This window comes from Phenylobacterium sp. (assembly GCF_036563285.1).
In the GTDB taxonomy this organism is placed as follows: Bacteria; Pseudomonadota; Alphaproteobacteria; order Caulobacterales; family Caulobacteraceae; genus Phenylobacterium.
On the sequence record NZ_DATCMR010000006.1, the window covers coordinates 542,003 to 595,965 of the forward strand.

At 70.5% G+C, this 53,963-nt stretch carries 58 protein-coding genes (2 of these 58 running past the window's edge); 32 read left to right on the forward strand and 26 right to left on the reverse strand.

The window, feature by feature from the left end:
- On the forward strand, nucleotides 1-431 hold the final stretch of the coding sequence (nagE, locus tag VIL76_RS07560; RefSeq protein ID WP_332044391.1) for an N-acetylglucosamine-specific PTS transporter subunit IIBC. 1,243 nt of this gene lie to the left of the window's left edge; 431 of the gene's 1,674 nt are visible here — the last part of the coding sequence; the start codon falls outside the window, past its left edge; the stop codon is at nucleotides 429-431.
- Here nagE and VIL76_RS07565 read toward each other — a convergent pair.
- Nucleotides 428-1,621 (reverse strand): MFS transporter, encoded by a 1,194-nt coding sequence (locus tag VIL76_RS07565; RefSeq protein WP_332044392.1) that lies wholly within the window; start codon nucleotides 1,619-1,621, stop codon nucleotides 428-430. The genes nagE and VIL76_RS07565 overlap by 4 nt on opposite strands.
- A gap of 101 nt (nucleotides 1,622-1,722) precedes the next feature.
- On the opposite strand from VIL76_RS07565, the gene VIL76_RS07570 reads away from it, so the two are divergent.
- From VIL76_RS07570 to VIL76_RS07580, 3 genes are all read left to right on the forward strand, one after another.
- Entirely contained in the window at nucleotides 1,723-2,754 is a 1,032-nt protein-coding gene (locus VIL76_RS07570; RefSeq protein WP_332044393.1) for a hypothetical protein, read from the forward strand.
- Nucleotides 2,755-2,865: 111 nt separating this feature from the next.
- Nucleotides 2,866-4,659 carry an ATP-binding protein gene (locus VIL76_RS07575; RefSeq protein WP_332044394.1) on the forward strand — a complete coding sequence of 598 codons (1,794 nt, stop codon included), beginning with the start codon at nucleotides 2,866-2,868 and terminating at the stop codon, nucleotides 4,657-4,659.
- 65 nt (nucleotides 4,660-4,724) lie between these two features.
- Nucleotides 4,725-4,904: a hypothetical protein gene (locus VIL76_RS07580; RefSeq protein WP_332044395.1), complete on the forward strand. Its 180-nt coding sequence runs from the start codon at nucleotides 4,725-4,727 to the stop codon at nucleotides 4,902-4,904.
- Between the two features lie 7 nt (nucleotides 4,905-4,911).
- On the opposite strand, the gene VIL76_RS07585 is transcribed toward VIL76_RS07580, so the two are convergent.
- Nucleotides 4,912-6,948, reverse strand: a complete 2,037-nt coding sequence (locus VIL76_RS07585; RefSeq protein WP_332044396.1) for a S9 family peptidase — start codon at nucleotides 6,946-6,948, stop codon at nucleotides 4,912-4,914.
- Nucleotides 6,949-7,042: 94 nt separating this feature from the next.
- Between VIL76_RS07585 and VIL76_RS07590 the strand changes: the two genes are divergently transcribed.
- The 6 genes from VIL76_RS07590 (at nucleotide 7,043) to VIL76_RS07615 (ending at nucleotide 12,562) form a co-directional block, all read left to right on the forward strand.
- A complete protein-coding gene (locus tag VIL76_RS07590; RefSeq protein ID WP_332044397.1) occupies nucleotides 7,043-7,966 on the forward strand; it encodes a response regulator in 924 nt (307 codons plus the stop codon).
- A 31-nt stretch (nucleotides 7,967-7,997) separates the two neighbouring features.
- On the forward strand, nucleotides 7,998-8,495 hold the full coding sequence (locus tag VIL76_RS07595; RefSeq protein WP_332044398.1) for a GAF domain-containing protein: 498 nt from the start codon (nucleotides 7,998-8,000) through the stop codon (nucleotides 8,493-8,495).
- A gap of 132 nt (nucleotides 8,496-8,627) precedes the next feature.
- Entirely contained in the window at nucleotides 8,628-10,049 is a 1,422-nt protein-coding gene (locus VIL76_RS07600) for a circularly permuted type 2 ATP-grasp protein (RefSeq protein WP_332044399.1), read from the forward strand.
- The gene (locus tag VIL76_RS07605; RefSeq protein ID WP_332044400.1) at nucleotides 10,049-10,990 is read left to right on the forward strand and encodes an alpha-E domain-containing protein; all 942 of its coding nucleotides are present in this window, start codon (nucleotides 10,049-10,051) and stop codon (nucleotides 10,988-10,990) included. Before VIL76_RS07600 ends, VIL76_RS07605 begins: the two co-directional genes overlap by 1 nt.
- Nucleotides 10,990-11,808 (forward strand): transglutaminase family protein, encoded by an 819-nt coding sequence (locus tag VIL76_RS07610; protein WP_332044401.1) that lies wholly within the window; start codon nucleotides 10,990-10,992, stop codon nucleotides 11,806-11,808. Before VIL76_RS07605 ends, VIL76_RS07610 begins: the two co-directional genes overlap by 1 nt.
- Before the next feature lie 10 nt (nucleotides 11,809-11,818).
- Entirely contained in the window at nucleotides 11,819-12,562 is a 744-nt protein-coding gene (locus VIL76_RS07615) for a peptidase (protein WP_332044402.1), read from the forward strand.
- Here the strand turns inward: VIL76_RS07615 and VIL76_RS07620 are convergent.
- A complete protein-coding gene (locus VIL76_RS07620; RefSeq protein WP_332044403.1) occupies nucleotides 12,559-13,101 on the reverse strand; it encodes a DUF4199 domain-containing protein in 543 nt (180 codons plus the stop codon). The two genes, VIL76_RS07615 and VIL76_RS07620, sit on opposite strands and share 4 nt — an antisense overlap.
- 96 nt (nucleotides 13,102-13,197) lie before the next feature.
- Entirely contained in the window at nucleotides 13,198-13,611 is a 414-nt protein-coding gene (locus VIL76_RS07625; protein ID WP_332044404.1) for a response regulator transcription factor, read from the reverse strand.
- A gap of 107 nt (nucleotides 13,612-13,718) precedes the next feature.
- Here VIL76_RS07625 and VIL76_RS07630 point away from each other — a divergent pair, with 107 nt between their 5' ends.
- Both VIL76_RS07630 and VIL76_RS07635 read left to right on the forward strand, forming a co-directional pair.
- Nucleotides 13,719-14,291: a hypothetical protein gene (locus VIL76_RS07630; RefSeq protein ID WP_332044405.1), complete on the forward strand. Its 573-nt coding sequence runs from the start codon at nucleotides 13,719-13,721 to the stop codon at nucleotides 14,289-14,291.
- A gap of 97 nt (nucleotides 14,292-14,388) precedes the next feature.
- Nucleotides 14,389-16,368 carry a redoxin family protein gene (locus VIL76_RS07635; protein WP_332044406.1) on the forward strand — a complete coding sequence of 660 codons (1,980 nt, stop codon included), beginning with the start codon at nucleotides 14,389-14,391 and terminating at the stop codon, nucleotides 16,366-16,368.
- A 41-nt stretch (nucleotides 16,369-16,409) separates the two neighbouring features.
- Here VIL76_RS07635 and VIL76_RS07640 read toward each other — a convergent pair whose 3' ends face one another.
- Nucleotides 16,410-16,847, reverse strand: coding sequence for a calcium-binding protein (locus VIL76_RS07640; RefSeq protein WP_332044407.1), 438 nt, complete (start codon nucleotides 16,845-16,847; stop codon nucleotides 16,410-16,412).
- 238 nt (nucleotides 16,848-17,085) lie between these two features.
- Here VIL76_RS07640 and VIL76_RS07645 point away from each other — a divergent pair, with 238 nt between their 5' ends.
- The gene (locus VIL76_RS07645; RefSeq protein WP_332044408.1) at nucleotides 17,086-18,261 is read left to right on the forward strand and encodes an acetyl-CoA C-acetyltransferase; all 1,176 of its coding nucleotides are present in this window, start codon (nucleotides 17,086-17,088) and stop codon (nucleotides 18,259-18,261) included.
- A gap of 64 nt (nucleotides 18,262-18,325) precedes the next feature.
- Here the strand turns inward: VIL76_RS07645 and VIL76_RS07650 are convergent, their stop codons facing one another.
- From VIL76_RS07650 to VIL76_RS07665, 4 genes are read right to left on the reverse strand one after another with little or no spacing between them, the layout of a single operon-like run.
- Nucleotides 18,326-19,087: a serine hydrolase domain-containing protein gene (locus VIL76_RS07650; RefSeq protein WP_332044549.1), complete on the reverse strand. Its 762-nt coding sequence runs from the start codon at nucleotides 19,085-19,087 to the stop codon at nucleotides 18,326-18,328.
- Nucleotides 18,970-19,479: a serine hydrolase domain-containing protein gene (locus tag VIL76_RS07655; protein ID WP_332044409.1), complete on the reverse strand. Its 510-nt coding sequence runs from the start codon at nucleotides 19,477-19,479 to the stop codon at nucleotides 18,970-18,972. The genes VIL76_RS07650 and VIL76_RS07655 overlap by 118 nt, the downstream gene beginning before the upstream one ends.
- On the reverse strand, nucleotides 19,476-20,114 hold the full coding sequence (locus VIL76_RS07660; protein ID WP_332044410.1) for a hypothetical protein: 639 nt from the start codon (nucleotides 20,112-20,114) through the stop codon (nucleotides 19,476-19,478). The genes VIL76_RS07655 and VIL76_RS07660 overlap by 4 nt, the downstream gene beginning before the upstream one ends.
- Nucleotides 20,111-20,413 (reverse strand): PadR family transcriptional regulator, encoded by a 303-nt coding sequence (locus VIL76_RS07665; protein ID WP_332044411.1) that lies wholly within the window; start codon nucleotides 20,411-20,413, stop codon nucleotides 20,111-20,113. Before VIL76_RS07665 ends, VIL76_RS07660 begins: the two co-directional genes overlap by 4 nt.
- A 101-nt stretch (nucleotides 20,414-20,514) precedes the next feature.
- Here VIL76_RS07665 and VIL76_RS07670 point away from each other — a divergent pair, with 101 nt between their 5' ends.
- On the forward strand, nucleotides 20,515-21,195 hold the full coding sequence (locus tag VIL76_RS07670) for an SDR family NAD(P)-dependent oxidoreductase (RefSeq protein ID WP_332044412.1): 681 nt from the start codon (nucleotides 20,515-20,517) through the stop codon (nucleotides 21,193-21,195).
- Here the strand turns inward: VIL76_RS07670 and VIL76_RS07675 are convergent.
- Entirely contained in the window at nucleotides 21,192-21,791 is a 600-nt protein-coding gene (locus tag VIL76_RS07675; RefSeq protein ID WP_332044413.1) for a metalloregulator ArsR/SmtB family transcription factor, read from the reverse strand. The genes VIL76_RS07670 and VIL76_RS07675 overlap by 4 nt on opposite strands.
- Nucleotides 21,792-21,945: 154 nt before the next feature.
- Here VIL76_RS07675 and VIL76_RS07680 point away from each other — a divergent pair, with 154 nt between their 5' ends.
- Nucleotides 21,946-24,033 (forward strand): TonB-dependent receptor plug domain-containing protein, encoded by a 2,088-nt coding sequence (locus VIL76_RS07680; protein ID WP_332044414.1) that lies wholly within the window; start codon nucleotides 21,946-21,948, stop codon nucleotides 24,031-24,033.
- 127 nt (nucleotides 24,034-24,160) lie between these two features.
- Here the strand turns inward: VIL76_RS07680 and VIL76_RS07685 are convergent, their stop codons facing one another.
- The 8 genes from VIL76_RS07685 to VIL76_RS07720 all read right to left on the reverse strand — a co-directional run bounded on the left by VIL76_RS07685 (nucleotide 24,161) and on the right by VIL76_RS07720 (nucleotide 29,859).
- A complete protein-coding gene (locus VIL76_RS07685; RefSeq protein ID WP_332044415.1) occupies nucleotides 24,161-25,387 on the reverse strand; it encodes a ferritin-like protein in 1,227 nt (408 codons plus the stop codon).
- Nucleotides 25,388-25,400: 13 nt separating this feature from the next.
- Nucleotides 25,401-25,649: a glutaredoxin domain-containing protein gene (locus VIL76_RS07690; protein ID WP_332044416.1), complete on the reverse strand. Its 249-nt coding sequence runs from the start codon at nucleotides 25,647-25,649 to the stop codon at nucleotides 25,401-25,403.
- An 83-nt stretch (nucleotides 25,650-25,732) separates the two neighbouring features.
- Nucleotides 25,733-25,996: a hypothetical protein gene (locus VIL76_RS07695; protein ID WP_332044417.1), complete on the reverse strand. Its 264-nt coding sequence runs from the start codon at nucleotides 25,994-25,996 to the stop codon at nucleotides 25,733-25,735.
- Nucleotides 25,997-26,050: 54 nt separating this feature from the next.
- Complete coding sequence (locus VIL76_RS07700) at nucleotides 26,051-26,650, reverse strand: hypothetical protein (RefSeq protein ID WP_332044418.1); 600 nt, start codon at nucleotides 26,648-26,650, stop codon at nucleotides 26,051-26,053.
- Between the two features lie 63 nt (nucleotides 26,651-26,713).
- Nucleotides 26,714-27,724: a hypothetical protein gene (locus VIL76_RS07705; protein ID WP_332044419.1), complete on the reverse strand. Its 1,011-nt coding sequence runs from the start codon at nucleotides 27,722-27,724 to the stop codon at nucleotides 26,714-26,716.
- 183 nt (nucleotides 27,725-27,907) lie between these two features.
- Nucleotides 27,908-28,897 carry a CsgG/HfaB family protein gene (locus VIL76_RS07710; RefSeq protein WP_332044420.1) on the reverse strand — a complete coding sequence of 330 codons (990 nt, stop codon included), beginning with the start codon at nucleotides 28,895-28,897 and terminating at the stop codon, nucleotides 27,908-27,910.
- On the reverse strand, nucleotides 28,897-29,316 hold the full coding sequence (locus tag VIL76_RS07715; protein WP_332044421.1) for a curli assembly protein CsgF: 420 nt from the start codon (nucleotides 29,314-29,316) through the stop codon (nucleotides 28,897-28,899). The genes VIL76_RS07710 and VIL76_RS07715 overlap by 1 nt, the downstream gene beginning before the upstream one ends.
- A 279-nt stretch (nucleotides 29,317-29,595) precedes the next feature.
- Complete coding sequence (locus VIL76_RS07720) at nucleotides 29,596-29,859, reverse strand: hypothetical protein (protein ID WP_332044422.1); 264 nt, start codon at nucleotides 29,857-29,859, stop codon at nucleotides 29,596-29,598.
- A 139-nt stretch (nucleotides 29,860-29,998) separates the two neighbouring features.
- Between VIL76_RS07720 and VIL76_RS07725 the strand changes: the two genes are divergently transcribed.
- Nucleotides 29,999-31,429 carry a carboxylesterase/lipase family protein gene (locus VIL76_RS07725; protein ID WP_332044423.1) on the forward strand — a complete coding sequence of 477 codons (1,431 nt, stop codon included), beginning with the start codon at nucleotides 29,999-30,001 and terminating at the stop codon, nucleotides 31,427-31,429.
- A 97-nt stretch (nucleotides 31,430-31,526) separates the two neighbouring features.
- Complete coding sequence (locus VIL76_RS07730) at nucleotides 31,527-33,938, forward strand: PAS domain-containing protein (RefSeq protein WP_332044424.1); 2,412 nt, start codon at nucleotides 31,527-31,529, stop codon at nucleotides 33,936-33,938.
- A gap of 3 nt (nucleotides 33,939-33,941) precedes the next feature.
- Here the strand turns inward: VIL76_RS07730 and VIL76_RS07735 are convergent, their stop codons facing one another.
- Nucleotides 33,942-36,311, reverse strand: coding sequence for a penicillin acylase family protein (locus tag VIL76_RS07735; RefSeq protein WP_332044425.1), 2,370 nt, complete (start codon nucleotides 36,309-36,311; stop codon nucleotides 33,942-33,944).
- Nucleotides 36,312-36,398: 87 nt separating this feature from the next.
- Between VIL76_RS07735 and VIL76_RS07740 the strand changes: the two genes are divergently transcribed.
- Nucleotides 36,399-36,770, forward strand: a complete 372-nt coding sequence (locus VIL76_RS07740; protein ID WP_332044426.1) for a VOC family protein — start codon at nucleotides 36,399-36,401, stop codon at nucleotides 36,768-36,770.
- On the forward strand, nucleotides 36,767-37,213 hold the full coding sequence (locus VIL76_RS07745; protein WP_332044427.1) for an FKBP-type peptidyl-prolyl cis-trans isomerase: 447 nt from the start codon (nucleotides 36,767-36,769) through the stop codon (nucleotides 37,211-37,213). Before VIL76_RS07740 ends, VIL76_RS07745 begins: the two co-directional genes overlap by 4 nt.
- Here the strand turns inward: VIL76_RS07745 and VIL76_RS07750 are convergent.
- A complete protein-coding gene (locus VIL76_RS07750) occupies nucleotides 37,185-38,492 on the reverse strand; it encodes a sorbosone dehydrogenase family protein (RefSeq protein WP_332044428.1) in 1,308 nt (435 codons plus the stop codon). The genes VIL76_RS07745 and VIL76_RS07750 overlap by 29 nt on opposite strands.
- Nucleotides 38,493-38,600: 108 nt before the next feature.
- Here VIL76_RS07750 and VIL76_RS07755 point away from each other — a divergent pair, with 108 nt between their 5' ends.
- Nucleotides 38,601-39,779 carry an acyl-CoA dehydrogenase family protein gene (locus tag VIL76_RS07755; protein ID WP_332044429.1) on the forward strand — a complete coding sequence of 393 codons (1,179 nt, stop codon included), beginning with the start codon at nucleotides 38,601-38,603 and terminating at the stop codon, nucleotides 39,777-39,779.
- Nucleotides 39,780-40,844, forward strand: coding sequence for an acyl-CoA dehydrogenase family protein (locus tag VIL76_RS07760; protein ID WP_332044430.1), 1,065 nt, complete (start codon nucleotides 39,780-39,782; stop codon nucleotides 40,842-40,844).
- On the opposite strand, the gene VIL76_RS07765 is transcribed toward VIL76_RS07760, so the two are convergent.
- A complete protein-coding gene (locus VIL76_RS07765; RefSeq protein ID WP_332044431.1) occupies nucleotides 40,841-41,014 on the reverse strand; it encodes a hypothetical protein in 174 nt (57 codons plus the stop codon). The genes VIL76_RS07760 and VIL76_RS07765 overlap by 4 nt on opposite strands.
- Nucleotides 41,001-41,195 carry a DUF3008 family protein gene (locus VIL76_RS07770; protein ID WP_332044432.1) on the reverse strand — a complete coding sequence of 65 codons (195 nt, stop codon included), beginning with the start codon at nucleotides 41,193-41,195 and terminating at the stop codon, nucleotides 41,001-41,003. The genes VIL76_RS07765 and VIL76_RS07770 overlap by 14 nt, the downstream gene beginning before the upstream one ends.
- 96 nt (nucleotides 41,196-41,291) lie before the next feature.
- Between VIL76_RS07770 and VIL76_RS07775 the strand changes: the two genes are divergently transcribed.
- Nucleotides 41,292-42,086 (forward strand): potassium channel family protein, encoded by a 795-nt coding sequence (locus tag VIL76_RS07775; protein ID WP_332044433.1) that lies wholly within the window; start codon nucleotides 41,292-41,294, stop codon nucleotides 42,084-42,086.
- Nucleotides 42,087-42,090: 4 nt separating this feature from the next.
- On the opposite strand, the gene VIL76_RS07780 is transcribed toward VIL76_RS07775, so the two are convergent.
- Nucleotides 42,091-43,212: a DNA topoisomerase IB gene (locus VIL76_RS07780; protein WP_332044434.1), complete on the reverse strand. Its 1,122-nt coding sequence runs from the start codon at nucleotides 43,210-43,212 to the stop codon at nucleotides 42,091-42,093.
- Nucleotides 43,213-43,287: 75 nt separating this feature from the next.
- Between VIL76_RS07780 and rlmJ the strand changes: the two genes are divergently transcribed.
- On the forward strand, nucleotides 43,288-44,112 hold the full coding sequence (rlmJ, locus tag VIL76_RS07785; RefSeq protein WP_332044435.1) for a 23S rRNA (adenine(2030)-N(6))-methyltransferase RlmJ: 825 nt from the start codon (nucleotides 43,288-43,290) through the stop codon (nucleotides 44,110-44,112).
- Here the strand turns inward: rlmJ and VIL76_RS07790 are convergent.
- Nucleotides 44,109-44,318: a hypothetical protein gene (locus tag VIL76_RS07790; protein WP_332044436.1), complete on the reverse strand. Its 210-nt coding sequence runs from the start codon at nucleotides 44,316-44,318 to the stop codon at nucleotides 44,109-44,111. The genes rlmJ and VIL76_RS07790 overlap by 4 nt on opposite strands.
- 313 nt (nucleotides 44,319-44,631) lie before the next feature.
- Here VIL76_RS07790 and VIL76_RS07795 point away from each other — a divergent pair, with 313 nt between their 5' ends.
- The 6 genes from VIL76_RS07795 (at nucleotide 44,632) to VIL76_RS07820 (ending at nucleotide 49,340) form a co-directional block, all read left to right on the forward strand.
- Nucleotides 44,632-44,841 carry a cold-shock protein gene (locus tag VIL76_RS07795; protein ID WP_332044437.1) on the forward strand — a complete coding sequence of 70 codons (210 nt, stop codon included), beginning with the start codon at nucleotides 44,632-44,634 and terminating at the stop codon, nucleotides 44,839-44,841.
- 211 nt (nucleotides 44,842-45,052) lie between these two features.
- Nucleotides 45,053-45,289 carry a hypothetical protein gene (locus VIL76_RS07800; protein WP_332044438.1) on the forward strand — a complete coding sequence of 79 codons (237 nt, stop codon included), beginning with the start codon at nucleotides 45,053-45,055 and terminating at the stop codon, nucleotides 45,287-45,289.
- A gap of 44 nt (nucleotides 45,290-45,333) precedes the next feature.
- Complete coding sequence (locus tag VIL76_RS07805) at nucleotides 45,334-45,894, forward strand: sugar transferase (protein WP_332044439.1); 561 nt, start codon at nucleotides 45,334-45,336, stop codon at nucleotides 45,892-45,894.
- A 67-nt stretch (nucleotides 45,895-45,961) separates the two neighbouring features.
- On the forward strand, nucleotides 45,962-48,103 hold the full coding sequence (locus VIL76_RS07810; protein WP_332044440.1) for an AsmA family protein: 2,142 nt from the start codon (nucleotides 45,962-45,964) through the stop codon (nucleotides 48,101-48,103).
- Between the two features lie 58 nt (nucleotides 48,104-48,161).
- Nucleotides 48,162-48,659 carry a cytochrome c gene (locus tag VIL76_RS07815; RefSeq protein WP_332044441.1) on the forward strand — a complete coding sequence of 166 codons (498 nt, stop codon included), beginning with the start codon at nucleotides 48,162-48,164 and terminating at the stop codon, nucleotides 48,657-48,659.
- 3 nt (nucleotides 48,660-48,662) lie between these two features.
- Complete coding sequence (locus VIL76_RS07820) at nucleotides 48,663-49,340, forward strand: cytochrome b/b6 domain-containing protein (protein ID WP_332044442.1); 678 nt, start codon at nucleotides 48,663-48,665, stop codon at nucleotides 49,338-49,340.
- Here the strand turns inward: VIL76_RS07820 and VIL76_RS07825 are convergent.
- Complete coding sequence (locus VIL76_RS07825; RefSeq protein WP_332044443.1) at nucleotides 49,337-49,669, reverse strand: hypothetical protein; 333 nt, start codon at nucleotides 49,667-49,669, stop codon at nucleotides 49,337-49,339. The genes VIL76_RS07820 and VIL76_RS07825 overlap by 4 nt on opposite strands.
- Nucleotides 49,670-49,839: 170 nt before the next feature.
- Between VIL76_RS07825 and VIL76_RS07830 the strand changes: the two genes are divergently transcribed.
- Both VIL76_RS07830 and VIL76_RS07835 read left to right on the forward strand, forming a co-directional pair.
- A complete protein-coding gene (locus VIL76_RS07830; RefSeq protein ID WP_332044444.1) occupies nucleotides 49,840-50,562 on the forward strand; it encodes a hypothetical protein in 723 nt (240 codons plus the stop codon).
- A gap of 25 nt (nucleotides 50,563-50,587) precedes the next feature.
- Complete coding sequence (locus VIL76_RS07835; RefSeq protein WP_332044445.1) at nucleotides 50,588-51,730, forward strand: L-lactate dehydrogenase; 1,143 nt, start codon at nucleotides 50,588-50,590, stop codon at nucleotides 51,728-51,730.
- On the opposite strand, the gene VIL76_RS07840 is transcribed toward VIL76_RS07835, so the two are convergent.
- Nucleotides 51,693-52,769 carry an acyltransferase gene (locus VIL76_RS07840; protein ID WP_332044446.1) on the reverse strand — a complete coding sequence of 359 codons (1,077 nt, stop codon included), beginning with the start codon at nucleotides 52,767-52,769 and terminating at the stop codon, nucleotides 51,693-51,695. The two genes, VIL76_RS07835 and VIL76_RS07840, sit on opposite strands and share 38 nt — an antisense overlap.
- 89 nt (nucleotides 52,770-52,858) lie before the next feature.
- Here VIL76_RS07840 and VIL76_RS07845 point away from each other — a divergent pair, with 89 nt between their 5' ends.
- Nucleotides 52,859-53,963, forward strand: the 5' portion of a protein-coding gene (locus VIL76_RS07845; RefSeq protein ID WP_332044447.1) for a glycosyl transferase family 1. Its footprint extends 80 nt past the window's final position; the window shows 1,105 of its 1,185 coding nt (coding positions 1-1,105); it begins with the start codon at nucleotides 52,859-52,861; the stop codon falls past the right edge of the window.

Sequence of the window (53,963 nt, forward strand, 5' to 3'; positions counted from 1 at the left end):
CGCGCGCGTTGGGCGGGCGTGAGAACCTCGCAACGGTGGACGCCTGCACCACCCGCCTTCGCCTCGTGCTGCGTGATCCGGCCAAGGTCGACGAGCCGGCGCTGCGCGCGCTGGGCGCGAAGGGGTTCGTGCGACCCTCGCCGGACACCCTGCAGGTGGTGCTGGGTCCGCAGGCCGATCAGGTTGCGGGCGAGATCCGTGCGGCGGGCGGGACCTCGGATGCCCTGGTGGCCGTGCTTCGCGGTCTGAAGGCCTCGAGCGTCGAGGTCTGCGACAGCCGGCTGCGGCTTGCTGTGGGCCGGAACGCCGTCGTGGACGAGGCGGCGCTTCGGTCGGCCGGAGCGCGCGGGCTGTTCCGCAGCGCAGACCATCTGCACGTTGTGCTGGGCCCCACCGCCTCGGCGGTGGCGGCGCGGCTGCGTGAGGCCTAGTCCGCCTTCAGCCGCGCGACCATCGTCAGGACCACGACCGCCAGGCCCGCCCCGACGGCCAGCGGCGCCATGGCGTCGATAACCTGGCCCGCGGCCCAGCCGGCGTGGCGCAGCTCGCCCGCCAGCAGCGGCCCGATAATCGAGCCGAAGCGTCCAACCCCGACGGCCGCGCCGGCCCCAGCCGCTCGCACGCTGGGACCGTACAGCATGGGGGCTAGGGCATAGAGGGCGTACTGGGCCCCCAGCACCAGGAAGCCCGCTGCGGCCGAGAGCGTCAGGACCGCGGCGGCGCCCTCGGCGCGGCTGAGCGCCAGGATGGCCACCGCCAGGCCCGCATAGGCCGCGGCCAGCGTCCAGCGGTGGCCGAGGCGGTCGGTCACCACGCCCAGCGCCAGGGCGCCGGCGACGCCAACGATGTTGAAGGCCAGCGAGGCCGCCGCGCCATCGGCCGGGGGCAGGCCCTTCGCGACCACCAGCGTCGGGAGCCAGTTCAGCATCAGGTAGAGGATCACCAGGGTCAGGATGTTGGCGGCCCAGAGCAACAGCGTCGGGACCGCACGCCCGCCGGCGAACAGCGCCGGTAGCAGCCGCCGGTCGGCGGCCGGGGCGGCCGCAGGCCGGGTCTCCGGCAGCAGCAGCACGATCACCGGGACCAGCAGCAGGGGCAGGACGCCGCCCGCGACGAAGATCATCCGCCAGTCCAGCGCCTCGCCCCACAGCCGGGCGGCGAGCGCGACGGCCGCGCCGCCGGCCGGCATGCCGCAGAACATGGCGCTGACGGTCGCGCCGCGCCGCTCGGGGCGGCTGATCTCGGCGGCCACGGCGATCAGGTTCGGCATGGCGCCGCCGAAGCCGAGGCCGGTGATGAAGCGGGCGGCAAGTAGGGTCTCGTAATCGTGCGAGAGCGCGGTCCAGATGGAGCACAGGCCGAACCCGATGACCGAGGCGATCAGCACCGGCTTGCGGCCGGTGCGGTCGGCGAGCCAGCCGCCGGCGAAGGCGCCCAGGACCAGGCCGATCATGGCGGCGCTGGCGGCCCAGCCCTGCTGGCTGGAGTCGAGGCCGAGCTCGGGGACCAGCCGGGGTGCGGCGACGCCGAAGGCCTGGATGTCGTAGCCCTCGACGGCGGCGATGAGGAAGCAGACGGCCACCACCACGCCTGGGGCCACGGCGCGCGCGGTCTTCACCATCGGGTCCCTCCCAAGCCTGGCCCAAGGCCTAAGCCGATTCCGCCAAGGGGCGGCTTGGCGCGAGCCCCGCTCTGGGTGATCATCGGATGGGAGGCAAGACCATGAAGCACGTGCTCATCGCGACCCTGGCGGCGGCGCTCGCCGCCGGCGCGGCCCAGGCGCAGGACTGGAAGGCGCCGCGGACACCGTTCGGGCAGCCGGACCTGCAGGGCTACTGGTCGAACTCGACGCTGACGCCGATGACGCGGCGGCCGGAGCTCGGGGAGCGGCTGACCTTCACGCCGGAGGAAGTGAAGAAGCTCGAGCAGGCCGTGGTCGAGGAGGTCGAAGCGGGCAACAAGCCCACCGACCCGAACGCGCCGGTGAACGCCCCCAACGGCCTGGAGCTGCGCCCCGAGTTCGCCGCGGCGGGCGGTGACGTCGGCGGCTACAATCGCGGGTGGCTCGATCCCGGGCACCAGGTGATGCGCGTCGCCGGCCAGCCCCGCACGTCGCTGCTCACGACGAAGAATGGACAGCCTCCGCCGCGCAGGAACGGCGTCGCGACGAACGAGCGCTACGGCGGCGGCCTGGGCTCCTTCGACAATCCGGAGAACCGGCCGCTGGGCGAGCGCTGCGTGATCGGCTTCGGGCGCAACGCCGGCCCGCCGATGTTCCCGAACGGCTTCTACAACAACAACTACCACATCGTTCAGACCCCCGACGCCGTGGCCATCCTGGTGGAGATGGCCCACGACACCCGCGTCGTGCGCCTGAACGCCAAGCACCGCACGGACGGCGTCCGTCCCTACTTCGGCGACTCCATCGGCTGGTGGGACGGCGACACCCTGGTGGTGGAGACCACCCACATCCCCGAGGCCCAGGCCTTCATGGGCTCGTGGAAGGACCTGAAGGTCACGGAGCGCTTCACCCGCGCCTCCAAGAACCGGCTTCGCTACCAGTTCAAGGTCGAGGACCCCACCGCCTGGAACGAGCCGTGGGGCGGCGAATACGAGTTCTCGCCGCTGGAGGGCGTGATCTACGAGTACGCCTGCCACGAGGGGAACTACGCCCTGCCGGGCATCCTGGCCGGCGCCCGGCTGCAGGAAAAGGAGCGGGCGGAAGCTGCGCCCAAGGCGGCCGGCGGCCGCTGACTGCAACTCAGGGGCGCCGCGCTGGCGACGCTGCCACCGGGGCGAGAACCGCTTGACGTACGGTTAACCGGGTAACGCCACTCTCCGAGAAAATGCATCGGGGAGGGGCTGTTGGATTCGTCCGTCAGCAGCGGCGTGCGCGCCCAGACATCGGCCGAGCCCCCCAGCGGGCTGAGCCTCTACGCCGCTTCAGCGAAGAACATGCTGCCGCGCATCGTCACGAGCCTCGGGGTCGCGGGCGTGGCCGCCATCTATGTCGGCGTGGCCTGGGCAGTCGGCTGGCTGTGCCTGGTGTTCGCGGGCTTCGCGGTCGGCGCCTCGCTGCGCCCTTCGATCAAGCGGGCCGCCGACAAGGCCGCCGGCCGACGCGTTTCGGCGGGCGTGTGGGCCAACAGCACGTTCGCCGTCGTACTGCAGTGCGCGATCCTCACGGCGATCTGGCTGATGGGGGATCCGGTCGCCAAGGCCTTCGCGCTGACGTCTGCGGTGGTCGGCGCCTGCTACGTGCTGCTGCAGTACTATTCGAACGTGGCGATGTTCCGGCTGTTGCTGGCGCCCTACGCGGCGACGCTCGGCCTGATGATCGGCCACCTGGTCTGGCGCACTGGCTTCAGCGCCGCCACCGTCGTGACGGTGATCGCCGGCGGCGTCGGGGTGGTGAACTTCTTCGTGCTCGCCCAGCGCCAGCTCGACCGATCCCGCACCGCGCTGCGGCAGGCCCGCGCCGAGGCGCTGCGGGGAGAGGTCGCGGCCGAGGCGGCCAACGCGGCCAAGTCCACGTTCCTGGCCACCATGAGCCACGAGATCCGCACGCCCCTGAACGGCGTGCTCGGCATGGCCCAGGCCATGGCGGGGGACAAGCTGTCGAAGGTGCAGCGCGAGCGGCTGAGCGTGGTCCACCAGTCGGGCGAGGCGCTGCTCGCCATCCTCAACGACGTGCTGGACCTGTCGAAGATCGAGGCCGGAAAGCTCGACCTGGAGCACATCGAGTTCGACCTGGCGGAGGTGGTGCGCGGCGCCTATTCGGCCTTCACCGCGCTGGCCAACAAGAAGGGCCTCTCGTTCGCGGTCGAGATCGACCCGGCCCGCGGTCGCTACATGGGCGACCCCACGCGGCTGCGGCAGGTGCTCTACAACCTGATCTCCAACGCCCTGAAGTTCACCGAGGCGGGCGAGGTCCGGGTGACCGCCCGGCGCTCCGGCGCGATGCTCGAGATCGCCGTCGCCGACACCGGCGTCGGCATCTCGCCGGACGGCATGGCGCGGCTGTTCGGCAAGTTCGAGCAGGAGGACAGCTCCACCACCCGGCGCTTCGGCGGCACGGGCCTCGGCCTGGCGATCTGCCGCGAGCTCGCCCAACTGATGGGCGGGGAGATGAGCGTCGAGAGCGAGCTCGGGAAGGGCTCTCGCTTCATCCTGCGCGCGCCGCTGGAGCGCATCGGCGACGAGAAGCCGCCGGCCGAGTACGCGCCGCCGCCGCCCAGCGAGCGCCAGGCGCTGGGCCTGCGCGTGCTGGCCGCCGAGGACAACGCCGTCAACCAGCTGGTGTTGAAGACCCTGCTGCACCAGCTCGGGGTCGAGCCGGTGGTCGTCGACTGCGGCGAAGCGGTGATCGACGCCTGGGAGACGGGGGACTGGGACGTCATCCTGATGGACATCCAGATGCCGGACATGGACGGCATGACGGCCACGGCGCGGATCCGGGAGCGGGAGCGGGAGACCGGGCGTCCGCGGACCCCGATCGTGGCGCTCACCGCCAACGCGATGGCCCATCACATCGAGCAGTACCTGGCGGCCGGCATGGACAGCCACGTCTCCAAGCCGATCCAGGCCATGGCGCTGTTCGAGGCCGTGGTGGCGGTGACGCAAGGCGGCGACGCCGAAGAGGCCACGAAGGTCGCCTGACGGCCCCGCTACGTAGATTCCACAGGGTGCGGGCGGGGCCGTCTTTCGGCATCCGTAAGGCCGCCATGCACCTGACGTACGAGCTCTATTTCCAGGAAGGGGACGAGCCGCCGAAGTTCGAGGCGCTGACCTGCGCCTCGCTGGCCGAGCTCATGTCCGCGGCGCGCCGTCGCCTCGCCGAGCGCCGCGCGACCTCGGTCGCGGTCCACCAGTTCGGCCGCGAGCTCTTCACCCTGAAAGCCTGATCGCCCGCTACTTGTAGCGCTCGAACCAGGCGATGATCGCCGCCGCCTTCGCGCCCGATTGCGAGGGGCGCGCGGCCAGGCCGCCGTGGCTGGCGCCGGGCACCCGAACCAGGGCGGTGGGCACGCCGCGGTACTGCAGGGCGGCGTAGTACTGCTCGGCCTCGGAGGCGGGCGTGCGCCAGTCCTCCTCGCCGACCACCACCAGGGTGGGGGTCTTCACGTTGCCAACCAGGGAGAGGGGGGAGCGGGCCCAGTAGGCCTGCGGGTCCTCCCACGGCATCTTGCCGAACCAGTAGGGGCCGAAGAAGCCCACGTTGTCGGCGGTCAGCACGTGGCTCGACCAGTTGATCACCGGCTTCTGGGTGGCGGCGGCCTTGAACCGGTCGGTCTTACCGATGATCCAGGAGGTCAGCACCCCGCCGCCGGAGCCGCCGGTCACATAGAGCCGGTTCGGGTCGACGAAGCCCTTGGCGACGGCGGCGTCCACGACGCTCATCAGGTCGTCGTAGTCGTGGCTGGGGTAGTTCTTGTCGATCTCGTTGGCGAAGGCCTCGCCGTAGGACGTGGAGCCCCTCGGATTGGCGTAGACCACCACATAGCCGGCCGAAGCGTAGAGCTGCACGTCGGTGGCGAACGACGGGCCATAGGCCTGGAACGGCCCGCCGTGGATCTCCAGGATCAGCGGATACTTGCGTGAAGGGTCGAAGTTCGGGGGCGTGGCGATCCAGGCGCCCACCGGCTTGCGGTCGAACGAGGAGACCACGGGGAGGGGCTCGACGCGGGCCAGGGTCTTGCCGGTGAACAGGTCCTCGTTCAGGCGGGTGAGCCGCTGGGTCCGGCCGCCGCGCAGGACGGCGATATCGGCCGGATGGTCGGGCGTGCTCTGCGTGAAGGCCACCAGCCCGTTGCGCGCCACCGAGAACTCGCCGCCGGTGTAGGGCCGGTCGAGCGAGCCGCCGCCAAGCTGGACGTTCAGGGTCTCGACGCGCCCGTCGAGCGTGACGCGCGCCAGCTTGCGGACACCCAGGTCGTCGTAGCTGACATAGAGGCTGCGGCCGTCCGCAGCCCACTGCGGCGAGCCCACGCTGCGGTCCAGGGCGCCTGTCAGGACCCGGCTGTTCTTGCCGTCGCGGTCCATGACGTAGAGTCGGGTGTTCTCGTAGCCGCGCCGCCGCGCATCGTCGAAGCCCAGGTAGGCGATCTTCGTCCCGTCGGGCGAGACGACCGGCGACTGGTCGGGGCCCACGCGGTGGGTGAGGCGGGTCATCGCCCCGTCGCGGATCGAGACCCGGTAGAGCTCGGTCTCGTTCGGATCGATCTCCCAGCGCTCGGCGCGGTTCGTGGCGACCACCACGGCCTCGCCGTCGGGGGTGAAGTCGATTGGCCCAGCATGGTCGAACTTGCCGAAGGTGAGCTGGCGCGGCTGCCCGCCGTCGGCGGAGACCACGAACAGGTGCCGGTAGCCGGGCTTCAGGATGCCTTCGCCGTCCACGCGCCAGACCGCACGGTCGATGACCTTCAGCGGATCGGCCCAGCGGGCGCCCTCGGGCCGGCGCGCCGAGCTTCCCAGCGGCTTGCCCTCGTCGAGAGTCAGCATGGTGAACGCCAGGGTCTTGCCGTCCGGCGACCAGGTGATGTCGTTGGGCGCCTGCTCCAGCGTCGCCACCCGCGCCGAGCGGCCGGAGACCATCCAGCGCACGTAGAGCTGCGGCGGCCCGCCCGGAGCGGCGAGCACATAGGCCAGGCGCGAGCCGTCCGGCGACCAGCGCGGCGTGAGGCTGGAGGCCTCGTCCGCCACCATGGGCGTCTGGGCGCCCGTGACCGGGTCCACCATCCAGATCGAACGGCCGGCGCGGTCGGTCATCACGTCGTAGGTGGTGCGCACATAGGCGATGGCGCCGCCGTCCGGCCGCACCCGGGGGTCCCCCGCCGCACGCAGGCCGAACAGGTCGCGGGCCGTGAAGGTGCGCGCTGGACCCTCCTGCGCCATGGCGGGAGCGGCCATGGCCAGGACGGCCGCGGCCAGAAGTACTCGGATACCCATTTTGGTGTTCGTCCCCCGATTAACCGCCTGCATAAACGGCTTCTCAACCGCGATGCGTCAATCTCCCAGGTCGATCGACCCAGAAGAGAGTCGGATGGCCCCTCGCACCCTGCCCAGCGCCAGCATGCGTCCCGACGCCCTTGCCTCGCTCAAGGTGCTGGTCGTCGACGACAACGCCAATGTGCAGCGGCTGATCTGCGACGTGCTGCGCGCCGGCGGCGTGGGGCGCGTGGAGACGGCCGACGACGGCATGCGCGCCCGCCAGACGCTCGCCCGCTGGGATCCGGACATCATCTTCTGCGACTGGAACATGCCCGTGATGGGCGGACTGGAGCTGACCCGCTCGATCCGACGGGCCGCCGTCCACCCCGACCGCCGGGTGCCGAACCCGCAGGTGCCGATGATCATCGTCACCGCCCATCGGAGCCAGAAGGAGGTCGAGGAGGCCCGTCTGGCCGGGGTGAACGAGTTCGTTATCAAGCCCTTCACGCCCGCGGCGCTGCTCTCGCGCATCCAGCTGGTGCTGATGAAGCCGCGCCAGTTCATCGTCTCGGAAGCCTACATCGGCCCGGACCGCCGCCGGCGGGTCGAGCTGGCCTACGCCGGGCCCATGCGCCGCATGAGCGACCCGGACGAGGTGGTCGACCAGGTGGAGCGCACCGCGACCCGCGAGACGATCAGCATCGAGCTGGAGGCCCTGCGCCGCCTTATCAGCGTCCGCGGCGGGGTCGACCGCGAGACCCTGAAGATGACCTACCGCGTGCTGCAGCACACCAGCTTCCGCGCCCGCCAGGTGCGCGACGCCATGGTGGAGCGCGCCTCGCAGCTGCTGATCGACTACGTGGACGCCATGGGCGGGCCGGAGCGCTGCGACGCGGCCCTGCTGGACGTCCATTTCAAGTCCATGGGCCAGCTGCTGGATATCCCGCCGGAGCGCTCGAAGGAGGCCGCCAAGCTGGTCAGCCACCTGGCCGCGGTGGTGAAGCACAAGATCGGCCGCACAAAGAAGGCCGCGTGACCCGCGCCGCGCGGGCCGCTAAACCGGCGACATGGCCGAAGCCTTCAACGAAATGACCCTGCCGGCCGGCAAGGCCGAGCGATACGCCGCCGTGGCCGAGGAGATCGCCTCCGTCCTTGCCGGCGAGACGAACCAGATCGCCTGCATGGCGACCATCGCCGCCATGCTGAACCACGCGTTCGAGCACTATTTCTGGACCGGCTTCTACCTGGTGGACCCCGACAAGGACGAGCTGGTCGTCGGCCCCTACCAGGGGACGCTGGGCTGCCTGCGCATCCCGTTCGGCCGAGGCGTCTGCGGGGCAGCCGCGCGCTCCCGCCAGACCCAGATCGTCGCCGACGTGGAGGCCTTCCCCGGCCACATCGCCTGCGACAGCCGCTCGAAGAGCGAGATCGTGGTGCCGGTGGTGGACGCCCAGGCCCGGCTGATCGCCGTGTTCGACGTGGATTCCGAGCAGCCGGCCGCCTTCGACGAGGTGGACCGGCATTGGCTCGAGCGGATCCTGCTCAGGACCTTCGCGGAGGCCTGAGGCAGGCGCCCGCTTTCTGGGCAGATCGGACCGTCGCCCTATCGGCGCTTGCCGCTAAGCCCGCGCGGGGATGTAACAATCGCGGAACGGCCGCGTTTAGCGGCCGGACGTGGACGGTGGCGGGAGAGCCTATTGCAGGCGAGCTTCGACGAGGCGGACGGCGCGCCAGGCAGTGACGGGCGGCCGGCCTACGCCGAGATCCGCCGCTGGCTCAGCGAGACGCCCCACGAGATCCTGAAGACCCGCCACGCCCAGGCCGAGCTGCTGTTCCGGCGCACCGGGATCACCTTCGGCGTCTACGGCGACGAGGAAGGCGCCGAGCGGCTCATCCCCTTCGACGTGGTGCCGCGGGTGCTGACCCGCCGCGAATGGAGCTATCTGGAGCGCGGCCTGGTGCAGCGGGTGAAGGCCCTCAACGCCTTCCTGGCGGACGTCTACGGTCCGCAGGAGGCGATCCGGGCCGGCGTCGTCCCCGCCGACCTCGTGCTGCTCAACCCACAGTACCAACTGGCGGTGGCCGGCCACCGGCCGGCCGGGGACGTCCACGTCCACATCGCCGGCATCGACCTCGTGCGCACCGGCGAGGACGAGTTCTACGTCCTGGAGGACAACGCCCGCACGCCGTCCGGCGTCTCCTACATGCTCGAGAACCGGGAGATGATGCTGCGGCTGTTCCCGGAGCTGGTGGAGCGGGCCCGGGTGGCGCCGGTGGAGACCTACACCGACCTGCTGCGCCAGACCCTGGCGTCGGTGGCGCCGGCGGGGCGCGAGCAGGAGCCCGGCATCGTGGTCCTGACGCCCGGTCCCTACAACTCGGCGTTCTACGAGCACAGCTTCCTGGCCGACAAGATGGGGGTGGAGCTGGTGGAGGGCGCCGACCTCTTCGTCCTCGACGAGGTGGTCTACATGCGCACCACCGAGGGCCCTCGGCGGGTGGACGTGATCTACCGGCGCATCGACGACGCCTTCCTGGATCCGCTGGCGTTCCGGCCGGACTCCACCCTGGGCGTGCCGGGGCTGTTCGCGGCCTACCTGGCGGGGAACGTCACCCTGGCCAATGCGGTCGGCAACGGGGTCGCCGACGACAAGGCGATCTACAGCTACATGCCGCAGATCATCCGCTTCTTCACCGGCGAGGAGCCGATCCTCAAGAACGTGCCGACCTGGCGCGGCCGCGACCCGGCCGAGCTCGCCTTCATCCTCGAGCGCCTGCCGGAGCTGGTGGTGAAGGAGGTCGACGGGTCCGGCGGCTACGGCATGCTGGTGGGGCCGCACGCCAGCAAGGCGCAGATCGCCGAGTTCCGGGACAAGCTCGCCGCCCAGCCCGAGAAGTTCATCGCCCAGCCGACGCTGTCCCTATCCACCTGTCCCACCCTGCGCGACAGTTGCATCGAGCCGCGGCACGTGGACCTGCGGCCCTTCGTGCTCACCGGCGCGGACGGGGTGAGGGTGGTGCCCGGCGGGCTGACCCGGGTGGCGCTCACCGAAGGCTCGCTGGTGGTCAACTCCAGCCAGGGCGGCGGCACCAAGGACACGTGGGTGGTGGACGGCTGATGCTCTCGCGTACGGCGTCCAACCTCTACTGGTCCGGCCGCTACCTGGAGCGGGCCGACTTCCTGGCGCGCCTGCTCGACGCCACCATCCGGCTGGCGAGCCTGCCCTCGACCTACGGCGGCGATCCCAGCGCCTGGACGGGCGCGCTCGCCTCGGCGGGCGTGCTGGATGCCTACAACGCCTGCAATCCGGCGGTGACCGAGAAGGACGTCATCGCCTTCCTGACGGTCGATCCGCGCAACGGCTCGTCGATCCGGGGGTGCCTGGAGCAGGCGCGCGGCAATGCGCGGGCGGTGCGCACGGCGCTCACCCTGCAGGCCTGGGAGGCGCTGAATTCCGGCTGGCAGGATATCCAGCGCTACCCCACGCGGGGCCTCTCCCGCAGCCGCGCCGCCGACCTGGTGGAAGCCGCCCAGCGGGCGGTGGTGGCGTTCGAGGGCTCGGCCTACCGCACCATGCTGCGCGGCGACGGCTACTGGTTCCTGCAGCTGGGAGCGGCGGTGGAGCGGGCCGACAACACCGCCCGCATCCTCGACGTGAAGTACCACCTGCTGCTGCCGAGGGACGAACTGGTGGGCGGCAGCCTCGACTACTTCCAGTGGGGGACGATCCTGCGCACGGTCTCGGCGCACACGGCTTACCGGTGGGTCTACAAGGGCGACGTGAAGCCCTGGCTGGTGGCCGACCTGCTGATCTTCAACAGCAAGATGCCGCGCTCGCTGACCGCCTGTTACGACCAGATCCTGACCCTGCTGGACTCGCTCGCCGCCGACAGCGGCCGGCGCGGGCCGGCGCACCGGATCGCCTCCGCCGTCCAGCGCCAGCTGGCCGAGACCAACATCGACGAGGTGTTCGCCTCCGGCTTGCACGAGTTCGTCGACCGCTTCCTGGCCGACAACAACCGGCTGGGCGCTGCGGTGGCCGAGCAGTTCCTGTTCTGATGCGCATCCGGGTCAGCCACGCCACCACCTACGCCTACCGCCGGCCTGCCGAAGGCGTGATCCAGGTGCTGCGCCAGAGCCCGCAGGACCACGACGGCCAGCGGATCGTCTCCTGGCGGGTGGAGGTGGACGCCGACGGCTTCCTGCGCGAGCGCCGCGACGCCTTCGGCAACGTCATCCACCACTTCTATGCAGAGGGTCCGGTCGAGACGCTGACCGTGCGCGCCACGGGGGAGGCGGAGGTGGAGGACCGCGCGGGCGTGGTCCGCGCCGCGCCCGAGCCCCTGCCGCCCCAGGTGTTCCTGCGCCAGACGCCGCTCACCGAGCCGGACGCCGCGATCCGCGAGCTCGCCCAGGCGGTGCAGGGCGGCGACGCGCTTGGCAGGCTGCACGACCTGATGGCGCGGCTGTACGGCGCCATGACCTTCGAGACCGGCGTCTCGGACGCCGCGACGCCGGCGTCGGCGGCGTTCGCCAGCGCCCGGGGCGTGTGCCAGGACTACGCCCACATCTTCGTCGGCGCCGCCCGGCTGATCGGCGCGCCGGCCCGCTACGTCTCCGGGCACCTGGCGCGGCGCGACGACCCGGAGCAGGAGGCGGCGCACGCCTGGGCGGAGGCCTACGTGCCGGACCTCGGCTGGGTGGCCTTCGACGCCGCCAACGGGGTCTGTCCCGACGGGGCCTACCTTCGCATGGCGGTGGGGCTGGACTACCTGGACGCCGCGCCGATCCGCGGGGCGCGCCGCGGCGGGGGCGAGGAGAGCCTGGAGGTCGTGGTTCGGGCCGTGGACCGCACCTGTCAGGCCCAGCAGCAATGAGGACGCCCAAGTGACCTATTGCGTGGGCCTGCTGGTGCGCGAGGGGCTGGCGATGCTGGCCGATACGCGCACCAACGCCGGCGTCGACAACATCTCGACCTACCGCAAGCTGCGCATCTACGGGAACGACGGCGAGCGGTTGATCGCGGTGGCCTCGGCGGGCAGCCTGTCGACGACGCAGCAGGCGCTGGAGCGGGTGGCGCTGGGCATCACCGCGCCGGACACCGACTTGCAGGAGAGCCTGCAGACCTGCGCCTCCATCCACCGCGCCGCCTACCTGATCGGCCAGTCGATCCGCGCCACCCGGGACGAGATGGAGGGGCTGCAGCAGGCGGAGATCAACTTCGACGCCACCCTGCTGGTGGGCGGCAGCGTGGGCGGGGAGCCCAGCCGGCTATTCCTGGTCTACGTGGCCGGCAACTTCATCGAGTGCGGCCAGGACACGCCCTACCTGCAGATCGGGGAGACCAAGTACGGCAAGCCGATCCTCGACCGGGCGCTGACCTACGAGACCGACCTCTACGAGGCGGTGAAGATCGGGCTGATCTCTTTTTCCTCGACCATGCGCTCGAACCTGGCGGTGGGCCTGCCGATCGACCTGATGGTCGCCCGGCCGGGGCAGGCGCGGGCCGAGCTGACCCACCGGATCGACGAGTACGACCCCTATTTCCGCGAGCTGAACGACCGCTGGAGCGAGGCGCTGAAGGCGGCCCAGGCGTCGATCCCCAGGCCGCCCTACGGCAAGACGAGCTAGGCCGCGACGGGTCGGCTGCGAGCCGGCAGGAACCGCGGATTGCGCACCAGGGCGGCGGTGACCAGCGAGATGAGAAGCCCCACCGGGAAGATCTCCGCGAAGGTCATCGGCATCCGGAACAGCGGGTTGGCGTACTGGGCCTTCATGGTCTCCATCTCGGCCACGGCCTTGTCGTAGGCCGCGCCCGTGACGCCGGCGGCGCGTTTGGCCTCCAGCATCTGAGCCGTGTAGTCGCCGATGAAGTCGTAGTCGGTCACGGCCAGATAGACTTCCCAGGTGAGCACGTAGGCGATGGAGGCGACCACGGCGATGCCGAGGCCTATCCCAAGCGCCGGCCAGAAGCGGATCACGCCGCCCAGCGCCTGGTCACGATGCTGCTTCACGCCGACAAGAATGGACGACAGGGCCACCAGCATTATCAGGTAGCCGAGCCAGACGTTGGCGTGCGGCGCCCCGCCGTTGAGGACCAGGGTCCCCGCCATGGCGGCGATGATGACCACGCCCGAGATCAGGCCGTAGGTCAGGATGATGCGGAGCATTGTGTGTTCTCCCGATTGGACGATGCCTTGAAGCTGCACCGCCGCCCCGGGCCAGGGTATCGCCCGAAAGGGTGAATTCGTCAGCTTGCGACCGTTTCAGGCGATCAGGTGCAGGTCGCGGGCCTTGCTGATCGCCTGGGTCCGGCGGCTCACCTGAAGCTTGGCGAAGAGGTTGGCCACGTGGGTCTTCACGGTGTTGGGGGAGAGGCCCAGGGTGCGGGCGATCTCCTTGTTGGACTGGCCGGCCGCCAGGCGCTCCAGCACCTTCACCTCCTGGCCGGTGAGCCCCAGCGAGGCCACCGCTGCGGCGTTGCGCTCGAACGGGGCCGGCGCGCGGCGCTGGGTGAGCTTCCAGCCGAGCCACACCCCGCCGGCCGCGCAGGCGACGCCGATGAGGCCCACATAGGCCTCGATGGAGAAGGCGCGGGCCAGGTACTGGTATTCCAGCCACTGCAGCAGGAGGGCCCCCGCGGCCAGCACCAGGCCCCAGAGGATCACCGTGCGGATCATGTCCGGATGGTGCGTGATCCGCCCTGAGCGTCAACCGGCCGTTGTTCCGCCGCGCGGGCGTCGCTAATCAACGAGCCGGCGTGGGCGTGGCGTGGAGGCGTAGCGGCATGAGGCTGAAGCCCTACAACCAGGGCGACCTGAACGGCCTGTGCGGCATGTACGCGGTGGTGAACGCCCTGCACTTGCTGTTCGAGGCCGGCGACGTGCCGGACTTCGGGGAGGACGTATTCCGCGCGACCGCCCGCGCGATTCCGCAGGACGCCTATCCGGCCGTGCTGTGGAACGGCATGACCATCGACAAGGTGGTCGACCTCGCCAAGCGGGCGGCGGTGCGGGTGAAGCGCCGGATCGACGTCCGGATCGCCGTGCAGCAGCCGTTCGGCCACGACGACTTCCCCAGCGCCGAGGCCTACGTCCGCGAGCTGTCGGCCATCACCCGTTCGGGCTACGCCAGCGCCATCGTCGGGGTGAACTGGGGCAAGGCCAGGGGCGGGGGCGGCCACTGGAGCGTGTTCCGGGGCGTCCGCAACGGCCGCGTGCACTTCTTCGACGCCGTCGAGCGCAACCTGCCCCTGGACCGGCTGCGGGTGCGCGGAGAGCGCGGCAACCGCTTCTGCACCGACGAGACCATCATCCTGCGGATCACCGAGATCCACGGCGAGAAGGTGACAATACCGTAACGCGATAACTGAACGGCGTTCTTTCCATGTAGGACCAACCACGGCACAGTCGCCGAAGAGCCGCCTGCCGCGTGGCTGTCCTAGGGAAGAGACGAACATGGTCACCTATCGCCTTGCCGCACTGCTGGGCAGCGCCGCGCTGCTGGCCGGCTGCGCCGCGAACGAGGGGGCGCCGAACGCCCTGGCCCTGGTGACCGACACGGCCACGACGGCGCCCGCACACGTCGGCAACTTCATGCTGGTGGACCAGAACCTGGTCGCCCACGAGCTCTACCGTATGGGCAGCGGGCCGGCGGTGGTGATCGTCACCCAGGCCAACGGGGATTCGGTCATCCGGGCCTCCGCGGCGCAGGTGAACCGTCTCGCCGAGACCTACGGGCCCAAGGGCGTCGAGGTCGTCATGCTGAACCCGACCGCCAAGGACACCCTGGAAGGGGTCCAGGCCGAGGTCCAGAAGGCGGGCTTCAAGGTTCCGGTGATGATGGACAACAACCAGCTGATCGGGGAGTCGCTCGGCGTCACCCGTTCGGCCGAGGCGGTGGTGATCAACCCCAGGACCTGGCAGGTGGTCTACCGCGGCGCCCTGGGTGGCGCGCCGGACGCCATTGACGCGCTGGTCGCGGGACGGCCGGTGAGCGTCGCGGGCGCAGCGTCCAAGGGGGCGCCGATCGCCTTCGCGAAGCGCAACAGCGGCAAGCTGACCTATGTGAAGGACGTGGCGCCGATCCTAGAGGCGCGCTGCGTCGCCTGCCACAGCCCCGGCGGCATCGGTCCGTTCGCCATGACCTCCTACGACATGGTCAAGGGCTTCGCCCCCATGATCCGCGAGGTGATCCGCACCGACCGGATGCCGCCCTATGCCGCGGACCCGCGGGTGGGCCACTTCTCCGATTCCAAGAACCTGACGCCCGCCGAGATCAAGACGCTGGTCCACTGGGTGGAAGCGGGCGCGCCGCGCGGCGAGGGCTCCGATCCCCTGGCGGTGAAGAAGATCGCCGCGCCGGAATGGCCGCTGGGCAAGCCGGACCTGATCCTGAAGGTGCCGTCCTACAAGGTGCCGGCCTCCGGGACGGTGGACTACCAGCGTCCGTTCACGGTCAACACCGAGACGGAGGGCCGCTGGATCCGGGCGACGGCCGTCAAGCCGGGCGACCGGCGCGCGGTGCACCACCTGCTCTCCGGCTGGATGAAGGAGGCTCCGAAGAACGGCGTCTCCTCCGAAGGCAACTGGCGCAACTCGGTCGGCCGCTACGCGGTGGGCTCGGAAGCCGACGTCTACACCGGCGACGTGGGCACCTACCTGCCGCCGGGCGGGGCGGTGGGCTTCCAGATGCACTACACGCCCTACGGCAAGGAGGCGGTCGACGCCTCCGAGGTGGGCATCTACTTCCGGAAGGACCCGCCCAAGTACATCATGCGCCAGGTGGCGATCAGCGATCCCACGATCACCATCCCGCCGAACACCGCCTACCACGAGGAGCAGGCCTACCTGGAGTTCCCGAAGGAGGCGCTGCTCTACTCGGCCTTCGTGCACGCCCACTACCGCGCCACGGCCTCGGACCTGTGGATCCAGTACGCCGACGGCAAGAAGAAGCTGCTGCTCTCCATGCCGCGCTACGACTTCAACTGGCAGCGGGCCTACACCTTCGCCGAGCCCGTGAAGGTGCCGGCCGGCGCGCGGCTGATCGCCCGCTACTGGTACGACAACTCCAAGCGCAACCCGGCCAACCCGGACCCCAAGATCCAGGTCACCTGGGGCGAGCAGAGCCACGAGGAGATGCTGTTCACCCAGATCGAGTTCCGCTGGATGGACGAGACGGCCGCCCAGCAGATCGACTCCGACGCCCGCTTCCAGGACACCCGGCTGCTCGGCGCCATGGACGACAACCTCGACGGCAAGGTCCAGAAGGCCGAGCTGCGCGGCCAGTTCGGGAAGAACCTGGCCCCGCGTTTCGAGATGATCGACGCCAACAAGGACGGGGCCATCGACAAGCTCGAAATGAACGAGGCGATGAAGGCGATGCAGTCGCAGCGCCGCCGCGCCGAGGCCTCGCCGGCAGCTGCCGCGGGCCGTTAGACGAAAGGTTGGGCCGCCCCGCGAGGGGCGGCCTTGCCGGCTCAGTAGAAGTTGAGCTCGTTGCTGTTGAAATTGGTCACCCCGACGAGGACGATGCCGTCGCCGTTGCCGAGGTTGATCAAGGTGTCGCCGTCGCTCTCGACGACTTCGTAGTCCTTGGTCCCGGCCTTCTTGATCCAGATCTGGTCGCCCTGGTCGGCGTGATAGTCGTAGATTACGTCCCAGCCGCCGTTCTGCTCGATGATGAACCGGTCGGCGCCGAGGCCGCCGGTCAGCCAGTCGGTGCCGGTGCCGCCAACGATGGTGTCGTTGCCGTCGCCCCCGTCGATGATGTCGCTGCCGTGAACCCCTTCGGCGGTGTCGTCGCCCCCGTTGCCGTAGATCGTGTCATCGGACGAGTAGCCCACCAGCCACTCCCCTTGGTCCGTGCCGTAAAGCGTATGCTTCCACTCGCCCTGATTGGGCTGCCAGTTCGCCATGAGCTCATTCCGATTGTCTGTGAGCGCGTCCCTCGCGCCCGAACACAACTGGCGAGCGCCCCGTACCCTTCCTTCAAAGTATTGCGATGTCGGCAGCGCTTGACGGGCTCAAAGCTTTTCGTTCCGAGCGCGACCTTGGCGGCGGGCCGCGGCGGCCGGTTGGCTTACCCCACGGCGCCGTCATACATTTGTTCGGACGCGCGGAAGCCGCGCACCAGATCCTTGAGGAGCATCCGAGATGGCCGAGGCCGCCTACATCGTCGCCGCAACCCGCACAGCCGGGGGCCGCAAGGGAGGGCGCCTGCGCGAATGGCACCCGGCCGACCTGGGCGCAGTGGTGCTGAACGAGCTCGTTGACCGCACCGGCGTCGACCCCGAGCGGGTCGAGGACGTGGTCATGGGCTGCGTCATGCAGGTGGGCGAGCAGGCCACCAACATCGCGCGCAACGCGGTGCTGGCCTCGAAGCTGCCGGAGAGCGTGCCGGGCACCTCGGTGGACCGCCAGTGCGGCTCGTCCCAGCAGGCCCTGCACTTCGCCGCCCAGGCGGTGATGAGCGGCACCCAGGACGTGGTGATCGCCGCCGGCGTCGAGAGCATGACGCGCGTGCCGATGGGCCTGTCCGTCACCCTGCCGTTCAAGGAAGGGTTCGGCGGCCCGAAGAGCCCGCGGATGGAAGACCGCTACCCGAATATCCAGTTCAGCCAGTTCATGGGCGCCGAGATGGTCGCCGAGAAGTACGGGCTGACCAAGGACCAGCTGGACGAGTACGGCTACCGGTCCCACCAGCGGGCGATCGCCGCCACCCAGGCCGGCGCCTTCAAGGACGAGATCATCGCCGTCGACGGCAAGGACAAGGAAGGCGCCTCGGTCCGCCACGACAGCGACGAGGGCATCCGCTTCGACGTCTCCATGGAAGGCATGCGCGGCGTGAAGCTGCTGAAGGAAGGCGGCGCCATCACCGCGGCGACCTCGAGCCAGATCTGCGACGGCGCCTCGGGCGTGATGATCGTCTCGGAGAAGGCGCTGAAGGAGCTGGGCCTCACGCCGATGGCCCGCATCCACCACCTGTCGCTGCTCGGCCACGACCCGGTGATCATGCTGGAAGCCCCGATCCCGGCGACCGAGCGAGCCTTGAAGAAGGCCGGCATGAGCGTCGACGACATCGACCTGTTCGAGGTCAACGAGGCCTTCGCCTCGGTGCCGGTGGCCTGGCTGAACACCCTGGGCGCCGACCCGGAAAAGCTGAACGTCAACGGCGGCGCCATCGCGCTCGGCCACCCGCTGGGCGCCTCGGGCACCAAGCTGATGACCACGCTGATCTACGCCCTGAGGAACCGCGGCAAGAAGTGGGGCCTGCAGACCATGTGCGAAGGCGGCGGCATGGCCAATGTGACCATCGTGGAAGCGCTCTAGCGGCGCACCCATTGGCGTTTCGAGGGCCCCGCCTCCACCGAGGCGGGGCCTTTTCCTGTCAGCTTCAGCTCAGCGCCAGGCGCAGGGCCGCGCCCCGGAAGGCGTTCATGAGGCGCAGCGCCTCGGGGTCCGGGCGGTTCTCTCCCCAGTCGGCATTGAACACGTAGGCCAGGGTCGCGCCGGCGTTGGGGAAGCTCATGACATGGGCGGCGAAGCCGGCGGTGGCGCCGTCGTGGTGGTAGTACCGCCGGCCCTGCGCCTCGCCGATCATCATGCCCAGGCCGTACGCCGGCTTGGCCTCCGACCCGTCGCGCAGCTTCGTCGGCGCCAGCATGGCTTCCAGGCTGGCGGGCTTCAGGACGCGGCCGGCGAACAGCGCCTCCTGCCACACGCACAGCTCCTCGGCGGTCGACCGGATGTTGCCGGCCCCCTTGCCCCAGGTCCCGCTGACAAAGCTGTTGTTGCGGAAGCGCCCCGCCGCCGCCCTGTCGATCAGATACCCCTGGACCCGGCCCGGGACCACGTCGGCGCGGTCGTCCGGGGCGGTGTGCAAGAGGCCGAGGGGCCCGGTGATCTTCTCCCGCAGCAGCTCGGCATAGGTTCGGCCGCTCGTCCGCTCCAGCACCTGCGCCAGGAGGACGTAGCCGGTGTTGGAATAGGCGGCGGCCGTACCGGGCTCCGTCTTCAGTACCTCCTTGGGGGAGCGCATCAGGGCGAGCAACTCGTCGTCGGTGTAGTCGCGGCGCGCGCGATTGAGCAGGCCGCGGATGTCGTCCGTGTCGGTGAAGTTCCACAGGCCGGAGGTGTGGTTGAGCAGCTGGCGCAGGGTGATCCGCCGGCCTTTCGGGAAGCCCGGCGCCGTTCGAGCGTATCGTCCAGGCTCAGCCGCCCCTCTTCGGCGAGCAACAGAACGAGGGCGGCCGTGAAGGTTTTGGTCACCGAGGCGACGCGACAGACGGAGGCGGGGGTCATCGCCGCGCCATGTTCCAGGTTGGCGAAGCCGAAGCCTCGGGAGACGACGGTGCGGCCCTGCTTTCGCACGCAGACCTGCAGCCCGGCGGTGAGGCGGTCGCGGACCAGCCTCTCGGCGGCGGCCTCAAGGGCGTCCGAGCCGGGGACGGCCGCGGCGGGCGCCTGCTGGGCTTGGGCCGGCGCTGCGGCTGCCGCAAGCAGGGCCGCCATGGCGGCGCGTCGAGTCGGGACGGGCAGCAGGCTCACCGGGCAAGCCTGTGGGCGAGGCGCGCGCTGTCCCAGCGCCAGAAGCACTCAAGGAAGGTGGCGACCACGGCGAGGCCGGTGAGTTGAACCACGTAGTCGGACGGGGGCTGCGGCGGGGGGACGCCTATGAGGAAGGACACCAGCGCCAGCAGCCCCACGGCGGCTATGGCGGCGAGGGCCGCCCGCGTCTGGGCGAAGGCCACCACCCAGGTCGTGTAGAAGAGGATCGCGCCAAGCCCTGCCATGAGGGCGTATCGGAGGGCGGCGCTCACGATGGTGATCTCACCGACTTGCTCGAGCTGCGCGGCCGGCAGCGCGAGGGCGCAGGCTCCGGGCGCGCCCCCCAGGAGCTCGATCTTGGCGCAGAAGCCGCCCAGCGGGGCGATCAGGTGGAAGGCCCCGAACCCGATGACCGTGATGGCCAAGGTGAGGCGCGAGAGCAACACAGCGACGGCCGGCAGCGTCAGGCGCATGCGCAGAGCGGCCCAAAGACCGCCCGAGGCGAAGGCCAGCGCCTGCGGAGGGTCCGCGATGTGCTCCACCTCGGCCGCGAGAGCGCGGGCGTGATCGGGGCGGACGTCGGCCAGCAGGCGCGCGGCTTGGCGTACGACGGCGCGGGCGAACCTGTGGGTCATGTAGCCAGTCCTTGGTGTGCGCAGGGCGCCGCGTCGGCGGTCCACTGGTGGGCGAAGGCCATTCCCTTGCTGGTCAGGCGGTACGCGTGGCGAGCGGGACGACCCGGCGTTTCCGACGGGAGCCATTCCGACTCCAGGAGGCCATCGCGGGCCCAGCGGTCGAGCAGGGGGTAGAGCGTCCCCGCGCCGACGCGGGTCGCCTTGGTGAGGTCGTAGCCGTGCCGCCAGCCGGGCGACGTCGCCAGCAGGGCGGCGAGCAGGCGCTGGGCGGCCGGGGAGGGGCGTCGTGTGCGCGTCATGCGCTTCATACTCGATATATATCGAGCTAGAGTCAAGCGGGCTCGGCTTGCGTCGCACCGCGGGCTTGTCGCATCTAGGCTGCGACAAGCGGGAGGGCGCGATGGCGGGGCGTGTGGCGGCGATCACGGGGGCGTTCGGCGTCCTGGGCTCGGCGGTCGCGCGGGCGGCGCAGGCGCAGGGCTACTGGCTGGCGCTGATCGACTATGCCCAGGACGGTCCGACGACAGAGGGCGCGCTGGCCCTGGGCGGGGTGGACCTCACCGACGCGGTGCAGGCGGGCGCGGCCATGGACGCTGTGGCCGACCGGTTCGGCGGGATCGACGCCCTGCTGAACATCGCCGGCGGCTTCGCCTGGGAGACCCTGCAGGAAGGCTCCATCGACAGGTGGCCGGCCATGTACCGGCTGAACGTGCTCACCGCCGCCAACGCCAGCCGGGCGGCCATCCCGCACCTGAAGCGCTCGGCGGCGGGGCGGATCGTGAACGTGGGCTCGAACGCGGCGCTGAAGGCGGGGCTCGGGATGGGGGCCTACGCGGCAGCGAAAGCCGGGGTGCATGCGCTCACCCAGGCGCTCGCGGAGGAACTGAAGGACGAGGGGGTGACGGTGAACGCCGTGCTGCCGTCGATCATCGACACGCCCGCCAACCGGGCCGACATGCCCAAGGCCGACCCGGCCAAGTGGGTGGCGCCCGACGACCTCGCCGCTGTGATCCTGTTCCTGGCGAGCGAAGAGGCGAGGGCGGTCACCGGCGCCCTCGTGCCGGTGACGGGAAGGGTCTAGGCCGCCAGGTCTGGCTTCTGGTCGGCGAAGTGCTTCCACTCCGCTTCGGGCAGGCGCCAGTAGACGCCGGCCTCGCGGGCCAGCATGCGCGCGCCGATCAGCTCGCGGCGCAGGGTGGCGCTGTCCCAGTGGCGCTGCTGGAGGATCTCGTTGACCTCGGCTTCGGCGTAGCGGCGGCCGTTCTCGAAGCGGGCGGCGAGCCACTTCAGGACCACCCAGCGCTTGCGCCGGGCCGCGGGGATGGACTTCAGCTTGCCTTCGGCGTCGACGAAGGCGGCCATAACGCGGCCCTCCCAGTCGATCTCAGGCGCCATCGCGGCGGCGTCCTGGTCGAGGAGCTTGCGGTTCATCTCGGCCAGCGCGCCGGGCTTGAGCGCATGCCAGCGCATGACGCCTTCGGGGCGCACGTCGATGAGGCCGAGCGCCTTCAGGACGGCCAGGTGATGGGAGACGGTCGGCTCCTTGAGCTGCAGGGTCTCGGCGAGCTCCTGGACCGTGCGCTCGCGCTGGGCCAGCAGGCCCACGATGCGCAGGCGGCTCTCGTTGGCCATGGCCTTGAAGAAGGCGAGCAGGGGGCTGAGGTCGGGATCAGGCATGATGGGCGTCTAATTAGACAAACATCGAAATAGACGCAAGCGTGGCCCGGGCGCCGCACGGCGCCGCTGAAACACGGCGTACAACGAACGTCGGTAGCTAAAGAGCACGAACGGTCGCAAAAAGGCCGAAGCGCGAGGGGGAGGGGCTGCTTCGATGAGCGCCTGGCTGATGATCGCCGCGGCCCTGCAGCCGGTGGCCGTGCAGACGGCTGCGCCCGCGCCGGCGGCGCCGGCTGAGCGCGGGATCACCGCCTATCCGCCGGCCTTCTTCGCCGAGGCCCAGCCGGTCAGCGCTTACGACATGGTGATCCGCCTTCCGGGCTTCACCTTCGACAAGGGCCAGCAGATCCGAGGCCTCGCGGGGGCCGGCGGCAACGTGCTGATCGACGGCCAGCCGCCGGTCGCCAAGAACGACGCGCTCGACGAGATCCTAAAGCGCATCCCCGCCCAGTCGGTGGAGCGCATCGAGCTGATCCGCGGCGGGGCGCCTGGCATCGACATGGAGGGCAAGTCGGTGCTCGCCAATGTGGTGCGCCGGCAGACGGCCGGCTTCCGCGCCGCGATCGCGCCCACCGCCAACTTCCTCTACGACCACCGGGTGCTGCTGTCGTTCCGCGGGGAGGCGCAGTGGCGCTGGCCCGGCGGACGGTCGGCCGAGCTCGCGCAGGTCTACGGCAAGGGCCCCAACGAGGAACTCGGGGACGGGACCCGCATCCGCTACAACGCCGACGGCACGGTGCGCCTGCGCTCGAACGTCGACGCCGATTCCGGCGGCCAGCGCATCTGGACCACCGGCGCCTACGAGCAGCCGCTGGTGGGCGGTCGCGTCCGGCTCACCGGCGCCCTGATGTTCAACCCCAGCTATGTGGAGATCTACGACCGCTTCGAAGGCGGCGGGATGGAGTACGAGTACGACCGCGTCGACCGCCGGCAGGTGGAACTGGGCGTCCGCTATTCGCGGCCGCTCGCGTCCTGGCTCGGCTTCGAGGGGATCGGCTTCCGGCAGGAGAACCGCGGCGTCACCACCGTGCATTTCGAGGCGCCCGGCCTGGTGCGTGACTTCAGGCTCCACCGGGAAGGCCAGGAGAGCGTCGGGCGGGCCACCTTCAAGATCCGCCAGTCGCCGACCCTGACCTACGAGCTCTCCGCGGAGGGCGCGCTCAACAGGCTCGACAGCGAGACGGACCTCACCGTCAACGGCGCCGCCCTGCGGGTGCCGGCCGCCGACGTGCAGATCGAGGAGCAGCGCGCGGAGCTGCAGTTCCGCGGCTCCTGGCGGGCCAGCGAGAAGCTGACGGTGGAGGCGGGGCTGCGGCAGGAGCAGTCGGAGATCACCTCCACCGGCGACGTGGCGCTGGAGAACAGCTTCCGGTTCACGAAGCCTCGGCTGGCCGCCACCTGGAACCCGACTTCGACCGACCAGCTGCGGCTGCGCGTCGAGCGGGAAGTCAGCCAACTGGTGTTCGACGACTTCGTGGCGGGCTCGGCGGTGGCCTCCACGGGCGTGGTGACCTCCGGCAACCCGGACCTGCGGCCGCAGCAGGCCTGGGTCTACGAAGCGGCCTACGAGCGCCGGTTCTGGGGCGCAGGGGCCGTGGTGCTGACCGTCCGGTACTTCGACCTGACCGATGTGGTGGACCGCATCCCGATCTTCGGCGTTCCGCCGACGCCCCTGGCGCCCGCGCCGATCCTGGCCGATGCGCCGGGCAACATCGGGCCGGGGACCAAGCTGGAGTACGTCGCCAGCATCACCCTGCCCTTGGAGCGTCTGGGGCTTTCGGGCGCCCAGTTCCGCGGGCAGGTGGCCCGGCGCGAGACGTCGGTAACCGACCCGGTCACGGGGCTGGATCGGGAAATCTCCTCCATGCGCTACGACGGGGTGCGCGAGCCTGGGCCGCTGTCGCCAATCGTCTGGGACGCCCACTTCACCCAGGACCTGCCGCGGTGGCGGGCGGTGTGGGGGATCGACGCGATCGGCGCCTTCCGCGAGACGGCGTACCGGCTGAGCGAGGTCGAGACCAAGAAGATGTCCACCCAGGTGCTGGCCTTCTACGAATGGAAGGCGCGGCCCGACATCACCCTGCGCGTGGAGGCCCAGGCCTTCAACCAGCGCAACGCCAAGCGCATCCGCGAGGCGTACTTCGGCCCCCGGAACCTGGGCTTGCTGAACTACGTGGACGTGCGCGACCTGGAGTGGGGCGGGAGCCTGTTCTTCCGGTTCCGGAAGGCGTTTGGGGGGTGACCTGCCAGCTCCCCCGACGCGGCAGCATCGACGGGAGGCGACCCTCTGGCGACGGGCTTCGCATGCAGTCCGCCTCCCGCCATCGCTGCCGCAAGGGAGGCGGCAGGGCCCGCGCCATCGCCGCCGGTCACGAGCGCTGGAGGACCGCCACCGACTCGCCCAGCCGCCGGTCGAGCTTCTCGCGAGCGTCCTGGGTCAGCGCCGGCCCCAGGCGAGCGGCGCCCTCACGCAGCTCCACCAGGCGTTCGAGGAACAGCTGGCGGCGCGCGACGCCCACCGGACGGAAGCCGAGGTTCCTGGGCACTGCGAAGGTCAGGCCGGCGTTGACGCCCGGGTGCTCGGAGCTGGCCGGCAGGCGCGCCAGCGCCGTCGCCGCCGCTGCGCATCCCTCCATCAGCTCCACGGAGACATTCATCAGACGGCGCTGATCGTCAGGGTCGTCGCAGGCGAAGGTCTGGCTCAGGACCTGCAGCATGAAGCCATAGAGGGCGTTGCCCAGGTCGACGAGGCTGGCGGCCGGCTCCTGCGTGATCCAGACCCGCTGCAAGCCTTCGGCGGGCTTGCGCATGACCGGGTCGTGGGCGGCAGGCCAGGCGGGCTGGAAGGCGGGCGCCTCCGCGGACAGGGCCGCCCACTCGTCACGGATCGCGGAGAAGCGGTCGAAGTGGCTCTCGGTCGCCGCGGAGGTCCCGGCGGAGCCTTCGCCCTCTTCCTTGATCCAGGCGACGGCGGAGAGCGCGGCCTCCAGACTGGTGATCCGCGCGACGTTGGGCAGCCGGGCGGTCTCGGCGTCGAGCTGGCGGACGCCGCTGCGGTCGATGAGCTGCGCCTCGCCGTGGCGTTCGCAGAGCCGGCGCAGCCCATGCGAGATGGAGTCGTAGAGCGCGCCCACGGTCTCGTAGTCGGCGGCGGACGGCGTCAGGCCACCGCGCCGGGCCTTGCGCTCCACATCCGCCGGCTCGAAGCCGGGGGCGTCGTCGAGGGCGTGATGGTCGGCGCGCTCCAGGAAGATGAAATGGTCCAGCGTCTCGCGGCTGAAGGGCGTCAGGCGCACCACGACGCCGGCCGGGTGGTATCCGGGCGCAAGCGGCAGGTTGGCGCGGTCGAAGTGCGGAGCGCCGCCCACGGCCACCAGCAGGTTGTTGACGGTCGCGAGGTGGGCCATCTCCTCGAGCGCCACCTTGACGATGGTTTTGCGCCAGCGCTCGACGGCGTCTGCTTGTCTGTGGGTGAGGTCCGGGTCCCCCGGCCGCTTCAGGCTGAAGGCGGCGTAGAGATACGAGCAGAGAAGATTGTGCTCGATCTGCGCGGCCTCAGTAAGGACGTGGATGAGGTGTTCGCGGGTCTCGATCATGCGGGCGGCGCGCTTAGGGTCGGGCGAGGAATCTTTCGAGTTCGTCGGAGCCACCGATGCGCTCGCCGTCGACGAAAACCTGTGGCGTGGTGGAGACGCCCTGCTCGGCCTCGAACGCGTCGACCTCCGCGCGCGTGCCGAGGATGTGCTCCTCCACCTCGAAGCCGTGTTCGTCGAGGAGGGCCTTGGCCTTCACGCCGAACGGACAGGTGTGGTCAGGCGTCACCATCCGGTAGAGCGTGGCGCGGCGTGTGGCGGTCATTCGAAGCCCCTGGTTGTCATGCGAGTAGCCGTAACCGCCCGCGATGGGGTGCGTTCCGCAGGTTAGCCAAAGGCGCGATCGGGCTAGTGGGACGTCGGTCGGCGACGGCGGGCGGCCGAGAACCAGGATCGAGAGGGGGCAGGGGGGCCCGGCGCCAGCAGGTCCGCGCGCGTCACCGTGAAGATGCACCGCCCATCAAGGTGCAGCTCCAGCGATATCCGGCGAGGGTCGGAGAGCAGGTGAGCACGCGCCAGGTCGCAAGCGCGCTCGAGGTCGGCGACCATGAACCAGCTGACCTCCTGCTCCGCGGACCGCTCGTCGAGGGTGCGGCACTCAAAGGATTGCACGGGGGGCCCCTTCGCCGGGCCTGCTGCAATTGGAAGGACCTTCCCCGCGGCCGGTCACGGGCGGCCGTTGGTGATCACGGCCACCGGGACGCCGCCGTAGGTCTGGGTGATGGAGACGGCCGCCCCGCCTGACTGGAGGACGTTCAGGTCCAGGAGACCCGCGCCTTCCTGCGCCCACTTCAGCTTGTTGTTGTCGCCGGTCTGGGCCGCCGTCATGGCGTTGTCCTCGCCCTGCTGGGAGAGGTCGGCGCGGTTGGCGGAGCCCTCCTGAGTGAGCGCCAGTGCGTTGCGTTCGCCCGATTGGGACAGCACCGCCTCGTTCGCCCCGGGCCCGATCTGCCTGAGCTCGATGCGGTTGCCGGCGCCGGCCTGGCCGGAGCGCATCGCCTGGGCGCCGCCGGTCTGCTGGACGGTGGTGTCGTTGGCCGCGCCGTCCTGCACGGCTTCGGCGGAGGACTGCGGGCCCGCCTGATCGATGCGGGTGGTGTTTGCGTCGCCCTGCTGCACCACACGCGCCCGGGCGCCCGGTCCGCCGGACTGGGTGACGACGGCGCGGTTTCCGACGCCCACCTGATCCACGTAGACCGAGCCCGGCGCAGCAGCGGCGGCGCCGCCGAGGATGACCAGACCGGTCGCAAGAAGAGGCGCTCGCATGAGGGAAGCCTTCCGTTGAGGAGGAGCCGGCCGGCGCCGAACGGCGCCGGCCGGTCCGAAGCCTTACTGGTTGATCACGGCCACGTTGTTGGAGCCGCTCTGGCCGATGTTGGCCGAGTTGCCATCCGACGCCTGGCTGATTTGGGCATTGTTGTTGTAGCCCGACTGGTTGATCCCGGCCGTGTTGTCGTTCCCGCTCTGGGAGATCGACGCGAGCAGCAGCTCGCCGGACTGGGTGATCTCTGCCGTGTTGCGGTCCCCGGACTGGTTGATCGTGGCGCTGTTGTCGCCTTCCTGCTGGTCGATGGTGGCGGAGTTGCCGTTGCCGTCTTCCGTCTGGTTCACGGTGGCGTCGGAGTTGCTGGCGCCGACCCGCTGATTGACCATGGAGGAGTTGTCGTAGCCCACCTGCTGGATGTAGGCGGACTGGCCGTTGCCCTGCTGGTCCACCATCGAGACGTTTTCGCCGACCTGGCTGATCTGGGCGACGCTCGATCCGTTCTGGGTGACGGTGGAGCGGTTGTAGAGGCTGTCGCCGTTGGTGTCGCCGAGGCCGTCGCGCGAGGTGCTGTCCTGGCTCACCGTGACCGAGCCGGGGCCGGACTGCTGCACGTCCGACGAGTTGTAGTCGCCCTGCTGGTTCACACCCCAGGTCAGCGGATTGTTGTTGCCGTCGCTCGTGCCCACCCGGCCGTCGTCGCCCGACTGGTTGACGTTGGAGGTGTTGAAATCGCCGTTCTGGTTGACGGTGGCCTGGTTACGGTTGCCACTCTGGTACACGGTCGAGGTGCTGTCGTCGTTCTGGTTCACGTTGGCGCGGTGGGAGCCGCCTTCGCCGCTGTTCTGCACGATGTTGCTGTCAGAGCTATCGCCAGACTGGGTGTTGGTCGCCCGGTTGTAGTCGCTGGTCTGGTCGATCCGGGAAGTGCCGCCGGTCGCGGCGGTCTGGTTGATGGCGGCGTTGTTGTTGTTCCCGGGCTGCTGCACCTGGGCGGTGTTCATCCCCTGGGCGGACGCGGCGCCGGCGAGCAGGAGGGCAGCGGCCGAAACCGATGCGAAGATTGAGCGCTTCATGTAATATCCATTCGCTTGGAGTGAGCCCGGTGACCCTCGCAGGAGATGCCGGGCGGACGACTTGGGTCGGTTAGATGCATGTGCGCTCGGCCGCGGCCCCTAGGGGTCGCTCGAGCGGGCAGGATCGTCTCTGCCGGTCGATCCCTGCGGTCGGGGCTGGAACCCCGGCCGCCGGGGTTCTCTTCAGCCCGGTCCGCGCGACGCCATGACGGTCTCGCGCTTGGCGGACGAAGAGGTGATCGCTTTCGCAGGCGTCGAGGCCTGGCGCTTCGGCGCGGCCGCCGGTTGGGGCGCCAGTCGCGCCGCCTGCATATCTTCCGCCGAATAGAGGCCGTCGCGCTCCTGGCGGTAGCGGTGCAGGAACGGCCAGCCGGCGTCGCGGTCGGCAAAGGTCCAGAGGCCAAGGTCGACCCCTTCGAGAACCAGGCCGTAGACGGCCTTTTCGATCGCCTGCTGGAGGGCCAGCTGGTCGGGCTCGTTGGTGGTGAACCCGGCCTCTGCCTGGAGCAACTCCTTGAAGCCGACGTACTTGAAGGCGTTGGCCCCCACCTGGAACGAGGCGATGGTCTTGGAGGTGGTCACCGAGGTGAGGACCTCGCCGGTCTTCACCGAGACGGCGCGGAGGTAGACCGTCACCGTATCCTGGCGGTACTGGGTGGACGCGCTGATCCCCAGGAAGCCCGCGCCGGCGCCGCCGGTGACCGTGTTGGTGTCATAGCCGATCACGCCGCCTTCCAGCAGCACGCCGGCAAACAGCAGGGCGGGCAAGGCGCCGGCGTTCGTCGACTTTTCGCCCAGGTAGCGCTCGCGCATGTCGCGGATGATCTGGCGTTCCTGCAGCAGGTTCTTGAGCTGCTCGCGCTCGACCACGGTGAACCAGCGCCGCGCGCCTGCGTCCTGCAGCGACTTCACGAGCATGGAGCTGGAACCCTGCGTCACCGCGCGCGACAGCGTTTGGCCCAGGTCGCTCGGCTTGAACTGTCCGGTCTGGTCGCTGAAGGCGTAGACGGCGACCGCCACGGGCGCCGACGGCGGCGGCAGCTTCGAGAGCTGCTTCTGAACGGGACTGGGCGCGGTGAACACCGGCAGCTTCGAGATCTCCGCCTTGCGCGGGCCGATGGCGCAGCCGCCGAGCGCCATGGCGGCCGCGGCGAGGAGGAGCGCGGCGCGCATCAACCCACCTTCACGAAGGTGGGCACCTCGATGCGGGTGACTTCCCCGCTCGCAGCGTCGCTGATGGTAAGGAGCACCGACTCCAGCCCCCGCAGGAAGGTGATCGTCTGGCCGCCGAACGTGATGGTGCCGCTCTCCTGCGGGTTCTCGCCGAAGATCGCCTCGGTGACCTGGTTGGCGAGGGCGGACAGCAGGCGCGACTGGAGTTGGCTGGCGAACAGGCTGGCCTGGCTTTGGCCCGGCCGGATGGCGTTGGGATCCTTGAACTCGTTCTGGGCGCCGGCGATGGCCAGCAGGTGGGGCGAGTTGAAGGGGCTGCCGCCGAAGCTCGGATCAACCGGCGTGTGGACCAGGTCCTGGGCTGCGGCTGAGCCCGTGCACACGACAGCACAGAGCGAGCCCAGTAGAAGTAATCGCATTTAAGCCCCGCCGCGCGGAACCTGCGTCCGACCCGGTGGCCGGGTGCGTCAATTTGTCCGCGTCGAGAACTAAGTACGCCGGTGTGCTGACGAATGCACGCGGAATATTTATTTAGGAGAGATCAACTCGTCCGCACGTCTGTTTAAGCTTAAGCATAGCTGCGTGTGGAGACGCAAATACAAGCTTGACTATTTGGCGTGTACTTAGAATTGCGGTGTTCGCGGTCGGGTTGAGTTAGGGGGCGGCACGCCGTGGCGTGCAGCGACGCCGCGCCCTGCTCAGTGGTCCTTATCGACCTGGCGGTGCATCTCGTCGGACTTCTTGTCGGCGGCGTTCTCGACCGCGTCGGCCTGTTTGTTGAGGGCGGTTTCCTGGGCTTCGTTGGAGGTGGCGGCGGCCTGGCGTTCGAGGGCGTCGGCCTGGCGTTCGCCGGCGGCGTCGACGGCGTTGGCCTCGCGGTGGGCGGCGTCCTCGGCGGGGCCGCTGCAGGCGGCGAGCGCAAGGGCGGCGACGGCGGCGAAGGCGGGAACGATGGCGCGCATGGGATCTCCAGGAGGTGGCTTTCCCCTTGCAACGCACGTCTCGCCGAAACGCCCAACGGCGGGGTGGCGGACCGGCGCTGATGCCCCGATGATACGGGTACAGAAGGCGCCCGTCTGAACGGCGCTGCGGGGAGGAACGATGAGACGTTTGCTGGCAGGCGCGTTGGCGCTCTTTCTGGCGTGCGCGGGCGCGGCGCAGGCCGAGCCGGTGAGGGCCAAGGTCGCCGAGGGCGTGCTGGTGGGCGAGCGGGCCGACGGCCTGGTGAGCTTCCGGGGCATACCGTTCGCGGCGCCGCCGGTGGGCGAGCTGCGCTGGAAGCCGCCGCAGCCGGCGCAGCGCTGGAGCGGCGAGCGGCCGGCGACCGAGTATCCCGCCAGCTGCATGCAGCCGAGCCGTCCGGGCGGGCCGAAGCCGTCCGAGGACTGCCTGTATCTGAACGTCACCGCCCCGGCGGGCGCGAAGGCCGCGCCGGTGATGGTGTGGATCCACGGCGGCTCCAACACCGGCGGGTCGGGCGCGATGTACGACAGCCCGGCCTTCGCCAAGGACGGCATCGTCATGGTGACGATCAACTACCGCCTGGGCCCGCTGGGCTTCTTCGCGCACCCGGCGATCACCAGGGCCGCCGGCTCCAGAGAGCCGCTGGCCAGCTACGGGCTGATGGACCAGCTGGCGGCGCTGCGCTGGGTGCAGGCCAACATCAAGGCGTTCGGCGGAGACCCGAAGCGCGTCACGGTGTTCGGGGAGTCAGCCGGCGCCATCGACATCTATGCGCTGCTGGGCCTGAAGGCGGCGCGCGGGCTGTTCAGCCAGGCGATCGTGGAGTCGAACATCACCTGGGGCGCCTCGGCGCCGCTGGCCAAGGCCGAGGCCGACGGCCAGGCGCTGGCGGTGAAGGCCGGGGCTGGGCCCACGGCGACCCTGGCGGAGCTGAAGGCCCTGCCGGCCGAGAAGCTGGTGGCGGCGCACCGCGGCGCGCTGTTCCCGATCGTCGACGGCCGGCTGATGACCCAGTCCGCGGTACTGGCGATGGCGCGCAAGCACACCGTCGACGTGCCGCTGATCGTGGGCTCCAACAGCTGGGAGGCGTGGCTCGACCAGTCGCTGAAGGGCCAGGCCGCGGTCGATTGGACCGACCGGCAGGGCGGGGCGCCGGCGCGGTTCATCGCGGCCAAGTCGGCGGACGGCAAGCCGGCCTGGCTCTACTTCTTCTCCTATGTGCCGACGGAGAAGCGAAGCCCCGACAACATGGGCGCGCCGCACGCGGGCGAGATCTACTACGTGTTCGACGGCCAGCTGAACCCGACGATGGCGCGGCCCAATCCGGCCAATCCGGTCTCCGGACCGGCCAAGCCGTCCGAGGAGGACCGCGCCATGGCGGCCACCATGCACGCCTGCTGGGTGTCGTTCGCCAAGACGGGGGCGCCGCGCTGCGGGACCACGCCCTGGCCGAATTACGACCCGAGGACGGACCAGCTGATGGAGTTCGGCTCGCCCTCCGGCGTCCGCACCAACTTCCGCAAGGCGGCGCTGGACGCGGCGCAGGCCGCGGAGCCGGCAGCACGCTGAGGGCTGGCAACCGACGGCAGGCTTGACCGTTTAGGTCGGGTGGGGACGAGTGTGCGGAGCGCGCGCGTCCTGCCGCCGGGGGCCTGGGGGCGAACGAATGTCATCTTCCGGCGACGCCGCGGAACTCCCGTTCCGGCAGCTTGCCCAGCATCTGCCGACCATGTGCTGGATCTCGGACGCCGAGGGGGTCATCACCTGGGTCAACGACGCCTGGCTGGCCTACACCGGCATGGGTCCGGCGGAGCTCGCCGGCGGCGGGCTGGCGTCCCTGCACGATCCAGAGGTCCTGCCGCGCGTGCGCGCCGAGTGGGCGCAGGCCAGGGCAGCCAGCCAGCCGGTGGAGACCACCTTTCCGCTGCGTGGCCGTGACGGGGTCCTGCGGCCGTTCCTGACCCGCGTCGTTCCGCTGCCGGACGGCGAAGGGCGCATCACGCGTTGGTTCGGCACCAATACCGACATCAGCGAACAGGCGGAGGCCGAGGCCCGCGCGCGGCGCTCGGAGGCGAGCCTGAAGGAGAACCTGACCCGCCTGCGGCTGGCCACCGAGGCCGGCGGCGTGGGCGTTTGGGAATGGCGGCTCGACACCAACGAAATGGTCTATTCGCCCGAGGCGAAGGCGATCTGTGGCTTCCCGCAGGACGGGCCGGTGACCTACGAGATGGTCGCGGCCGCAACCCACCCGGAGGACTTCCCGCACACCCGTGCGCAGGCGGAACGGGCGCTGGACCCGGCGATCCGCGACCGGACGCACTACCACTACCGCATCGTCCGACCCTCCGGAGAGGTGCGCTGGGTGACCGCTTCCGGGGAGGCAGTGTTCGAGGAGCGGACCGACGGCGTCGTCGCCACCCGCTACGTGGGCACGCTCATCGACGTGACCGAACAGCAGCGCATTCGCCAGCAGCTCGAGGAGAGCGAGGCCCGGCTGCGCGAGAGCGAGGCGCAGCTGCGGCTGGCGACCGACGCGGCCGAGGTCGGCCTGTGGGACGTCGATCCGCTGAGCGACACCCTGTTCTGGCCGCCCCGGGTCAAGGCGATGTTCGGGATCAGCCCCGACGCGCCGGTCTCCATGTCGGACGACTTCTTCCCCTGCCTGCACCCCGAGGATCGCGACCGCGTGGGCGCGGCCTACGCCGCAGCGACGGACCCCGAAATCCGCGCGCTGTACGACGTGGAATACCGCACGATCGGCAAGGAGGACGGGGTGGTTCGGTGGGTCGCCGCCAAGGGCCGCGCGCTCTTCAACGAGGCCGGCGAGTGCTACCGGGTGATCGGCACGGCCATGGACGTCACCGAGCGCAGGCGCAACGAGCGGGCGGTGCTGGAGCAGGCCCGCTCGTTGCAGGTGCTCAACGAGACGGGCGCGGCCCTGGCCGCCGAGCTCGACCTGCAGAAGGTCGTGCAGATGGTCACCGACGCGGCCGTGCGGATCACCGGAGCCGAGTTCGGCGCGTTCTTCTACAACCTCGTGGACGAGGCGGGCGAGAGCTACACGCTCTACACGCTCTCCGGCGTCGACCGCTCGCACTTCGAGAAATTCCCCATGCCGCGGAACACCCAGGTGTTCGGCCCGACCTTCGCGGGCGAGGGCGTGGTGCGCAGCGACGACATCACCAAGGACCCGCGCTATGGCCAGAACGCGCCCTACAAGGGGATGCCGGAAGGCCACCTGCCGGTCCGCAGCTACCTGGCGGTGCCGGTGGCTTCCCGGTCGGGGGAGGTGATCGGCGGGCTCTTCTTCGGCCATTCGACGCCCGCGGTGTTCACCGATACCGCCGAGGAGCTGGTGCGGGGCGTGGCGGGGCAGGCCGCGGTGGCGATCGACAACGCCCAGCTCTACCGCGCCGCCCAGCGCGAGATCGAGCAGCGCCGCCGCGTCGAGGAGCGGCAGCTGCTGCTCATCAACGAGCTCAATCACCGGGTGAAGAACACCCTGGCGACCGTGCAGTCGATCGTCGCCCAGACGTCGCGCACCGACCGCTCGTCGCAGGAGGTGCGCGTGGCCATAGAGGGCCGGCTGCTGGCGCTGTCGGCGGCCCACGACCTGCTCACCCGCCACAGCTGGGAAGGGGCCGACCTGCGCGAGGTGGCGCAGCGCGCGGCGAGCCCGTTCAGCCCGGACGGCGAGGCGCGAATCCGCATCTCCGGGCCCGCGGTCCCGCTGGCGCCGCAGCAGGCGCTGGCGCTCTCCATGGCGATCCACGAGCTGGCCACCAACGCGGCGAAGTACGGGGCCCTGAGCGTGCCCGGAGGCCACGCCGAGCTGCAATGGAGCGTGCGCGGCGGACAGCTCCAGATGCACTGGGGCGAGCACGGCGGGCCCGAGGTGAAGCCGCCCGCCGGCCGGGGCTTCGGCAGCCGGCTGCTGGAGCGGGGCCTCGCCGCGGATCTGCAGGGGAGCGTCAGCCTCAGCTATCCGCCGGAAGGCGTGCGCTGCACGATCGCCGCGCCGCTGGCGGGCGCGCCGAAGTCCACGGCGCCGTTGAAGCTCTCGCCGGCCAGCGCCTGACCCTCAGCGCGGGGTCAGGCGGATCACCGTCTCGGCGTCCCCCAGCACCGCGGCGCGGGTGAAGCGCAGCGGGAAGTAGCTGCCGGCCGCCCAGAGCGGGAAGAGGTCGCGGTAGTGCGGGCTCATGGGGTCGGCGGACTGGCGCGGCGTGTTGATGGCCATGGAGTTGTCCCAAGCGCCCACGTCCAAGACGAAGCGGACCGAGGCGCCGGCGGTCTGGGCGAAGTCGGACGGACGCCAGGTGGCGGCGCGCGGGGTGGAGGCCGAGCCTGCGACCTGCAGCGGGCCCACGGTCATCTGGGCGGCGAGCTGGGGGTCGGCGAGGACGGCGGCGGCGGGGACGAAGCGCGCGTGGTGCAGGCGGCCCCAGCTCCAGCCGGCCATGTCGGGGCCGAGGCGGCCCTTCAGCTCGCGGACGGCGGCCGACAGGCTGGCCAGCAGGATCGGGTCGCGGACGGTGGGCGGGGCGGACTCCAGCCACAGGAAGATGGGATCGGGCGAACTGGCGCCGACCAGCTCGGCGGCGGCCGGCTTCAGGACGGCGGCCGTGGTGGCGCGGCCGAGGTGCTTGACGGCCCAGGTCTCGTAGATGGCGGCGGCGGCGCTGTCCGTGGTCTCCTTTCCGTCCCAGGCCTTGAGGAGCTGCAGCGCGCGGGCGATGTCCGGGTCCTGGCTGGTGAGGTCGCGGACGAGGGCGGCGCCGCGCCGCGCCTGGGCGCTGACGTCGTCGGTCTGCAGGGCCATGGAGTCGGCGAGCGTCGACTTCGGCAGGGCGGAGAGCACCTCGTGGATGCGGGTTGAGCGGGTGCGGTCGGCCCACTCGAAGCCCAGCGGGCGGGTGTAGCCGGCCGGGATGTTCATCTCGTTGGCGGTGGCGAAGAAGCCCTTGGCCGGATTGCGGCTGGCGGGCAGGCCCCCGTCCTCCACGAAGCCCGCCCACTCGTAGCGGCCATCGCCGGGCACGGGCATCAGGCCGTCCCAGTTCGGCCTCACCGGCGTCCGGCCGGCGGCGGACCAGCCGACCTCGCCCTTCGTGTCGGCGTAGACCAGGTTGAGCGGCGGGGCGCCCCAGCGGTTGCGGGCGGTCTGGAAGTCCTCCCAGCCCCTGGCCCGCCACATCCGCGAGGAGCCGAAGTAGCCGGCCAGCCCCGGCTCGTTCCAGATGGTGCGGATGGCGAAGGCGCGGCCCTTTGCCGGGTCGAGCCACAGGACGGGCCCGTGGCGGGTGAAGCGCAGCTCGACCTCGCGGGGCGCCTGGCCCTTCACCTCGATGGTCTCGCGGATGAGCCGCATGGGCTCGAAGCCGCCCTTGTAGCGGTAGGCCTCGCCGCGCGTCTCGTAGGCGTAGATGTCCTCCTGGTCGATGTAGAAGATGGTGATGCCGAAGGCGGTGGTCCCGTTGTGGCCCAGGGAGACGCCGGGGAGCGCCGGCTCGCCCGCGCCGATGATCGTCAGGTCCGGGGCGTCAAGGTGGACGATGTAGCGCAGCGAAGGCACGCCGACCGGGCGGTGCGGGTCGTTGGCCAGGATCGGCCGGCCGGTGGCCGTGCGCGAGGCGGCTATGGTCCAGTTGTTGGACCCCTCCGCGGAGGTGGCGTCGATGAACTGCGAGAGGCGCTGTTCGGGCTTCGGCTCTGCGGTGCGCGCGCCGGTCAGCGCCTCGAAGCTCACGGCCTGCGTGGCCAGGATGTAGTCCTTCAGCACGTCGGCGGGGACGCTGCAGGGGTCGAAGCCCTGCGGGACGACGATCGGGTGCGGCGGCTCCACGCGGCGGCGCAGGCGGTCGGCTTCCATCCCGCCGACGCAGATGGCGCGGGCGCGGGCGACCTCGGAGGGGGCGTTGGAGACCAGCGCGTGGCTGCGGATACGCAGCACCTCGTCCGCCCTCCAGTCCTCCGGCCGGCTGTCGGTGAGCCTGAACTCCACGGGCATAGGGCGGCGGCCGGCGCGGACCTCTGCGACGTAGGCGTTCACCCCGGCGGTGAAGGCCTCCACGGTCTCCTTGGCCCCCGGCGCGTAGGAGGCCCACTCGGCGGCCATGTCGCCGCGGTAGAGGAAGAGCCGCGCGGCGCGGTCCTGCTCCACGTAGGCGGGGCCGAAGCTGGCGGAGAGGCGGCCGAGGCCGCGCTTGCGCCAGAGGTCGATCTGCCAGAGGCGATCGCGGGCGGCGTTCCAGCCCTGCAGGAAGAAGGCGTCGCGGGCGCTCTGCGCGTAGATGTGCGGCACCCCCCAGCGGTCGACGACGATCTCGGCCGGCTCGCGGAGGCCGGCGACGGCGGCGGCCTCCTGGCGCACGGCGGTGGAGAGGGGCTGGGCCTGGGCGGCGTTCGCCAGCGCTAGGGCCGCGACCGCCACGAGCGTGCGCCAGATCATCCGAACTCCTCCCCATCCCTTTGCCCGCTACTTGACGGGAGAAGCTGCGGCTCGTCCACATTGGCGCTGAGCGGGAGGGCGCGCGGCGTGATCGGCTACACCACCTTAGGCGTGCGGGACCTGGAGCGGGCGCGGGCCTTCTACGACGCGGTCCTGCAGCCGCTGGGGGGGCGGCGCACGCTCTCCTACGAGCGCTCGCAGTATTACGGCGCCAAGGGCGGGGCGATGCTGGGCGTGGTGCTGCCGCACGACGGGGCGCCGGCCACGGCCGGGAACGGCACGATGGTGGCGCTGGCCGCCGAGACCGACGATCAGATCGCGCAGGTGCACGCCCTGGCGCTGGCCAACGGCGGCGTCTGCGAGGGTCCGCCGGGGGAGCGGGGCGGGGGCTTCTTCGGGGCCTACTTCCGGGACCTGGACGGCAACAAGCTGTGCGTCTTCCGGATGGAGCGGCGATGATCCGGGCGGCGGCGTTCGCCCTGGCGCTGGGCCTCGCTGCGCCGGCGGCGGCCGAGGTCGTGACCCTGCCGGGGATCCAGTACGAGGTGCTGGCGTCCGGGCCGAAGGACGGGCCCATGCCGACCCGGGCGGACGCGGTGATGATGCGCTACATCGGCCGGCTCGCGACCGGCGAGGTGTTCTCCACCTCGGCAAACAACGGCGCGGAGCCCTCCCAGTTCGGAGTGCGCGAGGTGATCCCGGGGATGAGCGCGGCGCTGCAGCTGATGCGGCCGGGCGACCGCTGGCGGATCACCCTGGTTCCGTACCTGGCCTACGGCCGGCTGGGCCGGAAGTATCAGCCGCCGGAGGCGACGCTGAAGCGCGACGTCCCCCCAGACGCCACCCTAGTGTTCGAGGTGGAGCTGGTGCGGATCATCTCGCCGGCGCCACCCGCCAGATGATGTCCCCGACGTCGTCGGCGACCAGCAGGCCGCCCCTGCGGTCGACGGCGACGCCCACCGGGCGGCCGAGGATCTTCTCATCGGTGTCGAGGAAGCCGGTCAGAAAGACCTGGGCGGGCGCCAGCGGGCGGCCGCTGGCGAAGGGGACGAAGACCACCCGGTAGCCGTTGAGCGGCTTGCGGTTCCAGGAGCCGTGCTGGCCGATGAAGGCCCCGCCGCGGTAGGCCTCAGGGAAGGCGTCGGCGGTGTAGAAGGCCAGCCCCAGAGAGGCCGTGTGCGCGCCCAGGCCGTAGTCGGGCGGGATGGCGGCAGCCACCAGGTCCGGCCGCTGGGGCTTCACCCGGGCGTCGACCACCTTGCCCCAGTAGCTGTAGGGCCAGCCGTAGAAGCCGCCGTCCTTCACGCTGGTGAGGTAGTCGGGGGGCAGGTCATTGCCGATCTCGTCGCGCTCGTTGACGACGGTCCACATGGCGCCCGTCTGCGGCTCGAAGTCGATGCCGTTGGGGTTGCGCAAGCCGGTGGCGAAGAGGCGCTTGCGGCCGGTTGCGAGGTCGTACTCCCAGATCGCGGCGCGGCCCTCCTCGATGGCCATGCCGTTCTCCCCGATGTTCGAGTTGGAGCCGACGGTGGCGTAGAGCTTCGTCCCGTCGCGGCTGGCCACCACGTTCTTGGTCCAGTGATGGTTGAGGGGCTCGCCCGGCAGCTCGAACACCGTCTCTCCGGCGCCTTGGACGGCGGTCTGGCCGGGCGACCAGGGGAAGCGCACCACGCTGTGGTCGGTGGCGACGTAGAGGGTGTTCCCGACGAGCGTCATGCCGAAGGGTCGCTTGACGCCGCGGGCGAAGACGGTGCGGGTCTCGGCGACGCCGTCCCCATCGCCGTCGCGCAGCAGGGTGATCAGGTTGGGGCTGGGCTGCTGGGAGCCGACCTTCTTCATGATCAGGTTCTGGAAGAAGCCGCGGATGCCCTTCGGCGGCTTGGGCTCGGAGGACGACTGGGCGACCAGCACGTCGCCGTTCGGCAGCACCAGCAGCCAGCGCGGGTGGTCGAGCCCCTCGGCGAAGCGGGTGACGGTGAAGCCCGGCGGGGCCTTGGGCGCGGCGCCCGCCGGCCAGCCCACGGCGTCCGGCGCGCCGATGGTGGGCAGCAGGGCCTTCTGCGGCTTCGGCAGCGGCGGGTTGGGCCCGAAGCCGACCAGCGGATCGGACGAGCCGGCCGCCATGCAGGCGGCGAGGACGATGGCAACGGCGGCCAGGGTTCCGGTGAGCAGGACGCGCATGGGGACCTCTGCGGATTGGATGGCGGACCATACGCCCAGCTTCCTGGCAGGCGAAGCTGACGCCGGGGCGCCGTTGCGCGCCGCCCGGAAAGGGGCTTGGCTTGCGCCATGGACCTGACTTTGACCCCCGAGATAGCGGCCTTCCGCGACGAGGTGCGGGCCTTCCTGGCGGCGCACCGGGGCGAGTACGAGAACGGCCAGCCGAAGGACCTGCTGGCCTGGCAGCGGCTGCTGATCGAGCACGGCTATGCGGCGCGCACGATCCCGCGGGCGTATGGCGGCTACGGCGCGGAGCCGGACATGCTGAAGTCGCGGATCATCGCCGAAGCGTTCATCGCCGCCGGCGCGCCGCGGGGCATCGCCAACCAGGGCGTCTCCATGCTGGTCCCCACCCTGCTGGAGGTGGGGTCGGAGGAGCAGAAGCAGCGATGGATCGGGCCGACCATCCGCGGTGAGGTGGTCTGGTGCCAGGGCTACTCCGAGCCCGGGGCGGGGTCGGACCTGGCGTCACTTCAAACCAAGGCTGTAGAAGACGGAAAAGACTTCGTAATATCCGGTTCGAAGATATGGACCAGCACCGCCAAGCAGGCGCAGATGATGTTCTGCCTGGTGCGCACCGAACCCGACGCGGCCAAGCACGAGGGCATCTCCTACGTGCTGATCCCGATGGACACGCCGGGTATCGAGGTGCGGCCGCTGAAGACCATGACCGGCCTGGCCGAGTTCAACGAAGTGTTCTTCACAGACGTTCGCGTACCGCAGGAGAACGTGGTCGGCGGCCGGGGCCGGGGCTGGTTCGTGGCCAACACCACGCTGAAGCACGAGCGGGGGATGCTGGGCGATCCCAACGCCACGGAGGCCCGGCTGAACAGCCTGATCGAGCTGATGAAGACCGAGACGGTGGATGGCGAGCGGATCGTCGACAACCCGGTTTTCCGCGACCGGCTGATGCAGCTGCAGGGCCGGGTGTTCGCCATGAAGTTCAACGGCTTGAGGGTGGTGACTTCACAGATTTCGGGGGAGGGCGCGGGGTTGGCGGGCCTGGTGGTGAAGCTGCAGGGCTGCGAACTGAACCACCAGATCGCGGCGCTGGCGATCGACGCGCTGGGCGAGCTGGGCATCCTCTACCAGGAGGGGCCGCACCTGCGGGGCAAGGGCGGCTGGCAGCGCAGCTACATGTTCGACCTCGGCCTGATCATCGGCGGGGGAACGGCGCAGATCCAGAAGAACATCATCGCCGAGCGGGGCCTGGGCCTGCCGCGCGAGCCGAAGCCGGCGAAGGCTTAGATGCGTTTCGCGCTGTCCGAAGACCAGAGGCTGCTGCAGGAGAGCGTGGGCCGCGCGCTGGGCGAGCTGGCGCCGCTGGAGCGGGTGCGGGCCTACGCCGAGGGCGGGGACTTCGCCGACGTCTGGCGGGGTCTCGCCGAGATGGGCCTGCCGGGGCTGCTGATCCCGGAGGAGCACGGCGGGCTCGGGCTGGGATTGCTGGAGGCTGCGGTGGCGGCCGAAGCCATGGGCGCCGCAGTCGCGCCCGGGCCCTTCCTGGGAAGCGTGCTGGCGCCCCTGGCGCTGCGGGGCGGCACGCCGGAGCAGCAGGTCAGGTGGCTGCCGAGGCTGGCGAGCGGCGAGGCGACCGCGTGCATCGCGATCTCCGAGGCGGTGGCCGGCGCGCGGGACGGGGCGGGCGTTGAGGCCAGCGACGGGCGGCTCACCGGCAAGGCGCTGTTCGTGCTCGACGCCCAGGGCGCGGACCTGCTGATCGTCGCCGACCGAGCCGGCGGGCTGCATCTCGTGGAGCAGCCGCCGGCCGCCGGCGCCATGGCGACGATCGACGCCACGCGCAGGCTCTCGGAGGTGACGTTCGAGGGCACGCCGGCCGAGCCGCTGGCGTCGAACGACGGGCTGGAGCGGCTGAGAGACGCCGCCTGGGTGATGCTGGCGGCCGACACCCTGGGGGCCTCGCAGGCCATGATCGACAAGGCCGTGGCCTACGCCAAGGAGCGCCAGCAGTTCGGCCGGGTGATCGGATCGTTCCAGGCGGTGAAGCACATGTGCGCCGAGATGGTCGCCGAGCTGGAGCCGGCCCGCGCGCTGGTCTGGTACGCCGCCTACGCCTTCGACCATGCGCCCCAGGAGGCGACGGTGATGGCGGCGCACGCCAAGGCCCACCTCGCCGAGATCGGGCGGTTCATCGCGCGCACCTCCACGGAGGTGCACGGCGGGATCGGGATCACCGACCTGCTGGGGCTGCACTACTGGTTCAAGCGCATCGGCCTGAACCGCCAGCTCTATGGCGGTCCCGAGCGGGTGCGCGAGGCCGCGGCCCGGGCGCAGGGGCTGGTCCCGGCCTAGCCCTCTCCGTCGGCCGGGTCGTCGCCGCCGGCCCCGGCGCCGCCTGCGCCGCCCGGATTCCAGTCGCCGGCCGCGGGACTGCCGGAGCCGGCCACGCCCAGGCCGTCTGTGGGCGCGCGCTCGGGCTCAGAGGCCGGCTGCGGCTCTGGCCGCGGTTCAGCGTCCGGCATTGGCGGCGTGCTCAGGCTTACCCTTGCGCTTGGTGGAGGCCATCTTCTCGAGCTCCTTCTCGCTCATGGACTCGGCCATGTGCTTGGACGGCCCCTTGAGCTTCGACTTGGGCGTGTCGCCCCGCTTGGCGGAGAGGGCGGCCCCGGCCGCCTTCTGCTGGGCCTTGGACTTGGCAGGCATCGCTTGTCCTTCAGGTTCGGCCGCGCCATCACTGCGCGGCCCTTCCGAAACACCGGAGCTTGGACGGAGGTTCATGGGCGTGAGGGAGACCGCCGCTTGACCAGCCGGGCCGAAGTTCGCCGCCGCCGGCTGCCGCGCCTGCGCGTGCGGCTGCGCGAACTCTACCATGGTCAGACCCGCGAGGCGGTGCGCTTCCGCTACTGGGTGATCGTCCTCGACCTGCTGCTGATCGGCTTCTTCATCGCCGCCCCGTTCTTCCGCGACAATCCGGTGTTCCTCACCTTGGACTATGTCGTCGCGGCGGTGCTGCTCCTCGACATCGGGGCCCGGGCGCTCGCCAGCCCCAGCACCTTGGACTGGATCCGCCGGCCCATCGTGTGGGTCGACCTCTTCGTCCTGGTGACCCTGCTGTTCCCGTTCTGGCTGTTCAACCTGGCCTTCCTGCGGGTGCTCAGGCTGTGGAGCCTCGTGCACTCCGACTTCTTCTGGGAGACGGTGGGGCGCCGCTACGACGACACCCGGTGGGAGGACGTCTTCAAGACGGTGGCCACCCTGATCACCTTCATCTTCGTGGCGACCGGCTTCGTCTACGCCAGCTTCGCGCGCACCCACCCGGGCATCACGGGCTACGTCGATGCGCTCTATTTCACCATCACCTCGCTGACGACCACCGGGTTCGGGGACATCACCCTGCCGGGCACCTGGGGCAAGCTGCTCACCATCATCATCATGCTGTCGGGGATCACCTTGTTCGTGCGGCTCGCCCAGGCGCTGATCCGTCCCTACAAGGTGCACTTCACCTGCCCGTCGTGCGGCCTGATGCGCCATGACCCGGACGCCGTGCACTGCAAGGCGTGCGGCGTGCTGATCAACATCCCCAACGAGGAATAAGGCTTCAGGCGGCGGCGCGGGGGCCCTCGGCGCCGGCGGTGCGGCGGGCGGTCTTCACCACCTGCTTAGCCGCCTTGTCCGCCTTCGGCGGGGAGCCGTCGCGGGCCTCCTCGAGGAAGCGGATGACGGCGAGCTCGAAGGCGCGGTCGGACGCGCCCGGCTTGAGGGGCAGGGCGCCCTCTTCGTAGGTCTGCAGCACCAGCGGGTGGATGTAGGCCGAGCGGCAGACGGCGGCGGTGTTGCCGAGCACGCCGGCCACCGCCTTCACGCAGGTGTTGATGTTGCGCTTGGCCTCGGTGGCGCTGGCGCAGGCGGGCTGCAGGGCGAGCGCGCGAGCGGCGGCCACGGTGCCGGCCCAGGTGCGGAAGTCCTTGGCGGAATAGTCCTCGCCCAGCGCCTCGCGCAGGTAGGCGTTGACGTCGGCGGACTCCACTACGCGCTGGACACCGTCCTCGTCGATGTACTGGAACAGCCGCTGGCCGGGCAGGTCCTGGCAGGCCTTGACGATGCCGGCCAGCCGGCGGTCGCGGAAGCCGGTCTTGTGGACCTTGCCGCTCTTGCCCTTGAACTCGAACATGGCCCCGCCTGCGGCGATCTTCGCGTGCCGATCGCGCAGGGTGGTCAGGCCGAAGCTCTTGTTCTGCTTGGCGTATTCTTCGTTGCCCACCCGGATCAGGGTGATCTCCATCAGCCGGACCACGGCGGCCAGCACCTTCTCCCGGGGCAGGCCGCGCCGGGCGAGGTCCTTCTCCACCCTTGTCCGCAGCTTCGGCAGCGCGCGGCCGAACTCGATCACCCGGTCGAACTTGCCGCTGTCGCGCACCTCGCGCCAGCGGTCGTGGTAGCGGTACTGCTTGCGGCCCTTCACGTCGCGGCCGGTGGCCTGGATGTGGCCGCGGGGCGAGGGGCAGATCCAGACGTCGGTCCAGGCCGGGGGGATGGCGAGCTTGCGAATGCGGTCGAGGGTCTTCTCGTCGCCGACGGGCTTGCCATCGGCGTCGCGGTAGCTGAAGCCGGCGCCGAACTTGACGCGGCGGATGCCCGGGTCCTGGTCGCTGACGTAGGCCAGGCCTGCGGCCTGCACGTCCTCGACGGGCGTGTCGGTCTGGTTGAGGTCGCGGCCCATCGGCTGTCCGGCTCCTTCGGAGCTTCGGCAACGTGGGCCCAAGCGGCCGGTTCCGCTGAGATGACAGGAGCTTGCTTGAACTACCGCCACGCCTTCCACGCCGGGAACTTCGCCGACCTCGTGAAGCACGCGGGCCTGCTGCAGCTGCTGGCGAGGCTGACGTCCGGCCCGCCGCTCACGGTTATCGACACCCATGCGGGGCGGGGCCTCTATGACCTGGCCGGGCCGGAGGCGCGGAAGTCCGGCGAGGCGGAGGCGGGAATCGTGCGGCTGATGCGGGCGGACAGGGCGCCGGCCGAGTTCGCGCCGCTGACCGCCGCGGTGCGCAAGCTCAACCCTGGGCCGGCCGTCGCCCGCTACCCCGGATCGCCCTGGCTGATCTCCGATGTGCTGAGGCGGGAGGACCGCTACCTGGCCTGCGAGCTTCGGCCAGACGAGCACGGGGCGCTGAAGGCGCTGATGCGCGGCAAGGCCAACGTCGAGACCCTCTGCGCGGACGGCTTCGAGACCGCCGCCGCCCGGACACCGCCGCAGGGCAAGGTCCTGGTGCTGATCGACCCACCGTTCGAGCGCGCGGACGACTACCCGCGGATCGTGCAGACGGTGCGGGCGGTGCGGCGAAGGAACGGGCAGGCCCAGGTGCTGGTCTGGCTGCCGCTCAAGGACCTGGAAACCTTCGACGGCTTCCTCCGGGACCTGGAGGACGCGGTGGACGCGCCGCTGATGGCCGCGGAGTGCCGGATGCGGCCGCTCTCCGACCCCATGAAGATGAACGGCTGCGCCCTGGTGCTGGCCGGCGCGCCCGACGAGCTCGCCTCACCGCTAGAGGCGGTCTGCCGCTGGACGGCGCAGGCGCTGGGCGAAGAGGGGGAGGGGCGGGTCTACCGGTTGCGCGGCTAGGCCGCGGCGTAGAAGCCGTTCTCGCCGCTGACGCGGACGATGCAGGGCTGGCCGGCGTCGTGCGCGGCGCGGGCGCGTTTGTTGGCGGCGGCCTTGGCCACTTCCTTGTCCGAGCTGTGGTCGAGGTGTTCGCCGAGGTGTTCAACGGCCCACCCGCCACCGTGGCGGACCACGGTGAACGTCAGCCGCTCAGGTTGATTGCGCACTAGCTCTACTCCGGCGGCAAGCGCGGCCTTCGCGCGGCCCGGCGCCGCGCGATCCGCGCTTCAGAAGAAATTTCGTTGTACTATATAAGAAAATCCCGACGGTGTCCCGCTTTCCGTAGGAATTATTTCCGACCTCGGGTTGCGAAAACGGCCAAATGACAATAATTTGGAGTGATCGAACGTCGTATTGGCTCGCCGCCGCTCAGCGCAGATGTTCAATCAGAGCGCGGAGCGTATCCCCGACCCTCTCCGAATTTGATGCAAGCGCCGACAACCGGCGCCGCGAATATTTGCACCTGGAAAGGGACATCACATGGCGACCGGCACGGTCAAATGGTTCAACGGCCAAAAAGGCTATGGCTTCATCCAGCCCGACGCGGGCGGCCCGGATGTGTTCGTGCACATCTCGGCCATCGAGCGGGCCGGCCTGAACGGGCTGCATGAAGGCCAGAAGGTCAATTTCGAGCTCGAGAAGGACCCGCGCAGCGGCAAGACCTCTGCAGGCCAGCTCACGGCCGAGTAGGCCGACGACCTGATCGAATGAGAAAAGGCCGGGTTATCCCCGGCCTTTTTATTGTCTGCCGGCCACAATCGACCTCGGATGTCGAAATTCGACAGACGAGGACTGAGGAAGCGCCCAAGATTGCTGCATCGTCGACCGGGCACTTCGGGCGTCGGCGACTGAGAGACGTCGCTCCGGCCTCACGCTCCCGCCTGAACGAGGAGCCTGTACCTTGCCGGTCTATACCTTCTACTGCTGTCGACCTGACGGCGCCGCGCCGTCGTTTGAGATGTTCGAGCTCGCCTCCGACGAGGCCGCCGCCGAGCGCGCGGCCCAGCTGCTCGCCACCCACCCCAGCGCCTCCCATATCGCCGTGTGCGACGGCGACCGTGAGGTCCTCGTGGAGCGCCGCAGCTCGGTCAGCGACCGTTCGGCCCGCGAGCCGCAGGCCGCAGACCAGCACGCCTGACGCCGCGCTTCCCGATCCGGGCCGTGGCGCCTTAAGTCAGGCGCATGAAGCGGCTGGTCGACATTGCAGGCGCCCTGGCGGGCCTCGTCCTCCTGTCCCCCCTGCTGATCGTGCTCGCCGTGCTGGTGCGGCTGGAGAGTCCCGGCCCGGCTTTGCACTGGTCGAGGCGGGTGGGCCGCTACAACCGTATCTTCCCGATGCCGAAGTTCCGCACCATGCGCGTGGGCTCGCCCGACGTGGCGACGCACCTGCTGTCCGACGCCGAGCGGTGGATCACCCCGCTGGGCGGGTTCCTGCGGCGCACCAGCCTCGACGAGCTGCCGCAGCTCTGGAGCGTGCTGAAGGGCGACATGAGCCTGGTGGGCCCCAGGCCGGCGCTCTTCAACCAGGACGACCTGGTGGCGCTGCGCACCGAGCACGGCGTCGACCGGCTCAGGCCCGGGCTGACGGGCTGGGCGCAGATCAACGGCCGTGACGAACTGCCGATCCCGGAGAAGGTCCGGCTGGACAGGGAATACTTGGAACGCCGGTCGCTGGCGTTCGATTTTCGCATCCTGTTCGGCACCGCAAAGGCCGCCTTCTCGGGCCGAGGCGTAAGTCATTAGGTTTTGAGGGGAACTCTACCTCACGCCAGGAGCGTTTCATTCCGAACGCCTTGGAGAGCGAGCCCCCGTGAGCGAAGCCAACAAGACCCCCACGCCGCGCCGGCAGCCCCGCAAGGCGCCGGCCCGCCGCCCCGAGCCCGCGCCGCGCCGGCCGCTGGACCGCGCCGGCGCCTGGACCCGCGAGCACTGGACCGCCACCCGCGAGCGGCTGTCCCACGTGCGGCTGAAGAAGCCCTCGAAGAAGGCCCTCTACTGGTCAGGCGGGATCGTGGCGACGCTAGCGATCGCCATCGCCATCCTGATCGCCATCTGGGACTGGAACTGGTTCCGCGGGCCGGTGGAGCGGATGGCGTCGGCGCGCCTGCACCGCACCGTCGACATCACCGGCGACCTGAACGTCCACCCCTTCTCATGGCAGCCCAGCGCCACCGTGGACGGGGTGAGGATCGCCAATCCTTCATGGGCGCCCAACCGCGGGCAGATGGCTACCATCGACCGGATCGAGGTGAAGATCCGGCTGCTGCCGCTGCTGAAGGGCGACGTGGACCTGCGCCTGCTGCGCTTCGACCGGCCGAACGTGGACCTCTACAGCGACGCCCAGGGGCGCGCGACCTGGGACTTCTCCGACGGCAAGAAGAAGGACGAGCCCACCCGCCTGCCGCCGATCCGCAACTTCATCATCAACGACGGCAAGCTGAAGCTGCGCGACGAGAAGCGGAACCTGACCTTCAACGGGGCGGTCAACGCGGCCGAGCAGCTGGGCGCGGCGAACCGCGGCTTCGAGCTGCGCGGCGACGGCCGCCTGAACCAGCAGCCGTTCACTGCCCGGGTGGTGGGCGGTCCCCTGCTCAACATCGACAAGGATAAGCCCTATCCGTTCGACGCCGACATCCGCGCGGGCGACACCTACATCACCGCGCGCGGCGCTGTGCCGGAGCCGTTCGACCTTGGTCAGTTCCACATGAACACCACGGCGCGCGGGCCGGACCTCGCCGACATGTACGGCATCACCGGCGTGGCCCTGCCGAACACCCCGCCGTACAACGTGCGCGGCCGCCTCTCGCGCGAGGGCAAGGTGTGGAGGATCAACGGCTTCTCCGGGCGCATCGGCGACAGCGACATTTCCGGCACGATTTCCGTAGAGACCGGCCGCGAGCGGCCGCTCCTGAAGGCGGACCTGCGCACCCGCAGCCTCGACTTCGACGACCTCGGCGCCCTGTTCGGCGGCGCGCCGAAGACCGGCGCCGGCGAGACCGCGTCGCCCGAGCAGAAGGCAGTGGCGGCGACGCTGAACGCCCAGCAGCGGCTGTTCCCGGACTCCACCCTGAAGGTGGACCGCATCCGGGCGATCGACGCCGACGTCTCCTACCGCGCCGCCACGATCCGCGACGCCCCGGTGAACCTGAGCGCCGCGTCAGTGCACGTGAAGCTGAACGACGGCCTGCTTAGGGCCGATCCGCTGCGCCTCGACCTTCCGAAGGGTCAAGTGTCGGGGTACGTCCAGCTCAACGCCCGCAAGGCGACACCGGTCACCGACCTCGACCTGCGGCTCTCCAACGCCCGGCTCGAGCAGCTCTTCCCGATCAAGCTCATGGGCGGCACCCCGTTCACCGGCGCCGTGGCCGCCCGGGCCAAGCTGACCGGCACGGGCGACAGCGTCCACAAGGCCTTCGCCAGCGCCAACGGCGAGGTGATGGTGGTGATCCCCGGCGGCGACATCCGCGAGGCCTTCGCCGAGCTGATGGGGGTCAACGTCGTGAAGGGCCTGGGCCTGCTGCTGTCGAAGGACCAGAGCACGACGCCGATCCGCTGCGGCGTGGCGCATTTCAAGACCTCCGGCGGCGTGATGACGGCCAACCAGATCGTCTTCGACACCGGCCCGGTGATCGTCACCGGCTCGGGCACGGTGAACCTCGGCTCCGAGCGCATGGCGTTCCGGGTGCAGGGCCACCCGAAGGAGTTCCGGCTGGTGCGCCTGATGCTGCCGGTGACGGCCTCGGGCCCGATCCGCTCGCCGAAGCTGGGCGTCGAGCCCGGCAAGGCGATCGCCCAGGGCGGGGTCGCCGTGGCGCTGGGCGCGCTGCTCACGCCGCTGGCCGCCATCCTGCCGTTCGTCGACCCGGGCCTGGCCAAGGACGCCAACTGCTCGGCGCTCGTGGGCCAGGCGAGGGCCGAGGGCGCGCCGGTCGGGAAGACCGCCGCCCGTTGACGCCCGCTGCGCGTCGCCTGCAAAGTCCCGCCAGGGACAGTGTGAGGAGACGCTCGGCATGGCCGGCAAGGTTTGGATAGCGGCGGCGGCCCTGGCGGCCGGCATGACGGTGGCGGCCGGCGGCGCGCTCGCCCACAACACCAAGGGCGAGGTGGCGCGCACCCCGGGGCACAAGGCGGCCTTGGTCCGGCACGACAATTTCGAGAAGCTCGGCGCGGCCTTCAAGGCGATCAACGACGAGCTGCGCAAGAGCGACCCGGACACGCAGCTGGTCGCCCGCAACGCGGCGACCATGAAGGCGCTGTCGACCCAGCTGCCCACCTGGTTCCCGAAGGGCTCCGGCAAGGAGGCGCGGCCGAAGAGCGAGGCCAAGCCGAATATCTGGACGGACTCGGCCGGCTTCTCGTCGGCGGCCTCGAACGCCCAGGTGCAGATCTCCAAGCTGCAGCAGGCGGCGGCGGGCGGCGACCTGGGCGCCGTGCGCGGCCAGATCCGCGCGACCGGCGGGGCCTGCAAGGGCTGCCACGACAAGTTCCGCGAAGAAAAGAAGAGCTAGCCGGTGACCGAAGCCCGGACGGAGGCGGCGGTCAGCGCACGCCTCTGGGACTGGCCGGTGCGCCTGGTCCACTGGGCGCTGGTCCTGCTCCTGGGCTTCGCCTGGTGGTCGGTCGATGACCACCTCACCTGGCACCGGTGGAGCGGCTACGCGATCCTCGGCCTGCTGCTGTTTCGCGTCCTTTGGGGCTTCGTGGGGTCGCGGACGGCGCGGTTCTCCAGCTTCGTGAAGGGGCCGGGGGCGACGATCGCCTATGCCCGCACCCTGCCAAACCGCGACCCGGCGGATGTGCCGGGCCATAATCCAATCGGCGGCTGGAGCGTCGTGGCGCTGCTCGTGGTGCTGCTCGCGACGGTGACGACGGGACTGTTCGCCGTGGACGTCGATGCGTTCGAGGCGGGCCCGCTCTCGGACCGGGTGAGCTATGACCTCGGACGCCAGTTCGCCGTCTGGCACGACCTCATCTTCCGCATCCTGCAGGTGCTGGTGGCCGTGCACGTGCTGGCGGTGGCCTATTACCTCGTCTGGAAGCGCACCAACCTGATCGGCGCCATGTTCACCGGCCGTCGCCGGTTCGCCGCCGACCCGGGGCTGACCTTCGCGCCGGCGTGGCGGATCGCGGCGGCCGCTGTGCTCGCGGCCGCCATCGCCTGGATCGTGTCGAAAGGGTTCAGGCTCTAGCTGGCTTCTGCGGCCTCGCGCAGGCACTTGAGCCAGGCGTCCTCGCGGGCCTTTTCGGCCTCGCGCAGCTTGGCCTCGGCGTCGCGCACCCCGGCGTCGTGCTTGCGCCACTCGGCGACAGCCCCCTCGCGGGCGGCGCGGGCGGCCTCCAGGGTCGGGAAGCGGGCGAGGACGGCGCGGACGGAGTAGTTCACCGGCGGGCCCACGGTCTCGCGGTCCGGATAGAAGCCGGTGATCGAGTCCTGGCTCTCGCTCTCGATGTGGAAGACGTCGGCCCAGCCCGCGTGGTGGCGCATCAGGGCCCAGGGCCGTTCGATCCGGTCGCTCAACGTGGTCTCCTAAGCTTCGTCTTCATTCCCGCGCGCGGCGCGGCCTTCGCGCGCACCTATAGCGCAGGCCCGCGGCTTTCCAACGCCCGGGACAGGATTTTGGACTTCCCAGCCCGCGCCGCGGCGTGGAATAGGCGGGGCATTCTTTTGATCCTTACGGCGTCAGTCCATTGTCCCAGATCGTCATCGCCCGCCAGTTCTGCGGGCCACCCAACTCCGGCAACGGCGGCTATGTGTGTGGGGTCCTAGCGAAGGACATCAAGGGTGCCGCCACGTCGGTGCTGCGCGCGCCGGTTCCGCTCGACGTCCACCTGCACCTGGCCAACGACGACGCCGCGGTGGTGCTGACCGACGGCGACGGCGGACTGGTGGGCCGCAGCGACCCGGCGCCGGACGCCGAGCTGCCGCAGCCGCCCGCATTCCCCGGACCGGAGGCCGCCCGCGAGGCCGGCCGGCGCTACCAGGGCCTCACCACGCGGTTCCACCCGATCTGCTTCACCTGCGGGACGGAGCGGGAGGACGGCGATGGGCTGCGGGTGTTCGTGGGCCAGGTGCAGGGCGCGGCGCCCGGCGTGGTGGCAGGGACCTGGACGCCGCACGCGGTCTTCGCCGACGCCGCGGGTCAGGTCTCCACCGAGGTGATCTGGGCGGCCCTGGATTGCCCGGGGTACTTCGCCTGGGTGGAGAAGGAGGGCCGGCACGGCGCCTTGCTCGGCACCATGACCGGCGAGGTGGTCCGCCGTCCCAAGGCGGGCGAGGAGACGGTGGTCGTCGCCTGGCCGCTGGAGCGGCAGGGACGCAAGGAGCTGGCCGGGGTGGCGCTGTTCAACGCCCGCGGGGAGCTGATGGCCCGCGCCCACCAGGTCTGGATCGTCATGGGGCCGCGGAGCTAGGGTCCTTCCGCACGGGGGAAGTGACATGCGGGCGGCCTCGGTTTCCGACTATCGCGAGCTGGCGCGGCGCAGGCTGCCCAGGATCTTCTTCGAGTACATCGACGGCGGGTCCTACGCCGAGGAGACGCTGCGGCGCAACGTGGCCGACCTCGAGGCCATCGCCCTGCGCCAGCGGGTGATGAAGGACATGTCCAAGCTGGACATGAGCATCGAGACGCTCGGCCAGAAGCTCTCCATGCCGATCGGGCTCGCGCCGGTGGGCATGGCCGGCATGTACGGCCGCCGCGGCGAGGTGCAGGCGGCGCGGGCGGCGGCCAAGGCGGGCGTGCCGTTCTGCCTGTCGACGGTGGGCGTCTGTTCGGTGGAGGAGGTGGCGGGCTGCGGGACGCCGCCCTGGTTCCAGCTCTACATGCTCAAGGACCGCGGCTACATGCGCGAGCTGCTGAGCCGCGCGAAAGACCTCGGGAGCCCGGTGCTGGTCTTCACCGTGGACCTGCCGACGCCGGGCGCACGCTACCGCGACGTGCGCTCGGGGTTCACCGGGGCGAGCCGACTGGAGGCGGCGCTGACCCAGGCGTGGGACGGGATCACCCACCCGGGCTGGACCTGGGACGTGTTCATCCACGGCCGGCCGCACACCCTGGGCTCCGTGGTGGGCGCGGTGAAGGAGAGCCGCCGGGTCACCGACTTCCTGGCCTGGATCGCGCGCAACTTCGACCGCTCGGTGACCTGGAAGGAGCTCGACTGGGTGCGCGAGACCTGGGACGGGCCAATCGTCATCAAGGGGGTGCTGGACCCGGAGGACGCGCGCGACGCGGTCAAGGCCGGGGCCCAGGGACTGGTAGTCTCCAACCATGGAGGACGGCAGCTCGACGGGGTGAAGTCCTCGGTTTCGGCCCTGCCGAGGATCGCCGACGCGGTGGGCGACGACCTCGAGGTCTACATGGACGGCGGGATCCGATCGGGCCTCGACGTGCTGAAGGCGCTGTCGCTGGGGGCCAAGGCCTGTTTCGTCGGGCGCGCCTGGGCCTATGCGCTGGGCGCAGGCGGCGAGGCGCAGGTGGCGAGGATGCTGGCGACGCTCAAGTCGGAGCTCGCGGTGGCGATGATCCTGACCGGCTGCAACTCGGTCAGGCAGGCGGGGCCTGGGTTGCTGGACCGGGACTAGGGCGCTCGCGTCTGGCCGCCATGCCGGTCTTGAAGAGCTTCATCATCGGCTTCTCGACGAGATGGTAGCCGATCAGGCCGGCGATCACGCCCGCCACGATGGAGGCGGCGAACAGCAGGATCGGGTTCGTCAGCCCCACCATCTGCAGGGCGCGGAACACCGCCGAGATGGCCAGGCCGTGGATCAGGTAGAGAGAGTAGGAGGCGTCACCCAGCGCCTGCAGCGGGCGCATCGAGGGCACGGGCCCGTGCCGCTCGATGCTGATCGCGCCGGCCACCAGGAGCAAGGAGGGGATGCCCCAGACGAGCACCCGGGCGCGCTCCACGTCGATGCCTGAGAAGCCCGCCGCGGCGAAGCCCAGCAGGCCGGCCACCACCAGGGCCCAGCCGATCCGCGGCGAGGGCAGGCGGTCCTCGGCCCAGGCCTTGCCCAGCCAGATGCCGGAGGCGAACTCCAGCAGCAGGGGATTGGTGTAGGTGGCCCAGATAGCGTTGCTGGTGTCGCCCAGCGGCCGAATGGCGACCAGGGCGACCAGGGCGGCTGTGACCAGCCAAGGCCGCACCCTGGTTGGCGCCAGCAGGCCGGCGGCGAACAGGACGTAGAAGAACATCTCGTAGTTCAGCGTCCAGCCCGGGACGATCAGCGGGGCGATCAGGCCGCCGCTGTCGTAGTGCGGCACGAAGAACAGCGACATGAGCAGGTGCTCGGCGCTGACCCGCATGTTCGGGAAGACGAACGGCGCGGCCACCGCGACGCCGGCGACCAGCAGGGTGAGGCCCCAGTAGAGCGGCACGATCCGCTGCGCCCGGCGGATCAGGAAGTCATGCGGCGAGGGCGGCTTCCTGCAGGTGACCACCCACATGATGAAGCCGGAGATCACGAAGAAGACGTCGACGCCCGCCGCGCCCAGCCCGAAGGCTCCCCCGGCCCGTTCGGCGGCGTGGTAGATGAGCACCCCGAAGGCTGCGAACCCGCGCAGGTACTGGATCGAGCGGACCTCGCCCGGCGCCTTGCGCGGCTCCACGGTCGCAGCGGTCATGATCTTTCGGCCCCTCCAGCCAAGCTGTGGTTCCAAACGGTCCGCTGCGCGTTTGGCTCCCGTAACGCTGAAGCTGGGGCGCTCTCGACGTGAAGCTCGCCTATTTCGTGCACGACCTCGCCGATCCGGCGGTGACGCGGCGCGTGCGAATGCTGAAGGCCGGCGGCGCGGAGCCGGTGGTGCTGGGATTCCGCCGCACCGAGACCGCGCCGCAGGAGATCGCCGGCGCGCCGGCCGTGGACCTCGGGCGCACCTATGACGCGCGGCTAGGGCATCGGGCGAAGGCCACGGCGCTGGCCGCCCTGTCGTCGGGCAAGTGGCGCAGTCTGCTGGCGGGCTCGCAGGTGGTGGTGGCCCGCACGCTGGAGATGCTGGCCGTCGCCGACGCCGCCCGGCGCACCTGCGGGCTCGGCGTGGACCTCGTCTACGAGTGCCTCGACATCCACCGGCTGATGCTGGGCCATGGCGCCAAGTCCAAGGCGATGCGGGCGGTGGAGCGGGGGCTCATGCGCCGCGCGCGGCTGCTGATCGTCAGCTCGCCGGCCTTCCTCGACGCCTACTTCCGGCCCTACCAGGGCGTCGGCGCCAGCCTGCCGATCCAGACGCTTCTGGTGGAGAATAAGGTGCTGGAGCTCGGCGGCCCCGGCGCCGCCAAGCGGCCCGCGCGACAGGCCGGCCCGCCGTGGCGGATCGGCTGGATGGGCGCCATCCGCTGCCGCAAGAGCCTGGACATCCTCACCCGCCTGGCGGCGAAGCGGCCCGACCTGGTAGAGGTGCGCATCCATGGCCGGCCCGCCTACACGGAGTTCGACGACTTCGAGGCCCAGGTGGCCGCGGCGCCGGGCGTGAGCTTCCTCGGCGCCTACACGGCTGCCGACCTGCCGGCGATCTACGGCGACGTGCACTTCAGCTGGGCCGTCGACTACATGGAGGAGGGGCTCAACTCCTCCTGGCTGCTGCCCAACCGCATCTACGAAAGCGGCCGCTATGGCGCCGTCCCGATCGCGCTGTCGGGCGTGCAGACCGGCCGCTGGCTGGCGGAGCGGGGCTTCGGGGTTCGCCTCGACGGCCCCGATCAGCTGGAGACCTTCCTGGACCGCCTCACGCCGGAGGCGTACGCGCAGTTGCGCAGCGAGCTCGACGCGGTCCCGCTGTCGGCGTTCTCAGCGGACGAAGACGACTGCCGAAGGCTGG

Excerpts from the sequence above, each read along its gene's own strand:
- VIL76_RS07565 (WP_332044392.1), bottom strand. The coding sequence starts at position 1,621 with ATGGTGAAGACCGCGCGCGCCGTGGCCCCAGGCGTGGTGGTGGCCGTC.
- VIL76_RS07570 (WP_332044393.1), top strand. The coding sequence starts at position 1,723 with ATGAAGCACGTGCTCATCGCGACCCTGGCGGCGGCGCTCGCCGCCGGC.
- VIL76_RS07580 (WP_332044395.1), top strand. The coding sequence starts at position 4,725 with ATGCACCTGACGTACGAGCTCTATTTCCAGGAAGGGGACGAGCCGCCG.
- VIL76_RS07585 (WP_332044396.1), bottom strand. The coding sequence starts at position 6,948 with ATGGGTATCCGAGTACTTCTGGCCGCGGCCGTCCTGGCCATGGCCGCT.
- VIL76_RS07590 (WP_332044397.1), top strand. The coding sequence starts at position 7,043 with ATGGCCCCTCGCACCCTGCCCAGCGCCAGCATGCGTCCCGACGCCCTT.
- VIL76_RS07595 (WP_332044398.1), top strand. The coding sequence starts at position 7,998 with ATGGCCGAAGCCTTCAACGAAATGACCCTGCCGGCCGGCAAGGCCGAG.
- VIL76_RS07605 (WP_332044400.1), top strand. The coding sequence starts at position 10,049 with ATGCTCTCGCGTACGGCGTCCAACCTCTACTGGTCCGGCCGCTACCTG.
- VIL76_RS07610 (WP_332044401.1), top strand. The coding sequence starts at position 10,990 with ATGCGCATCCGGGTCAGCCACGCCACCACCTACGCCTACCGCCGGCCT.
- VIL76_RS07620 (WP_332044403.1), bottom strand. The coding sequence starts at position 13,101 with ATGCTCCGCATCATCCTGACCTACGGCCTGATCTCGGGCGTGGTCATC.
- VIL76_RS07625 (WP_332044404.1), bottom strand. The coding sequence starts at position 13,611 with ATGATCCGCACGGTGATCCTCTGGGGCCTGGTGCTGGCCGCGGGGGCC.
- VIL76_RS07630 (WP_332044405.1), top strand. The coding sequence starts at position 13,719 with ATGAGGCTGAAGCCCTACAACCAGGGCGACCTGAACGGCCTGTGCGGC.
- VIL76_RS07635 (WP_332044406.1), top strand. The coding sequence starts at position 14,389 with ATGGTCACCTATCGCCTTGCCGCACTGCTGGGCAGCGCCGCGCTGCTG.
- VIL76_RS07640 (WP_332044407.1), bottom strand. The coding sequence starts at position 16,847 with ATGGCGAACTGGCAGCCCAATCAGGGCGAGTGGAAGCATACGCTTTAC.
- VIL76_RS07645 (WP_332044408.1), top strand. The coding sequence starts at position 17,086 with ATGGCCGAGGCCGCCTACATCGTCGCCGCAACCCGCACAGCCGGGGGC.
- VIL76_RS07660 (WP_332044410.1), bottom strand. The coding sequence starts at position 20,114 with ATGACCCACAGGTTCGCCCGCGCCGTCGTACGCCAAGCCGCGCGCCTG.
- VIL76_RS07665 (WP_332044411.1), bottom strand. The coding sequence starts at position 20,413 with ATGACGCGCACACGACGCCCCTCCCCGGCCGCCCAGCGCCTGCTCGCC.
- VIL76_RS07670 (WP_332044412.1), top strand. The coding sequence starts at position 20,515 with ATGGCGGGGCGTGTGGCGGCGATCACGGGGGCGTTCGGCGTCCTGGGC.
- VIL76_RS07675 (WP_332044413.1), bottom strand. The coding sequence starts at position 21,791 with ATGCCTGATCCCGACCTCAGCCCCCTGCTCGCCTTCTTCAAGGCCATG.
- VIL76_RS07680 (WP_332044414.1), top strand. The coding sequence starts at position 21,946 with ATGAGCGCCTGGCTGATGATCGCCGCGGCCCTGCAGCCGGTGGCCGTG.
- VIL76_RS07685 (WP_332044415.1), bottom strand. The coding sequence starts at position 25,387 with ATGATCGAGACCCGCGAACACCTCATCCACGTCCTTACTGAGGCCGCG.
- VIL76_RS07690 (WP_332044416.1), bottom strand. The coding sequence starts at position 25,649 with ATGACCGCCACACGCCGCGCCACGCTCTACCGGATGGTGACGCCTGAC.
- VIL76_RS07700 (WP_332044418.1), bottom strand. The coding sequence starts at position 26,650 with ATGCGAGCGCCTCTTCTTGCGACCGGTCTGGTCATCCTCGGCGGCGCC.
- VIL76_RS07705 (WP_332044419.1), bottom strand. The coding sequence starts at position 27,724 with ATGAAGCGCTCAATCTTCGCATCGGTTTCGGCCGCTGCCCTCCTGCTC.
- VIL76_RS07710 (WP_332044420.1), bottom strand. The coding sequence starts at position 28,897 with ATGCGCGCCGCGCTCCTCCTCGCCGCGGCCGCCATGGCGCTCGGCGGC.
- VIL76_RS07715 (WP_332044421.1), bottom strand. The coding sequence starts at position 29,316 with ATGCGATTACTTCTACTGGGCTCGCTCTGTGCTGTCGTGTGCACGGGC.
- VIL76_RS07720 (WP_332044422.1), bottom strand. The coding sequence starts at position 29,859 with ATGCGCGCCATCGTTCCCGCCTTCGCCGCCGTCGCCGCCCTTGCGCTC.
- VIL76_RS07725 (WP_332044423.1), top strand. The coding sequence starts at position 29,999 with ATGAGACGTTTGCTGGCAGGCGCGTTGGCGCTCTTTCTGGCGTGCGCG.
- VIL76_RS07730 (WP_332044424.1), top strand. The coding sequence starts at position 31,527 with ATGTCATCTTCCGGCGACGCCGCGGAACTCCCGTTCCGGCAGCTTGCC.
- VIL76_RS07735 (WP_332044425.1), bottom strand. The coding sequence starts at position 36,311 with ATGATCTGGCGCACGCTCGTGGCGGTCGCGGCCCTAGCGCTGGCGAAC.
- VIL76_RS07745 (WP_332044427.1), top strand. The coding sequence starts at position 36,767 with ATGATCCGGGCGGCGGCGTTCGCCCTGGCGCTGGGCCTCGCTGCGCCG.
- VIL76_RS07750 (WP_332044428.1), bottom strand. The coding sequence starts at position 38,492 with ATGCGCGTCCTGCTCACCGGAACCCTGGCCGCCGTTGCCATCGTCCTC.
- VIL76_RS07755 (WP_332044429.1), top strand. The coding sequence starts at position 38,601 with ATGGACCTGACTTTGACCCCCGAGATAGCGGCCTTCCGCGACGAGGTG.
- VIL76_RS07760 (WP_332044430.1), top strand. The coding sequence starts at position 39,780 with ATGCGTTTCGCGCTGTCCGAAGACCAGAGGCTGCTGCAGGAGAGCGTG.
- VIL76_RS07765 (WP_332044431.1), bottom strand. The coding sequence starts at position 41,014 with ATGCCGGACGCTGAACCGCGGCCAGAGCCGCAGCCGGCCTCTGAGCCC.
- VIL76_RS07770 (WP_332044432.1), bottom strand. The coding sequence starts at position 41,195 with ATGCCTGCCAAGTCCAAGGCCCAGCAGAAGGCGGCCGGGGCCGCCCTC.
- VIL76_RS07780 (WP_332044434.1), bottom strand. The coding sequence starts at position 43,212 with ATGGGCCGCGACCTCAACCAGACCGACACGCCCGTCGAGGACGTGCAG.
- VIL76_RS07795 (WP_332044437.1), top strand. The coding sequence starts at position 44,632 with ATGGCGACCGGCACGGTCAAATGGTTCAACGGCCAAAAAGGCTATGGC.
- VIL76_RS07805 (WP_332044439.1), top strand. The coding sequence starts at position 45,334 with ATGAAGCGGCTGGTCGACATTGCAGGCGCCCTGGCGGGCCTCGTCCTC.
- VIL76_RS07815 (WP_332044441.1), top strand. The coding sequence starts at position 48,162 with ATGGCCGGCAAGGTTTGGATAGCGGCGGCGGCCCTGGCGGCCGGCATG.
- VIL76_RS07835 (WP_332044445.1), top strand. The coding sequence starts at position 50,588 with ATGCGGGCGGCCTCGGTTTCCGACTATCGCGAGCTGGCGCGGCGCAGG.
- VIL76_RS07840 (WP_332044446.1), bottom strand. The coding sequence starts at position 52,769 with ATGACCGCTGCGACCGTGGAGCCGCGCAAGGCGCCGGGCGAGGTCCGC.